Raw genomic sequence first — 44,749 nt, 5'->3', positions numbered from 1 at the left:
CGGAAGATCCGCTTCCCGCGTGCGACGGTGAGGGAATGCCCGACGCCGACCCGCCCCCGTAGCGGCGCTCCCCCGCCGCACCCCGCGTGACGCCCCCCCCCCCCCCCCCACCCCCCGGGGCGGGCGCGCCCCCCCCCCCCCCCCCCCCCGCCACAGGGCTTTTCCGGAACCGCTCGGCTACGAGACGAAGCCGCGGGTGATGTGCGTGCCGGAGCCGTCGTCGGCGGCCTGGTAGCCGGACTCCCCGACGCAGTCGCTGTACTCGTAGTCGGCCCTGGACGTGCCGCCCAGACCGCCCGCGTCGGTGGTGGTCGGACCACCGAACACGGCGTCGGTCCTGGGCATCTGCGCGCAGCTGGGAATGCCCGCGTAGTACTCGACGAACCCGCCCTGGGAGCCTTGCAGGTTCCCGCTGCCGGCCGGCAGGGTGTACGAGCCGATGTGCGTGGACACGCCGGTGACCGTGTCGGTGGCGGTCCCGGTCCAGGTGTCGGAGCCGGACTTGACCACCTTGAGCGCGTACTGGTGGCCGTACACCCCGTCGAACTCGACGGCGCAGCTGACACCCGCGCCGCCGTCGGCTCCGTCGCTGCAGTTCGGGTCCGACGTGGTGGTGCCGGCGTTGAAGCTGGAGAAGACGCCGTGCAGCCGCTCGTGGCCGCCGCTGTCGGCACGCGGCTGAAGGCCGGTGTAGCCGACGTCGGGGGCGTTGGTGAAGCCGAACTGCTGCGCGAAGTACGTGCCGGACTGGTGGGCGGTCGCGGGGTTGACCGTGAACGGGAAGGTGATGTTGGTCAGCCCGGACGCGGGGGTGCCCGGGATCGACCAGCTCACCGCCACGTTGCCGCCGCCGACCGAGGCCGACGCCATCTGCGGTACCGCCATCACCATCGCTGCCGCGGCGCCCACTAAGGCGCACCGGCGAAGAGTCGTCGCTGTCGATGCCATGTCTGTTCCCCTTGTCTGGGTGGGGGGTGGGGTGGGTGTGCTGGTGTGCTACCGGCGGGCCGCGGTCAGCGTGAGGGTCTGCTCCGCGGCACTCCGGTGACCGCCGACGGCGCTACCGGTGTGGTCGGTCCAACTGCGGGCCGGGGTGGTCTCGGTGCCGCGCCGGGGGTCGGCGGACAGTCCGAGCACCAGGCCGCTGTACCGGTTGACCAGCCGGAAGGTGCCGGTCTTCGCCCCGTGGGCGGACGTGCCGGGGATGACGAACCACTGCTGCCCGACGGTGGGTCCGCCGGCGCCGAGCGGGGTAACGGTCGGCTTGGTCCCCCAGGCGCGGGTGGCCGTGGAGGTGGTGGGGACGCCGAGCGCCTGGCCGGTGGCGGCGTTGGTGATCCGGTAGGAGCCGTCGCCGTTCGCGGTGAACTTCCATGCCTGCGCGGCCGATCGGGCCGCGGCGGGCCGGGCGGTGGCGGCGTGCGCGCCGCGGGACTGGGTGAGCACCCTCCCCGCGCCGCTCGCGATCGTGTAGGACCGGTCCGAGACGACCGGGGCCGCGGCGGACCTGGCCGCGTCGATCGTCACGTCGGCGTACTGCCCGTCGGAGCCGTCCGCGCAGGCGATGGAGCAGTATGCGCGGAAGGTCTTGCCGACGATGGTGGAGCTGGTCTTGTTGGCGCCGTCCAGCATCCAGCGGTACCACGACGCGGTGGTGTACCCGCCGGTGTCGCCGAGCAGGGTCCACTTCTGCGTGGCCAGGTCGGCGGTGGCGTAGAACTGCTGGGGCGCGTTCCCGCTCTGGTCGACCGCCTGCGGCTCGCCGATGTAGAGGCCGAGGTAGGCGTCGTAGGAGACGTCCATCACGAACAGCGGTGAGGTGGGCGGCGCGGTGCCGGCCGCGACCTGCTGCTCGACGGTTCCGGGGGTGGCCGGGTCGTACTCCGCCGACGGGGCCGTGTAGCCGGTGTCACCGGGCGAGTCGACCGGCACGATGTTGCTTTCCTTGCCGCCCGTGCCGGGCTGCGACCAGGAGCCGTCGTACCACTTCTGCCAGGAGTCGGGCGCCATCTTCGCCGAGATCGGGGCGCGGGCCACGTGCTCGTAGAAGGCCTTCCAGCTGCCGTTCTTGTCCACCGCGCGGGAGCCGTAGTAGACGTAGAAGTACCCCGAGGCGGTGTCGACGAACAGCCGCTGGTCACCGTCGCCGTAGTAGTAGCTCTGCTGCGGGAACGCCGTGCTGTCGCCGCGGGTGGTGCTGTACGGCGAGGTCAGCGCGTGGCCCTTGATGGTCCACGTCCTGCCCTGGTCGGTGGACTCCGCGTAGTCGATCGCGTCGTAGTGGATGCCGTCGCCGAAGGGCTGCGGGGTGAACTCGTTGTGCACCAGCCCGTACCAGTTGCCGGTGTCCGGGTCGACCCATGTGCCCACCAGGTCGCAGAAGTTGCGCTGGGTGTAGCCGGAGCCGGCCGGGGCGTTGGTGGCCGTCTTGCCGGTGGGGCTGTTGTCACAGCGCCAGGTGGTGTCGTTGTTGCGGTCCTGCGGGTTGGCCGGGTTCACCGCGTCGCTGATCGCGCTGGAGCGGGTCGCGGTCTCCAGGTTCGTGCCGGTGAAGAAGTCCCAGTACCGCGGCCCGGTCGGGCCGTACTCGCCGTCGGACTGCTGGAAGTAGTAGGTGCCGTCCTTGTCGATGTACGAACTGGCCGGGGTGTCGGTGGGGTAGGCGAAGGTGCCCTTCGACCCGACGGAGACCGTGTAGCCGGTGGTGGCCGCCGGAGCCGCCGTCGCGGTCGAGGCGGCTGACGCGCCGGCGCCGACCACGGCCATGGCCGCGGCCAGCAGCGCCACGGCCAGTCTTTTTCGGGGGTGTGCCATGCCAGTCCTTCGTCTCGGGGGGTGGGCCGTCGGGCGGGCCTGGACGGCCGCGCGCGGACGGCGGGCGTGCGCGAAGTTGCCCGGAACCCTAGTCCGTTGGCATCGATAACACTAGAGCTGCCGCCCCACGAGTACACAGAAGTTACGGCCCCACGGCCTGCGCTCCCCCGCGATCGGCTTGCCGCTCACCGGAGTTGGCGACGTTCCCCCACGTTCGCCGCCGGTCGGCGGGCGCGCACGGGGAAGCGGCACCGGCGCCCACGCTCGGCCGACGACCGCGCCCGGCAACGCGATTGGCATCGATAACACCCGAGCGTGCGACCGCGGGCACGGCCGGTGGCCCGGCGCGCTGGTGGGCGCGCCGGGCCACCGAGGCCGCCGGGGCGGCCGATGCTCCGCTCGATCCGGTCAGCCGGAACCGGGCTCCCCGGGCTCCTCGGACTCCTCCGGCCGCGTGCGGGCGGCGCCGGGGTCGGTGGGCAGGCCCACCTCCCGCCGGTCCTCCTCGGTCTGCTCCTGGAGTTCCGCCTCGTCGGGCCGTTCGGGCATGCCGCGCCCGTGTCCGGTCTCCGGGTTTCCCTCGACGGCCTTGTTCGACTTGTGGTGATGCGCCATGGTGGCCTCGCCCCGCTCTCAGGATGCGTTGTCGTCCGCGGTACCGTCGCCGGCGTCGGCCGGCTTCGGGCGGACCGTGCAGTGCAGCGAGTTGTCCTCGACGTCGGCGACGATGGTGTCGCCCGGGTCCGCCTCGCCGCCGAGCAGCAGGGACGCGATCCGGTTGTCGGGTTCCGCCTGGATCGTGCGCCGCAGCGGGCGGGCGCCGAACTCCGGCTGGTGCCCGTGCGCGACCAGGGGTTTCTTCGCGCTCTCCGTGACCTCCGGCGTCATGCCCTGCGCGCGCACGCGGTGCTTGCTCAGGTCCAGCGGATGGTCCTCGACCCGCGCCAGGTCGTCCTCGGTGAGGCTGCGGAAGAGGATGATGTCGTCGATGCGGTTGAGGGACTCGGGCAGGAAGCGCCCCCGCGGGTCCGCCATCAACTCGTCCTTGATCTCGGCCACGTCACCCTGGTGGGCGATGATCCGCTGGGCGCCGATGCCGGACGTCATGATGACCACGCAGTGCCGGAAGTCGACCGTGCGGCCCTGGGAGTCGGTCAGCCGCCCGTCGTCGAGGATCTGCGGCAGCGTGTTGAAGACGTCGCGGTGCGCCTTCTCCACCTCGTCGAAGAGCACCACGCTGTACGGCTGGCGGCGCGTCTTCCCGGTGAGCCGGCCCGCCTCCTCGTAGCCGACGTATCCGGGCGGGGCGCCGACCAACTGCGCGGCGTCGTCCTCCTCGGCCCTGCGCGCGGCCGAGTTGATCGGTTCGTGGGCGGACTCGCTCAGCAGCCTCCCGATCGGGACCCGCCGCACCGCCGGGGGCGACGAGCCAGGCGACATCCCGACGAAGCGGTTCAGCAGATCGCTGAAGGGATCGGACGAGCCGAATCCCGGACCGGGCGACATCGACATGGCTACTCCTCCGACGGAGGGACACTCTCACTGAAACGCGATACCCGGCCGCTCGCAAGCCGGGCGGAATGCGGGACCCGCCCCCTGCCGTATGGCGTAGGGAAAATGCCTGACGCCGAAGGGAATTACGCCGTGCCCAATCCATTCGGCGTAAGTAAGGAATTCCCCTACACCCGATCGGCGCTGCCCGCAAACGCGGGAAGCGGATACGCTCGGCGCTCGCGTGGCGGGTCACCTGGCGTGGACGGCCGCCCCGGCATAGCTTCGTGCAATGCGCCGGGAACCGGCCGCGCCCGGCACGCGTCCGTGCCGCGCCCGGCGAGGATCTGCGACGCCCGCGACGGCGGAAGGATGCCAGCCATGAGCCCCGTGAGCCCCTCTGACAAAGCCGGCGCGGGCGGCGAGGACCACCAGCCGGAACCCCGGGTGGGGGCCGCGCCCGAGGACCCGCCGACGTTCCGCCCCTACCACCACCCGGCCGCCGGCTGGGGCGCGGCCCGCAGCGTCAGCCGCGTCCTGATGCGCGATCGGGAACTGGTGGACGGCCCGCGCGCGATCATGCGGATGAACCACGAGAACGGCGGCTTCGACTGTCCCGGCTGCGCCTGGCCCGACGACATCAAGGGCCTGCACCTGGACATCTGCGAGAACGGCATCAAGCACGTCACCTGGGAGATGACCCGCAAGCGGGTGGGCCGCGAGTTCTTCGCCGCGCACTCGGTGACGGAGCTGTCGCGGTGGAGCGACTTCGCGCTGGAGGACCAGGGCCGGCTGACCGAGCCGATGGTCTACGACGCCGCGTCGGACCACTACGTCCCGATCCGCTGGAAGGACGCCTTCGAGCTGTTCGGCCGCACCGTGCGGGAGTTGGACGACCCGAACCAGGCCGCGTACTACACCTCGGGCCGGCTCGGCAACGAGGCCACCTTCCTCTACCAGTTGATGGCCCGCGAGCTGGGCACCAACAACCTGCCGGACTGCTCCAACATGTGCCACGAGGCCAGCGGCCGCGCGCTGCAGGCCGCGCTGGGCACCGGCAAGGGAACCGCGGACCTGAAGGACTGGGAGGCCGCGGACGCGCTGTTCATCATGGGCGTCAACGCCGCCTCCAACGCGCCCCGGATGCTCACCGCCCTCGCCGACGCCTACCGCCGAGGCGCGCAGATCGTGCACATCAACCCCCTGGTGGAGGGGGCGGCCACGCGCACCATCGTGCCGCACGAGTTCACGGACATGGCCCTGATGAAGTCCACCCGGACCAGCACCCTGAACCTCCAGCCGCGGATCGGCGGCGACATGGCGCTGCTGCGCGGCATGGCCAAGGCGGTGTTCGCCCACTCCGGGTCCGACCCCAAGGCGCTGGACTCGGAGTTCATCGACCGCCACACCACCGGCTTCGAGGAGTACCGGGCGCTGTGCGAGGCGACCCCCTGGGCGCAGATCGAGGAGCAGTGCGGCCTGTCGCGCGCCGACATCCTCAAGGCGGCCCAGGTCTACCGTGACGCCGACCGCAGCATCTTCAGCTGGTGCCTCGGCGTCACCCAGCACGAACACGGCGTGGACACCGTCCGGGAGATCGTCAACCTCCTCCTGCTGCGCGGGAACCTGGGGCGGGAGGGCGCCGGGCCCTCGCCCGTGCGCGGGCACAGCAACGTGCAGGGCAACCGGACCTGCGGCATCGACCACCGCCCCACCGACGTGTTCCTGGACCGCCTCGCCGCGGCCTGCGGCATCCAGCCGCCCCGCGCGCACGGCCTGGACACCGTCCGCACCATCGAGGCGATGCACCGCGGCGACGTCAAGGTCTTCGTCGGCATGGGCGGCAACTTCGCCATGGCCGCGCCCGACACCCCGTACACCTTCGCGGGGTTGCGCGGCTGCGACCTCACCGTCCAGGTCAGCACCAAGCTGAACCGCAGCCACCTGGTGCACGGCCGCCAGGCGCTGATCCTGCCGTGCCTGGGCCGTACCGAGAAGGACCACCAGGCCGGCGGCGTGCAGAGCACGTCGGTCGAGGACTCGATGAGCATGGTGCACCTGTCGGTCGGCATGAAACGCCCCGCGTCGCCGCACCTGCTCTCCGAGCCCGCCATCGTCGCCGGCCTGGCCCGTGCCGCCCTGCCGGACAGCGCCACCGCGTGGGAGTGGTACGTCGAGGACTACGACCGGGTGCGCGACACCATGGCCCAGGTCCTCGACGGCTTCGAGGACTTCAACCGCCGAGTGCGGCTGCCGCTGGGCTTCCGGATCAAGCAGCCCGCCCGGGAGCTGGTCTTCCTCACCGAGTCCGGGCGCGCGGAGTTCTCGGCCGCGCCGCTGCCCGACGTCCGGCCCGCGCCCGGCACCCTGGTGCTGGGCACCCTGCGCTCCCACGACCAGTGGAACACCACGATCTACTCCGACGACGACCGCTACCGGGGTATCAGGAACCTGCGCACGCTGGTCTTCATGAACCGGGACGACATGCGCGAGCGCGGCCTCGCCGAGTTCGACCCGGTCGACATCGTCAGCACCGCCAAGGACGGCACCACCCGCCGCCTCGACGGCTACCTGGCCATCCCGTACGACATCCCGCGCGGCTGCGCGGCGGGCTACATGCCCGAGATGAACGTCCTGTGCGCGATCGGTGACCACAGCACCCAGAGCGACCAGCCGATCATGAAGCACCTCAAGGTCACCATCGACCGCCACGCGCGAACGGAGGCCGCACGATGACCGATCCGGTCTGGAAGAACGACCCGGAGGAGCACGACTTCCCGGCGGCCGTCGACTTCCTCGAACTGCTCGTCACGCCCGCGCAGGCCCAGGAGGCCGTGCGGCGGCTCCAAGCGGCCACCACCACCTCCAGGAAGGCGAAGGACATCCTGCGCGCCTCGGGCCTGGAGCTGCTGCCGGCGGTGAACCCGCATGTCGCGCACGACATGAAGAAGGCGGTCACCGGCGAGAAGCTGTCGCCGGTACTGCTGATCCGCGGGCAGCCGCTGGTGATCGCCGACGGCTACCATCGGGTCTGCGCCATCCACTACCTCTCGGAGGACCTCGAAGTCCCCTGCCGCCTGGTCTGAGCGCCTGGGCAACGGGACTTCGCGGGTGCGGATGCCCGGCCCGGAGTCCTGGCGCGCGCGTTGCCGGGGGGACCGCGAGGAAGGCAGCGCACGTTTCATGACCTCGTCGTGGGGGGACCGGCCCGGCTTGGACGCCGAGCCGGCGGAAGTCGCTCAAGTCGCGGAAGCCGCAGAAGCCGCTGACGCCGCGGAAGTCGTTCACGTCGCGGAAACCGCCGAACCGGGCCGGTGGGCGGCTCTGTGGGAACGGGCGACCCTGTCCGGGCGGACCGGCCTGGACGTCCGGAGCCGGCGGGAGGCGCTGGGCCGGGTGCTGGGCGAGCTGCGGGAGGACAACCTCGGCGACCGCGCCGCCGCGATGACCTACTACGCGGTGCTGTCCCTCGTGCCGGCGCTGCTGGTGTTCATCGCCGTGCTCGGCGAGATCGGCCCCTCCGCGACGGACCTCCTCATCCGCGACGTCCACCACCTCGCCCCCGGCCCCGCCCGCGACCTGCTCACCCACGCGCTCACCCACCTCCAGCGGCAGCACGTCGCCGCGGGCACCGTGGGACTGCTCACCATGCTGTGGTCGGCGTCCGGCTACACCGCCGCGTTCATCCGCGCGATGAACGCCGTCTACGACGTTCCCGAGGGCCGCCCGCTGACGTTCCTCCTCCCGCTGCGGCTCGGCCTCACCGTGCTGGTGCTGGTGCTGATGGCGGTGTTCGCCGCGCTGGCCGTCCTCAGCGGCAGGCTGGCCGGCCGCGTCGGCACCGACCTCGGCGCGGGCCACACCACCACGGCGGTGTGGCAGTGGGGCAAGTGGCCCCTGGCGCTGGCCCTGCTCAGCCTGCTCTTCGCGCTGCTGTACTGGGCGGCGCCCAACGCCCGGCAGCGCTTCCGCTGGGGCACCCTGGGCGGCCTCGTCGCGGTCGTGGTGTGGGTGGTCGCCTCGGTCGGCTTCGAGCTGTACGCCGCCCACTTCGCCTCCTACGACCGCGTCTACGGCAGCCTGGGGGCCGTCATCACCTTCCTGGTCTGGCTGTGGCTGTCCAACCTCGCGATCCTGCTGGGCGCCGAGATCAACGCCGAACTCGACCGGCAGCGCGCCATCGCGGACGGCCACCCCGCCGGCCAGGAGCCGTACATGCCGCTGCGCAGCGCCCACAAGCTCCACAGCGACGCGCTCTGACGGCGCCGCGGCGGGCGGTTCCGGACCGGGTCCGCGACATGGCGACGGCTGCCCCGCGGGGCGGGGCCGATGGCACCCGGCGCCGCCCGCGACCGTAGGCGTCGAAGCCGCGCCCGGACCGGATGAGGAGGGGGCCGACCCCGGCCCGAGCCCGCGGGGACGTGGTTGCGCGTCCGATCCGCGGGGGGTCCGTCAGCGTCGCGTCAGGGGCGCGGCCCGCGGCGTCAAGTCCGCGTCAGCGGGCGGGGGTCCGCCGGGTCGGCGGGCATAGCGTCGACGAGGCGTCCACGGCACGTCGCCCGGACGCGATCGACGCACTGCACCTGGAGGCAACTGTGGCCGCGACCTTGCACCCGGAGGACCCCGAGCCCTGCGAACCCTTCCCGGCCGGACCTCTCTTCGTCCCCGTCCGGCCGGGACCCGCCGGCTGCACCGCGCGGTTCTTCCGGACCCCGCTGGGCACCCGCACCGCGGTCGGCTTCACCTCCCCGGAGCGGCTGTCGGCCGCGCTGGGCGCCGGGCAGAGCTGGATCAGGCTCTCCGCGCCGGCGCTGCGGGCGCTCGCCGAACCGCTGGGCGTCGCGGCCCTGACCGTCGACCCGCGGTTCTCGGCGCCGGCCCCGGCGGCCCATGCCCCGGCCGCGACACCCACGCCCACGCCTGCTCCCGCGCCTGCTCCCACGCCTGTCCCCGCGCCCTCGGCGCGCGACTGGGACCCGCGGCACCTCGGTGCCCTGCGGGCGATCGGCTGAGGGGGCGCCGCATGCACGCCTCTCCCCCGGCCACCCTGTCCGCGGCGCCCGCCGGCGCCCCGGCGCCCGCGGTGTGGCCCGCCTCCACCCGCCTCTCCGCCACCAGCGGCGAAGGCACCGGCGACGAAGGCAGCGGCGACCGTGACATCACGGTCGGCGGGGTCTCCCTCGTCGAGGCCGCCGACCGGTTCGGCACCCCGCTCTACGTCCTCGACGAGGCCGAGGTCCGCGACCGCTGCCGCGCCTACCGCGCGGCCTTCCCCGACGCCGACATCCTCTACGCGGCGAAGGCGTTCCTGTGCCGCGCCGTCGCCCGGTGGGTGACGGAGGAGGGCCTGGGACTCGACGTCTGCTCGGCCGGCGAACTCGGCCTGGCCTTCGCCGCGGGCGTCCCCGCCGAGCGGATCGTGCTGCACGGCAACGCCAAGAGCCCGGAGGACCTGCACACCGCCGTCCGCCTCGGCGTCGGGCTGATCGTCCTCGACGGCATGTCCGAGATCGCCCGGCTGGCCGCCATCGTCCCGCCCACCGACCGGCAGCAGGTCATGGTGCGGGTCGCGCCGGGCGTCCAGGCCGGCGGCCACCCCGCGGTCCGCACCGGCACCGACGACCAGAAGTTCGGCCTGTCGATCACCGACGGCTCCGCGCAGCACGCCGTCGAACGGATCATCGGCCAACCGCGCCTCGAACTCGTCGGCCTGCACTGCCACATCGGCTCGCAGATCCCCGCGGCCGGCCCGTACGTCGCCGCGGTCCGCCGGATGGTCGGGCTGATGGCGCGGATACACCGGCGGCACGGCCTGGCGCTGGGCCGGCTGGACATCGGCGGCGGCCACGCCATCGCCTACCGCCCCGGCGAGCAGCCGCTCGACCCGCGCGCCCTGGCCGACCGGGTCCGTGCCGAACTCGCGGCCGGCTGCGCTCGGGCGGGGCTGCCCGTCCCCCGCCTCACCCTGGAACCCGGGCGCGCCATCGTCGGCCCGGCCGGGGTGGCCGTCTACCGGGTGCTGTCGGTCAAACGGACCCCGGGCCGCACCTTCGTGGCCGTCGACGGCGGCATGGGCGACAACCCCCGGCCGGCGCTGTACGGGGTGCGGTACGCGCCCCGGCTCGTCGGGCGCCGCTCCACCGCGGCGCCGGCCCCGGCCACGGTGGTGGGCCGGCACTGCGAGGCGGGCGACATCCTCGCCGACCGGGTGCCGCTGCCCGGCGACGTCCGCCCGGGCGACCTCGTCGCGGTGCCCGCCGCCGGCGCCTACCACCTCTCCATGGCGTCGGACTACAACCTGGTCGGCCGCCCGCCGGTGATCGCGGTCAGGGACGGCGCGGCGCGGGTGCTCGTACGCCGGGAGTCGCTGGCCGACATGAGCCTGCGGGACGTCGGGCTGTGACACGGGGGCGCGGGGGCCGTGACGTCTTTGACCCGGCCCCCGCGCCCGACCACAGTGGTGGCCATGCGCGACACGGATCACCGGACCTGGCGGGCGGCGGGCGTGCTCGCCGCGGTCGCCGCGCTCCTCGCGGGGTGCGGCGGCGGAAGCGGCGACGGCACCCCGCGGGCGGCACACGCGGCTCCCTCGGGCGCCGCGACCTCCTCGGCGACCCCCTCCGCGGGCGATACGCAGGACGCCGGAGCACGCCGGTCGTTCGCGGAGCTGGAACGGCGCTTCCACGCCCACCTCGGCCTGTACGCACTCGACACCGGGTCGGGCCGCAGCGTCGCGTACCAGGCGGACCGGCGGTTCGCGCACTGCTCGACGATCAAGGTGCTCGCCGCCGGGACGCTGCTGAAGCGGGCCGGCGACGCCGAACTCGACCGCGTGGTCACGTACCCGTCGTCGGCCCTGGTGCCGTACTCGCCGATCACGTCGAAGCACGCCGGGCAGGGCAAGGGCATGACGCTGCGGGCGATCATGGCGGCCGCGCTGCGGTACAGCGACAACACCGCGGAGAACCTGATGCTCGACCGGCTGGGCGGCCCCGCCGGGCTGCAGGAGGCGGTACGCGCCATGGGGGACGCGGTCACCCACGTCGACCGGCCCGAGCCGGCGCTCAACGACGCCGTGCCCGGGGACACCCGCGACACCAGCACCGCCCGCGCGCTCGGCACGGACCTGCGGTCCCTGCTGCTCGGCGGCGCGCTGCCGACCGGCCGCCGCGCGCTGCTCACCGACCTGATGGTGCGCAACACCACCGGTGGCCCGTACGTGCGGGCCGGGGCGCCGTCGGGGTGGAAGGTCGCCGACAAGACGGGCAGCGGGGACTACGGCACCCGCAACGACATCGCGGTCCTCTGGCCCCCGCACGGCGCGCCCGTCGTCATCAGCGTGCTGACCGACCGCGGCACCCCCGACGCCGAGTCCGCCGACCCGCTGATCGCGAACGCCACCACCGCCGCCCTCACCGCGCTGGGGCGCTAGGCGTGTTCTTGGAAGTCCCTCCCCCCCTTCGGCGGGGGAAGTGCCCCCATCCCGTGGCGGCTGGCACGCACGCTCGTTTCGTTGCCGGGCTGGTCCGAGTAGGCCCACGACGAGGACAACCCTCCGCCTTGCGATCTGGGTGCACCTCCCCCGCCGAAGGAAGGGGGGAGCACCAGACACCACGGGCCCTGCCCTTCGGGCGGACGGCGCTCCTTCCACAACACGGCCCGGACCCACGTCCGGCTCCCCCGCCGCTTTCGGCGTGGGAGCACCCTGGCCGCGAGCGACGGGGATCGGACGTTCGGGACGGCCCGGCCGACACGGGCGGCGTCGGCGCCCTGGCTGCGTGGGAGTGGGCGGACGGGGGTCAGTCGAGGGCTGCCACGGCCGGTGCCAGCTCCTCCAGTGCCGCGACGCCGTCCGTGAACTCCCCGCCGGGCTGGAGCATGAGCACCACGTGGTCCGCGCCGGCGGCGAGGTGGCGGCGGGCGGTGGCCGCGATCGCGTAGGGGTCGCCGTGGCCGACGAGCGCGTCGACCAGCTCGTCGTCCGGCTCCCGGTCGCCGGGTACCGCGAGGCCGATCTGGGCGGCGATCGCCGCGAAGGAGGGCCGGGCGAGCAGGGCGGCCGCCATCTCCCGGGCCCCCGTCCGCGCCCGCTCCCGGTCCTGGTCCGGCACCACGGTCATGCCGACGACCAGCAGCTTGTCCGGGCCGAGCAGCTCCCGGGTGTACGCCGTGTACTGCGGGGGCACCCCGGCCGGCAACGCCCCGTCGGACGCCTCGCCGGCCAGTGCCAGCATCTTCGGCCCGTTCGCGCCGACGATCCGGAGGTAGTCCGCGGCGGGCGCGGGCGGCTGGGTCGGGCCGTCCATCCGGTCGAGGTAGTCACGCATCGTGGCCAGCGGGCTGCCGAAGGCGCGGCCGGCGGCCTCCGCCTGCTGCGGGTAGCCGCCCCCGACACCGAGCACGAACCGCCCCGGGTACGCCTCGGCCAGTTGGGACGCGGCCGCGTGCAGGGTCTGCGGCGACCGGGCCCAGATGTTCGCGATGCTCGTGCCGATCACCAGCTGCCGGGTGGCGGCCAGCAGCATCGACGCCTGGACCAGGGCGTCCTTGCCGCCGACCACCTCGTTGGTCCACGCGGTGCGGTATCCGGCCTGCTCCAGCCGCCCGGCGCCCGCGCGCTGGACGTCGATGGGCGGCAGGCCGGTGAACGACACCGGGAGCACCACGCCGACCGGTCCGAGCGCCGCGCGCACCCCGGCGACCAGGCCGGCGCGCCCGCCCGCCCCCGCGGTCTCCCCCTCGGTCCCGGCGCGCTCCGTGCTCTCGGTGCTCTCGTCGCCCATGGTGATCCTTCCTCGCTGTCCCGGCGGCGGCCTCGCCGGCCGACGCTTCCCACCCTGGAGAGAGCACACGCCCCGTGTCCAATGATCGTTTCGCAACGCGTGTCGCGGTCCGCGCAACGCCCCAGGCCACCGGGCCCGGCGTCGGCGAAACCGGAAGAACGGCCCACTTCGGCCGGGGAGCAGGGGAGCCGGGGAGCCCGGGAGCCGGCCCGCGCGCCCTCGGTGCCGCCGGGAGCCCGGCCTCCGAGGCCGCCCCCACCCACCCGCCTGGTGACGGTGGCGCTTCGGGGGCCGAGCCCCTGTCACGGCGGCGCGGAACCCCGTTTCTCCGGGTAATGGGCGAGCGCCGGAAAAGGGGCCGGAATTCTCCACGGTGCGCGCATATCCGGGTACTTCCCGTGATTGCTGGGTGCCCCCTGTGTGATCCCCTCGGTATGGCCCAGGTCACAAACTAAGCGCGGTAGTACCCGACCCGGCCGCGCGACGGCGCAGTCATGCGGATACGCGCGATCGCCTTTTCCCCACCGAACCCACCTACGGAATTGTCCGTAGGTGGGGCCTTTGACCGTTGAATCCGGGACCTCTAACAATTCACTGGTCCCCAACGGAAGAGGTAAACCCGCAATGCAGTTCTCCACGGTCACCAAGAAGCTCCCCGGCGTCTCCTCGTTCAACCGGCTGTCGAAGAAGCACAAGATCACTGCTGCCGGCACCACTGCCGCAGCCGCGGTCCTGCTCGCAGTCGTGGGCGTGGAAGCGACCGCCGGGGCTGGAGCGGCGACCGCGGCGAGCGACGCCACCACCGGGTTCAGCGTCTCCGCCGGTCAGCCGGTGAAGCAGATCAGCGCCCAGTCCAGCCTCGCCCCGCAGAAGGCCGTACCGGCCGCCGCGCAGCAGAAGGTCAACCTGGTCCCGGTCGCCGACAAGAGCGCGACCGACACCGCGCAGAAGGCCGCAGCCGCCAAGGCCGCAGCCGTGAAGAAGGCAGCCGCCGAGAAGGCGGCCGCGCAGAAGGCCGCAGCGAAGAAGGCCGCCGAGAAGAAGGCTGCCGCCGCGAAGAAGGCCGCCGCCGCGAAGGCGAAGCCTGCCGCGAAGACCTACGCCAACAACCTGGACGGCTGGATTCGCCAGTCGCTGGACATCATGCACAAGAAGGGCATCCCCGGCACGTACGAGGGCATCCACCGCAACGTCATGCGCGAGTCGAGCGGTAACCCGAAGGCGATCAACCTGTGGGACATCAACGCCCGCAACGGCATCCCCTCGAAGGGCCTGCTGCAGGTGATCAACCCGACCTTCAACGCCTACCACGTGTCCGGCACGTCCTGGAACATCTACAACCCGGTCGCCAACATCACCGCGGCCTGCAACTACGCGGCCGACAAGTACGGCTCCATGGACAACGTGAACTCCGCGTACTGACGATGACGCGCTGACGCCGGCATCACGCTCGCTCCACGCACGCACGCTCCGAAGGGCGGCGGACCCCACCGGGTCCGCCGCCCTTCGGAGCTGCCCGGGCGCCGGGCCTCGGGCTACTTGTAGAAGACGGCCACCCCGCCGTGGTGGGAGCAGGTCCCCTGGTGGTGCTGGGAGTAGGAGTAGGTGCCGTCGTTGCACTTCGCGGTCGCCCCGCCACCGGGCGCGACGGGCGCCTCCGTGCGATGGGTGCCGCCGCTGCCGCCCGAGCCGGAACCCGAACCCGAACCCGACGACGCGGTGTGGTGGACGGTGGGCGCGGGCCGGTGGGTGGTGGTGACCGGCGCCGGGCGGTGCGTGGCCGTACGCGTGGGCGTGGGCGGTGTCGCGGTCGGTGTCGCGGTCGGCGCGTCCGACGCGGTGGCGGCCGGGGTCGAGGTGGCGGACCCCGGCGAGTCGGCGAGGGGCGCGGCGGAGACGGTCGTGGTGGGCGGCGCCGGGGTCCCCGCCCCGGTGGCGGCGGGGCCGCAGGCCGACGCGAGCAGGCCGGTGGCGATGACCGCTCCAGCCGCGGCGGCACGTATGCCGGCGGTTCTGCCGGCGCGTCTGCCGCCGCGGGCGGTGCGGGTGGTGCGGGTGCGGGTGCTCATGTTCGTCCCCCTGATGCGGTTACGGAGGGATGAGCGTTCCAGTCCGCTTCGCCGGGCATCGGCCGAGTGACGCAGTTGTGACGTTACGTACGAGTAGCTCCCGCGGGCGGGCCGCGGTCACAGCTCTCGCTTGAACCCGTGGTGGCTGCGGACGAACCCGAGCGACTCGTAGAAACGGTGGGCGTCGGCGCGCCGCGCGTGGCTGGTCAGCTGGACGAGGCCGCAGCCGCGGGCGCGGGCCCGCTCGATCGCCCAGGTCAGCAGTTCACGGCCGAGCCCGGCGCCCCGCAGGTCGGCGCGGATGCGTACCGCCTCGATCAGCGCGCGCTCCTGGCCGCCCCGGGTCAGTCCGGGGATGTAGGTGAGCTGGAGGCAGCCGAGCACCGCCCCGTCGTCCCCTTCGAGCACCGCGATCTCGTTGCGGTCGTCGCTCTCGATCGCCGCGAAGGCCACCTCGTGGGCGTCGGAGACCTCGACGCCGCCCGGGTCCACGACGCCCTCCTCCCCCATCAGAAGAGCCAGCAGGTCAGGGAGGTCGCGCGCGGTCGCGGTACGGAAAGCCATGGCCCTGAGCATGCCAGCCGCGTACCCGATCCGAGCAGCGATTTTCCGCACCGCACCCCGCCGACGAGTCCCGTGCGGCACACGTACACACGTACACACGCCCGCGCCCCCGCTCCCTGGCGTGGGAGCGGGGGCGCCGCGGTGGGACGGGCAGGCTCAGTCCTTGCCGATGTGCTTCACCGCGTCCTTGAGCTTCTCGCCCGCCTGTCGCACGTCGCCCTTGGCCTGGTCGCCCCGGCCCTGGGCTTCGAGTTCGTCGTCGCCGACCGCCTGCCCGACGGATTCCTTGACCTTGCCCTTGACCTGGTCGGACTTCGCCTTGGCCTTGCTGCTGTCACTCATGGATCACTCCTTCGTCGTCGCAGGTCGCGTGCCCGGATTACGTGCCGGTATGCGCGGCGGCGGCCGGCGGACCCGTCAGCGGGGACCGCTTCAGGTTGGCAGAGACGGCCCCCCGCACCGAGCGGTGCCTCTAGGCTTCCGGCATGGCCGAGTATCCCGATGACGGCGTTGTCGTCTACCACCAGCCCGCCTGCGTCTTCTGCCTCAAACTGCTGACGCAACTGCGCTTCACCCGGCTGCGGTACCGGACGGTGAACATCTGGCGCGACCCGGACGCGGCCGCGTTCGTACGGCTGGTCGCCGACGGCAACGAGACGGTGCCGACGGTGACGGTCGCCGGGCACGCCATGGTGAACCCGTCACGCAAGCAGATACTCGAGGCCGTCGCCGAGCACGCGCCGCATCTGCTGGCCAAAGGGCGCTGACCCGCGCCGCGGGCCCCCGTCGTCCTTCCCGGCCCGCGCTCACTCGTGCGGGACCACCGCGACCGGGACCACGGCGTGGTGCAGCACCGAGTGGGACGTCGAGCCGAGGTGGGCCGACAGCCGGGTGCCGCGCGGGCGGCGGCCGATGACCAGCAGGGCGGCGTCCGCGGAGGCGCTGAGCAGGTGGCGGTCGGCGGCGCCGACGATGGTCTCGCCGATGACGTGGACGCGTGGGTACTTCTCGCGCCACGGCGCCAGCGCGTCGGCGAGCGCCCCGGTCTCGTGGGCCTGGAGGGCGGCGCGGGCGTCGGGGTCGGAGTTCGCGGCGCCGAGGCCGTACGGCAGGGGCGCGTTCCAGCCGTGCACGACGCGGAGGGTGGCGGAGCGGTGCGCGGCGGCGTCGAAGGCGAACTCCAGGACGTGGTCGCTGGGCCGGGCCAGGTCCAGGCCGAGCACGACGTCGCCGCCGCCGTCACCCGACCCGGAAACCTCGGACCCCTCGCCCGCTCCGGATGCCCCGCCCGCCCCCTCGGCCCTGACCAGCACCACCGGGACCGGCGCCTGCCCGACGACGGTGAGGGGGACCGAGCCGAGCAGGAACCCGGCGGTGGCGCTCACCGCGCGCGAGCCCAGCACCAGCAGTGCCGCCTCGTCGGCGGCGGCGAACAGCACCGGCAGCGCCTGCCCGACCACCTGCTCGACGCTGATCTCGGCGGCGGGATGGGCGCGCCGCAGGTCGGCGGCGGCGGTGTAGGGCGACCAGTCCTCGTTCACCGGAGCCGAGTGCGGGTCGGCGGGGGCGACCAGGCCGGGCGGCGGGGCGGCGGCGTTCACCAGCCGCAGCGGCACCCGCCGCCGTACGGCCTCGCGGGCCGCCCAGTGCGCGGCGGCCAGACTCTCGGGGGAGCCGTCGACTCCGACGGCGACCGTACGGCGCATCGTGTCCGCCTCCTTCAGCGCGGCCTGCTCTCCCTTCGCCTACCCGGCGCGGCGAGGGACATGGGTGCGCGGCGGCTCGGGCGCGCCGGAGGCCGGCGGGTCACGGCGTGCCGATCCGCCGTCCGCTGACGTGGTCCGGGCGTATCCGCACCCACAGCGGCAGGTGGTCGCCGGCCCACGAATCCGCGGGGTGGCGCTCGTCGAGGCGGTGCGCCACGACCGGGTCGTCGATGTGCTCGGCGATACCGGTGACCAGGACGCTCCAGCCCTGGCTGACGTGGTCGTCCACCCGGTCCACCTCGAAGGAGACGGCGGCGCCCGCGGCGGGGGCCGCCGCGCTGCCGGGCTCCGTGCGGTAGACGATCGACCGGGTGTCGGCCGGCTGCGCGTCGATCGCGTAGTTGACCGGGAAGACGCCCGGGCTCGGCTCGACCGGCAGCGCGATCCGGCCCACACCACGGCTGCCGAGCCGGTCCCAGCACTCGAGCTCGGTGAGGTGGAGCAGGGCGGGGTGCGCGGCCGGTTCGCCCTGCCCGGGCGGCCCGCCGGTGCGCCCTTCGAGCAGGTCGTCGTAGGACAGGTGGAGCGCGCCCGCGATCCGGACGAAGCCGCCCGGATCGAAGTCCACCCCGGCGCTCAGCAGGTGCTGGAGGTAGCGCGGCGCCATGCCCGCCTGCGTCGCCAGGGCGCCCTCGCTCAGCCCCAGTTGGAGCCGGCGCTCGGCCACACGGCGGGCGAGGACCCGCGGATCGGGCTGTGTCACGGGATCGGCGTTGTCATACATGCCAGGTCCTCCCTCCGGCCGGGACGGGCGCGCGGCAGGAGGGAGGACCGCACCCGCGGCTCTTGCCCGGACCTGCCACGCCGGCGCCAGGGCTCACTACCAGCCTGGACCACTTGTCCGGCTTGCGCCATACGGGGGAATCCGCGCGGCTTGACCTTGACGTGCGGGTCAGGGGTTAGCGTTCCGGCGCGCTCGCGGATTCGTGCGGTCACCTCGACGCACGCGGCGTACCGGCACAGCGACGCACGGCGGCCCCAGACGGCCCCCAGGCGACCCTGGGCGGCCCCACCGGGCGCGCCGACGGACCGGCAAGCACGACAAGGCACGAACGAAGCACGAACGAAACACGGACGATGCACGACGGAGAGGAACAGGCGATGGCGACGGCAGCAGGCGGCGGTGCGCGCGAGGTGCGGTTGGCGGAGGTGCCGAACGGGCTGCCCGAGGCGCGGCACTTCACGGTGGCGGAGGGGCCGGTGCCGCGGCCGGGGCCGGGCGAGGTACTGGTGCGCAACCGCCACTTCGTGGTCTTCGCCGCACTGCGCACCCTGATGGGCGGCGCGGTCCAGGACACGCCGATGCCGCCGCTGCGGGCCGGGGACACGCTCTTCGGCCCGGCGGTCGCGGAGGTGGTGGCCGCGCCGGACGGCAGCGCGCTGCGGCCGGGCACCCCGGTGCTGCACATGCTCGGCTGGCGCGAGTACGCCGTGCTGCCCGCGGACCAGTGCGTACGGCTGGACCAGGACGGCGCGCTGCCCGAGCCGGTCCAGTACCTCAACCAGGGCGCCACCGCCTACGGGGCGCTGACCCGGCTCGGCGAGGTGCGCGCGGGCGACACCGTGCTGGTCACCGGGGCGGCGGGGGCGGTGGGCACCCTGGCCGGGCAGATCGCGCGGCAACTGGGTGCCGGGCGGGTGATCGGCACCACCGGCTCGGCGGAGAAGGCCGAGCGGCTGGTCGCCGAGCTGGGCTACGACGCGGCGGTGCTGCGCGGCGCCGGCCCCGGGTCCTTCGCGCGGCGGCTGGCTGAGGCGGCGCCGGACGGGGTGGACGTCCTGCTCGACAACGTGGGCGGGGAGCAGCTCACGGCGGCCGTGGACGTCGCCCGCAAGGGGGCGCGGTTCGCGCTGGTCGGGGCCCTGTCGGGGCAGCTGGACGCGGACGGCGACGGCGGTGCCGCACCCGCCGTCATCGACAGCTACCGGCTGATCCTGCGAGGCGTGTCGGTGCGCGGCTACGCCGGCATGGAGCACCTGGACGTGGCCCCGGAGTGGACCGCCCGCTTCGGCGCGTGGCTGCGCTCGGGCGGCATCGACTTCCCGCACACCCGGATCGCGGGCATCGAACGGGCCCCTCAGGCGTTGGAGGACTTGGTACGCGGCCGGCATTTCGGCACGGTGGTCGTGGACGTCTGAGGCAGGGCTGGGGCAGGGCCGGGGCCGGCCGCGGTGGGCGGCTCCCCGGCGGACAGGAGGTCACGCATGCGCACCGGGCGGATTCCCGCGCTCTCGTACGCGGGCGGCGCGGAAACGGCGGTCGAGCCGCGGTCCGGGGCCGCCGGGCGGACCGGCGGCTCCGCGCCGCCGCCGGGGCTCGCGGACCCGCGCCGCCGCGCCCGGACCGGGAGCGCGGTCGCCGTCGAGACCGCCGCGCACCCGGTCCCCGCCCAGGGCGGCCCGGCCGGCGTCGACGGCCCGCGGCCCGGCGAGCCCGCGCTGCTGCGGATCGGGGACGCGGCGGCCGCCGCCGGCACCACACCGCGGGCGCTGCGCTTCTACGAGCAGCGCGGCCTGCTGCCCGCTCCGGGCCGTACGGCGTCGGGTCAGCGGCAGTACGGGCCCGGCGACGTCGCCCGGGTGCGGCTGATCCGCGACCTGCTGGCGGCGGGCTTCACGGTGGCGGACCTGCGCGGGCTGGCGCCCCGGCTGCACCAGCTGGTGGACCGGCCCGCGCCGCGCTGCGTCCCGGAGCCGGGCGGCGTGGTCGCCCGCAGGCTCGCGGCGCTCGACGCGGAGATCGACCGCCTCACGCAACTGCGCGAACGGCTGACCCTGCGGCTCGCCGGGCAGCCCTCGGGCGCCGACGCCTGACGCCCCTCCGTCCGAGCCGAGCGGCTCCCTCCGACGCCGCGCCCCACCCCTGAGCCGCGCGGCTCCCACACCCAACCCGCACCACGCCACACCCGCAGGACGCCGCACGGACCCGCCGTCGCGAAAGCCACACACTTTCCACGCGCGCTCGCCCGCCCGCGCCCATACGACCCACCCCTGAGCCGGGCAGCACCCGTACCCGACCCGCACCACGCCACACCCGCAGGGCACCGCACGGACCCGCCGTCGCGCGAGCCCGCGCGCGGCCGCGCCTCGTACCCGCACCCGCACGCGCACACGCCGCGTCCCGTACGCCTTCCGTGGCCCGCCGGGGACCCCAACTCCGCGGCCGGCCGCGGCCATACACCGTCATGCCCGCCAAGTGGTCCTGTTCGCGGGTCCGCTTTCGTGTGACAGCGCGGCGGCGGCGGACGGGCTCCGCGTGCGGTCGGGCGGAGGATCTCGGGTGAGCGGGTGACGCGTCCGGCACGCCGTGCCGAGTCGCGCTCCGAGGAGGACCGGTGCGCACCCTGCCACCGGCCGCCGACGGGTTTCCGGGGCGCCACCGTAATGGCTGCGCCTGATCGCCCGCGGCCCTCCGGCACACCGCAGGGTGGTGTCTGACATGCGATGTTCCGTCCGTACCTCCCGCAGGAGGAAATCCCATGAGCGCACCGTCGCCGGCCCCGGCCGGCACCTCGCAGGACAGTGACCCGGCCGGCGACGAGTCACCGATCCACATCCTCTGGATCAACGCGGGGCTCAGCTGCGACGGCGACTCGGTCTCGCTGACCGCCGCCACCCAGCCGAGCATCGAGGAGATCGCCCTCAGCGTGCTGCCGGGCCTGCCCAAGATCCAGGTGCACTGGCCGCTGATCGACTTCGAGTGCGGCCCGGTCGGCGGCGCCGACACCTTCATCGAGTGGTTCTTCAAGGGCGAGCGCGGCGAGATCGACCCGTTCGTGCTGGTCGTCGAGGGCTCGATCCCGAACGAGTCGATCAAGGCCGAGGGCTACTGGAGCGGCTTCGGCGACGACCCGGAGACCGGCCAGCCCATCACCACCAGCGAGTGGATCGACCGGCTCGCCCCGAAGGCCCTGGCCGTGGTGGCGATCGGCACCTGCGCCACCTACGGCGGCATCCACGCCATGGCCGGCAACCCGACCGGCGCGATGGGCGTGCCGGACTACCTGGGCTGGGACTGGAAGTCGCACGCGGGCATCCCGATCGTGTGCGTGCCCGGCTGCCCGATCCAGCCGGACAACTTCTCCGAGACGCTGGTGTACCTGCTGCACCAGGCGGCCGGCTCGGCCCCGATGATCCCGCTGGACGACCAGCTGCGGCCCGCCTGGCTCTTCGGCGCGACCGTGCACGAGGGCTGCGACCGGGCCGGCTACTACGAGCAGGGGCAGTTCGCCGCGACGTACGACTCCCCCAAGTGCCTGGTGAAGCTGGGCTGCTGGGGTCCGGTGGTGAAGTGCAACGTGCCCAAGCGCGGCTGGATCAACGGCGTCGGCGGCTGCCCGAACGTCGGCGGCATCTGCATCGCCTGCACGATGCCCGGCTTCCCGGACAAGTTCATGCCCTTCATGGACGAGCCGCCCGGCGGCAAGGTCTCCAGCACGCTCAGCGGCGTGTACGGCTCGGTGATCCGCAGGCTGCGTTCGGTGACCCTGCACACCGTGGACCAGGAGCCCAAGTGGCGGCACCCCGAGGCGGAGTTGACCACGGGCTACCGCCCGCCGTGGTGACCGGCGCCCGGCCCGCGGCGGCCGGTGGCCGGCCGCCGCGCACCCCCGGCTCCGGCTCCGGCAGCTCACCCAGCTCCCCCAGTTCCCCCGACTCCCCCGAACGACTCGCACGACGAAGGGCACGGCAGAGACGATGAGTTCACCGACGACGAAGGCGGCCGGCGACGGCAGCGGTCTGGTGGAGATGGCCTGGGACCCGATCACCCGGATCGTGGGCAGCCTGGGCATCCACACGAAGATCGACTTCAAGCAGAAGAAGGTCGCCGAGTGCTACAGCACCTCGTCGGTCTTCCGCGGCTACAGCGTCTTCATGCGCGGCAAGGACCCGCGCGACGCGCACTTCATCACCAGCCGGATCTGCGGGATCTGCGGCGACAACCACGCGACCTGCTCGGTGTACGCGCAGAACATGGCGTACGGCGTGAAGCCCCCGCACCTGGCCGAGTGGATCATCAACCTCGGCGAGTCCGCGGAGTACATGTTCGACCACAACATCTTCCAGGAGAACCTGGTCGGGGTCGACTACTGCGAGCGGATGGTCCGCGAGACCAACCCGGGCGTGCTGGAGCTGGCCGAGCGCACCGAGGCGCCGCACGCCGGCGAGCACGGCTACAAGACGATCGCGGACATCATGCGCTCGCTCAACCCGATCGAGGGCGAGTTCTACCGCGAGGCGCTCCAGGTCAGCCGCTACACGCGGGAGATGTTCTGCCTGATGGAGGGGCGCCATGTGCACCCCTCCACCCTCTACCCGGGCGGTGTCGGCACCGTCGCGTCGGTGCAGCTGTTCACCGACTACCTCAGCCGCCTGATGCGCTACGTCGAGTTCATGAAGCGCGTGGTGCCGCTCCACGACGACCTGTTCGACTTCTTCTACGAGGCGCTGCCCGGCTACGAGGAGGTCGGCCGGCGCCGGGTGCTGCTCGGCTGCTGGGGCGCGCTCAACGACCCCGAGTACTGCGACTTCACCTACCGCAACATGACCGACTGGGGCCGGCGGATGTTCGTCACCCCGGGCGTGATCGTGGACGGCAAGCTGGTCACCAACGACCTCACCGAGATCAACCTCGGCATCCGCATCCTGCTGGGCAGTTCGTACTACGAGGACTGGGCGGGCAAGGAGCAGTTCGTCACGCACGACCCGCTCGGCAACCCCGTCGACCCGCGGCACCCGTGGAACCAGCACACCATCCCGCAGCCGCAGAAGCGCAACTTCGACGACAAGTACAGCTGGGTGATGTCGCCGCGCTGGTTCGACGGCAAGGAACACCTGGCGCTGGACACCGGCGGCGGCCCGATCGCCCGGCTGTGGTCCACCGCGCTGTCCGGCCTGGTCGACATCGGCTACGTGCAGGCGACCGGCCACAGCGTGAAGATCAACCTGCCGCGGACCATGACGAAGCCGGAGACGAGCTTCGAGTGGAAGATCCCGAAGTGGTCCAACGCGCTGGAGCGCAACCGCGCCCGCACCTACTTCCAGGCGTACGCCGCCGCGGTCGCGCTGCACTTCGCGGAGAAGGGCCTGGCCGAGGTGCGGGCCGGGCGCAGCCAGACCTGGGAGAAGTTCGAGGTGCCGGACGAGGGTCTGGGCTGCGGCTTCACCGAGGCGGTGCGCGGTGTGCTGTCGCACCACATGGTGATCCGCGACGGCAAGATCGCCAACTACCACCCGTACCCGCCGACCCCGTGGAACGCCAGCACCCGCGACACGTACGGCACGCCGGGGCCGTACGAGGACGCGGTGCAGAACACGCCGATCTTCGAGGAGAACTCCCCGGAGAACTTCAAGGGCATCGACATCATGCGGGCGGTGCGCAGCTTCGACCCGTGCCTGCCGTGCGGGGTGCACATGTACGTCGGCGGCGGCAAGACCGTCGAGCAGATGCATGTGCCGACCGGGCTGAGCGGGATGGGCGGATGACCGCGGCGGTGGCGCCGCCCGACGCCGAGCTGGCCGGGCGGCGGGTCGAGGAGGTGCTCGACAAGCTGGCCGCGTCCGGCGACCGGGCGGCGTGCGCGGCGGCCGAGGAGCTGGTCCGGGCGCTGATGGACTTCTACGGCGCCGGGCTCGCCCGGGTGCTGGCGCTGCTCGGGCAGACCGAGCCGAAGGCGCTGGAGCGGCTGCTGCGCGACGAGCCGGTGTCGGCGATGCTCGTGCTGCACGACCTGCATCCGGAGCCGCTGGAGGAGCGGATCGCCCGCGCGCTGGCGGGGGTGCCGGGCAAGCCGGTGGAGCTGGTCGGCTTCGACGCGGCGACCGGGGTGCTGCGGGTGCGGGCCGCCGAGTCCGGCGGCTGCGGGTGCGGCGGTGGCGACGACGGCGGTGACGCGCTGCGTACGTCGGTCGAGGACGCGCTGGCGTGCTTCACCAGCGAGGTCCGCGCGGTGGAGGTCGAGTCGCCGGACGCGGCCGAGCCGGTGCTGCTCCAGATCACCCGGCGGCCGCAAGCGGCGGGGGCGTCGTGAGCGCACCGACCGGCCAGGGCCCGGGCACGGGTCCCGGCCTCGGCTCCGGCGCCGGCTCCGGCCCCCTGCTGACCGGGCTGCGGCGGTTCGCCGCGGCGGCCCGGGCCGAGCGGGAGCGGCCGGAGCGGTGCGAGCTGTGCGGGGTGGACGTGGCACCGGGCGCCCACCGGCACCTGGTCGACACCGAGAAGCGGGCGCTGGCCTGCGCGTGCGTGGCGTGCGCGCTGCTCTTCGACAGCCGGGGCGCGGCCGGCGGCCGGTTCCGGGCCGTACCCGACCGGTACCTCGCCGACCCCGGGCACGTGTGGGACGACGGCGTGTGGGAGCGGCTGCAGATCCCGGTCGGGGTGGCGTTCTTCTTCCGGAACGCCGCGCTGGATCGGCTGGTGGCGCAGTACCCGAGCCCGGCCGGCGCGACCGAGAGCGAGCTGGACCCGGACACCTGGCAGGACGTGCTGGCCGGCAGCCGGCTGGCGCAGGTGCTCGAACCCGACGTGGAGGCGCTGCTGGTGCGCCGGGCCGAGGGCAGGTACGCGTGCTTCCTGGTGCCGATCGACATCTGCTACGAGCTGGTCGGGCGGATGCGGCTGCGCTGGCAGGGCTTCGACGGGGGCGCGGAGGCGCGCGCGGACCTGGAGCGGTTCTTCGCCGAGGTCGCCCGCCGGGCCAGGCCGGTGCCCGCGGAGGGACGGCCCGAACCGGAGGACGCGCCGGGGGCGGGGACCGTACCGGGGTCCGGGGCGGTTCGGGGGTCCGGCCCGGTTCCGGGGGCCGGGGCGGCGGCCGGGGGCGGGCGGCCGTGACGGAGTTCTCGTTCTCGTGCGAGGCGGTGCGCGCCGACCCTTACGCCGCCGGGCCCACCCTGGTCTACCGGCTGCGGCTGACCGCGACGCCGGGCGTGCGGGTGCACGCGATGGCGCTGCGCTGCCAGATCCGGATCGAACCCGCCCGCCGCGGCTACGCGGACGCGGAGGCGGAGGGCCTGGCCGACCTGTTCGGCGAGCGGTCCCGGTGGGGCGGCAGCATGCTGCCGGTGCAGTTCGCGCAGGTCTCGCTGATGGTGCCCGGCTTCACCGGCGAGACGGAGGTCGACCTGCCGGTGCCGTGCACGTACGACCTGGACATCGCGGCGACGCGGTACTTCAACGCCCTTCAGGAGGGCGAGGTGCCGCTGCTGATGCTCTTCTCCGGCACCGCGTTCACCGGGCCAGGCGGCTACCAGGTGGAGCCGGTGCCGTGGGACCGGGAGGCGCCCTTCCGGATGCCGGTCGCGGTGTGGCGGGCGATGGTCGAGCAGCACTTCCCCGGCTGCGGCTGGCTGCGGCTGCCCCGCGACACGATGGACGCGCTGCTCGCCTACCGCTCCGAGCGGGCGCTGCCGTCCTGGGACGCGACGGTACGGGCGCTGCTCGCCGCCGACCGGCCAGCCGAGGGGGCCCGCCCGGACCTGCCCCGCCCCTCCGCGTTCGCCCCGTTCACCCCGGCCGAGCCGGCTCCGCCCTCCCCCGACAGGACCGCCACGTGACCGTCTCCGCTCCCCCGGCCGACTTCGACAGCCGCTTCGCCGCGGCCCGCAAGGTCGCCGACGCCGTGCTCTTCGAGGGCTACGTCCTGTACCCGTACCGCGCGTCGGCGGCGAAGAACCGGCTGCGCTGGCAGTTCGGCGTCCTGGTGCCGCCCGCCTGGGGCGCCGACAGCGGCGAGCACGCCTTCCAGCGCACCCAGTGCCTGATGGAACCCCGGGCGGAGGCGGCGCTGCTGGTGGAACTGCGGTTCCTGCACGCGCAGCGCCGGGTGGTCCAGGAACTCCGCGTCGACGGGTCGTATGCGACGGTCCCCCGACTCGACCTGCCCGACCGGGTGTTGACGCCCTGGGACGAAGGCGTGGAGGAGCGCGTCCAGTTCAGCGTGCCGGTGAGCGAACTCGGCGCTGAGAAGCGGGAGTTCGCCTTCTCCCGTCCGGCGCGTGAGGAGACCGAGGACGTCCGCGACCAGGCCGGGCGGCACGTCGGGCTGCTGCTGCGCCGCCGCGAAGAGGTGCGCGGGGTGGTCCGGTTGGCCGCGGAGGACCTGCCCGGGCCGTACGCGGTCCGGCGGCTGACCGCGGTGGTGGAGAACACCGGCGGCTGGGCGCCCGGGCCGCAGGGCGCGGACCGGGAGGAGGCGCTGCCGCACGCGCTGGTCTCCGCGCACCTGGTGCTCGGCCTGAGCGCGGGGTCGTTCCTGTCGATGGCCGACCCGCCGGAGTGGGCGAAGGAGGCCACCGCGCAGTGCGCGAACCTGCGCACCTGGCCGGTGCTGGCCGGCGCCGACGGGCGCCGGGACGTGGTGCTGTCCGCCCCGATCATCCTGGAGGACCACCCGGCCATCGCCCCCGAGAGCCCCGGCGCGCTCTACGACGCGCTGGAGATCGACGAGATCCTGGCGTTGCGCACCTCGGCCCTGACCGAGCAGGAGAAGCGGGAGGCGCGCGGCACGGACGCGCGCGCCGCCGAGGTGATCGACCTCGCCGACACGATGCCGCCGGAGGTGCTGGAGCGGCTGCACGGCGCGGTGCGGTCGCTGCGGGAGATCACCGGCCCGCCCGCCCCCTCCGGGCCCGCCACGCCCTCCGGCGCTTCCTCCGCCCTGGCGTCCGACCTGGCGTCCGACCTGCCCTCCGACCTGCCCTCCGACCTGGACATCTCGCCGGACTCGCTGGACGCCCTGATGGACCCGGGCAAGCCCTGGTGGGACCCGGAGAGCGACCGCAGCGTGGACCCGGCCACCGACCGCGTGGTGATCGACGGCAAGGACGTGGGCGCGGGCAGCCGGGTGCGGCTGCGCCCGGGGCTGCGCCGCTCCGACGCCCAGGACCTCTTCCTGCTCGGCTGCGACGCCCACGTGGAGGCGGTGCTGCACGACGTCGACGGCGGCGTGCACCTGGCCGTCACCGTCGAGGGCGACCCGGGCGCCGACATCCGGCGCGAGCAGGGCCGGTTCCTGTACTTCCAGCCCGACGAGGTCACCCCGCTGGAGGACGCGTGAGCGGCGCCCGCACGTCCCGCACCCCCCGCACCCTGGTCGCCGGGGTCGGGAACATCTTCCTCGGCGACGACGGCTTCGGCGTGGAGACGGTACGCCGGCTGACCGCCGAGGGGCCGCTGCCCGACCACGTGGAGGCCGTCGACGTCGGCGTGCGCGGGGTCCACCTGGCGTACCAACTCCTCGACGGATACGACACGTTCGTGCTCGTGGACGCCACCGCCCGGGGCGGGGCGCCCGGCACCGTCTACCTGATCGAGGCGGGCCTTCCCGGCGGCGGCCCGGGCGCCGCCGGAACGGAGGCCGGGCCGGTGCCCCTCGACGGGCACCGCATGTCCCCCGACTCGGTGCTCGCCCTGCTGGGCACCCTGTGCGCGGGCACCGGAGGCGCCCCGCCCCGCCGCATCCTCGTCGTCGGCTGCGAGCCCGCGGACGTCGAGGAGGGCATCGGGCTCAGCCCTCCCGTCGAGGCGGCCGTACCCGAGGCCGTACGCCTGGTGCGCCGGCTGCTCGACGAGAGCGGCGCCGTACCGGGGCACGACGCGGCGCACCGGCCGCACCCCGCACCGCACGACCCACCGAGGGACCCGTCGCTCGACCAGGCCATCCAGGAGAGGAAGACATCACCATGTTGATGAAGATCACCCTTGCCGGCACCGCGGCCGCCTTCGGCGCACTGCTCGCGGTGAACCTGCCCGACATCCGCCGCTACCTGCGGATGCGCGCCATGTGAACCGCAGTTGACGGCGCTGTGGACCGAACGAGTCCTTGCGCGGCGGCCCGGCGGCGCGCCGATACCGCGCGGCCGGGCCGCCGCCGTGTAATGAAGCCGGCGGCGCACCCCACGACGTGCACCGCGCACCGTCATTCGTGAACCGCGACCGTGAACCGTGAACCGTGAACCGCCGGACGGGAAGAGGACGATGCACGAGATGTCCATCGCGCTGGCGGTCGTCGGCCAGGTGGAGGACGCCGCGCTCGCCGCCGGCGCCACCGCCGTCAGGACCGTACGGCTGCGGGTGGGCGAACTCGCGGGCGTCGTACCGGACTCGCTCCAGTTCTGCTTCGAACTCGCCTGTTCCGGCACGGTCCTGGAGGGCGCGCGGCTGGAGACCGAATCGGTGGCCGGCCGGGCCCGCTGCGCGCCGTGCGGGGACCAGTGGCCGGTCGGGATGCCGCCGGACCTGTGCTGCCCGGCCTGCGGCACGCCGGCCGCCGAACTGCTGGCCGGGCGCGAACTGCTGATCGCCGGGGTGCGGTGGGACGACCCGCCGGCACCCGCCGCCGCGGGCCGCGCACCCCGGCCCCACCTTGAGGAGCGCTGAACCATGTGCCGTGCGATCGACCTCCAGCAGGCGGTACTCGCCAAGAACGACGGCTGCGCGCAGCGGCTGCGGGCCGATCTCGCGCTGCGCGGCACCACCGTGGTCAACCTGCTGTCCAGCCCCGGCAGCGGCAAGACCGCGCTGCTGGAGGCGGAGTTGGCGCTGGCCCGGGAGCGCGCGCTGCCGGTCGCCGCGCTCACCGCGGACCTCGCGACGGAGAACGACGCGCGGCGGCTGGCCCGTTCGGGCGCCCCGGTCAAGCAGGTGCTCACCGACGGGCTGTGCCACCTGGAGGCGCGGATGCTCGGCGGCCACCTCGACGGCTGGCTGCCCGACGGCACCCGGCTGCTGTTCGTGGAGAACGTGGGCAACCTCGTCTGCCCGGCGTCCTACGACCTCGGGGAGACGCTGCGGGTGGTGCTCGCGTCCGTCACCGAGGGCGAGGACAAGCCGCTGAAGTACCCGACGGCGTTCGGGCTCGCGCATCTGGTGGTCGTCACCAAGACCGACATCGCCGGCGCGGTCGGCTTCGACGAGGCCGCGTTCCGGGCGAACGTCCAGCAGGTCAACCCGGGGGTCGAGGTGGTGCTGACCGCCGCCCGCACCGGCAGCGGCGTCGGCGCCCTGCTGGACCGCGCGCTGGCGGCGGCCGGCGGCGCCCCCGTGCACGCGCCGGTCATGGCGTCCCAGCCGCTGCCGGGCCACCACCACGCCGACGACGAGGCGGCGCAGCCGCACGCGCACGGCCACCCGCACGAACACGGCGACCCGCTCGGCTCGCTCGCGCCCGCCGCCGGCCGGCCGCAGCCCGCGGGCGGGCCCCGGTGATGACCGCCCCCACGGCCGACGGCACCGTGGCGGCGGCCGATCCGGTGGTGCGCCGCCGGGTCACGGTCCGCGGGGTGGTGCAGGGAGTCGGTTTCCGCCCCTTCGTCTACGCGCTGGCGGGCCGGCTGGGGCTGGCCGGCCACGTCACGAACACCGGCGAGGGCGTCGTCGCGGAGGTGGAGGGCCCGGCCGCGGACGTCGCGGCGTTCTGCGCGCGGGTCGCGGACGAGGCGCCGCCGCTGGCCGCGGTGGAGTCCGTCGAGCAGTGCGCCGTGGCGGTGACCGGCCGGCCCGGGTTCGCGATCACCGCGTCCCAGGACGGCGGCGCGACCCGCACCCTGGTCTCCCCGGACATCGCGACCTGCGCGGAGTGCCTGGCCGAACTGGCCGACCCCGCCGACCGCAGGTACCGCCACCCGTTCATCGTCTGCACCAACTGCGGGCCGCGCTTCACCGTGGTCACCGGGCTGCCGTACGACCGCGCGCACACCACGATGGCGGGTTTCCCGATGTGCGGGGCGTGCCGGGCGCAGTACACCGACCCGGCCGACCGGCGCTTCCACGCCCAGCCGGTGGCCTGCCACGACTGCGGGCCGCGGCTGCGGCTGATCCGCCGGACCGGCCGGTCGGGCGGGGCGGACCCGGTGGCCGAGGCCCGCGCGCTGCTGGCCGCCGGTGCGATCCTGGCCGTGAAGGGGCTGGGCGGCTACCACCTGGCGTGCGACGCGGCGAACCCGGGGGCGGTGGCGCTGCTGCGGTCCCGCAAGGCGCGCGGCCGCAAGCCGTTCGCGGTGATGGCCCGGGACCTGGCCGGCGTCGAACCGCTCGCGCACGTGGGGGCGTTGGAGGCCGAACTGCTCACCGGGCCGCTGCGGCCCGTGGTGTTGCTGCGGCGGCGGCCGGGCGTGCCGGTCTGCGACGACGTGGCGCCCGGCGGCCCCGACCTGGGCGTGATGCTCCCGTACACGCCGCTGCACCATCTGCTGCTCGGGCTGCCGGGCGATCCGCCGGGCCCCCGGCTGCTGGTGATGACGAGCGGCAACGTGTCCGGGGAGCCGATCGTCACCGGCGACGCCGAGGCGCGGGAGCGGCTGGCGGCGCTGGCCGACGCGTGGTTGACCCACGACCGGCCGATCCAGGTGCCGTGCGACGACTCGGTGGTGCGGGTCTGCGACGGGGAGCCGGTGGTGCTGCGGCGCTCGCGCGGGTACGCCCCGCTGCCGATCGCGCTGCCGGTGCCGGTGCGGCCCACGCTGGCCGTCGGCGGGGATCTGAAGAACGCGTTCTGCCTCGGCGAGGGCCGCAAGGCGTGGCTGTCGGCGCACGTCGGCGACATGGACGACCTCGCCACGCAGCGCGCTTTCGCCCGGGCGCAGGGACAGTTGGAGTCGATCACGTCGGTGCGGCCCGAACTGCTGGCCGCCGACCGGCATCCGCGCTACCGCTCCGGGCAGTGGGCCGAACGCGCCGCCGGAGCAAGGCCGTTGGTGCGCGTGCAGCACCACCACGCGCATGTCGCGGCCGCGATGGCCGAGCACCGCCTGGACGGCACCCGGCCGGTGATCGGGGTGGCCTTCGACGGGACCGGGTACGGCGACGACGGCGCGGTGTGGGGCGGGGAGGTGCTGCTCGCCGACTACGACGGCCACCGCCGCTTCGGGCGGCTCGGCTACGTCCCGCTGCCGGGCGGCGACGCGACGGTCCGGCGCCCGTACCGGATGGCGCTGGCGCACCTGCGGGCGGCCGGGCTGCCGTGGGACGCCGACCTGCCGTGCACGGCGGCCTGCCCTTCCGACGAACGGCGGCTGCTGGAGCGGCAGTTGGAGTTGGGGTTGAACTGCGTGCCGACGTCCAGCATGGGCCGGCTCTTCGACGCGGTGGCCTCGCTGGCCGGGGTGTGCCATCTGGCCGGCTACGAGGCGCAGGCCGCCGTCGAGTTGGAGGGCGCGGCCACGGGCGCGCCCCTGGCCGACGACGGGCCCGGGTACGCGTTCGCGCTGCGGCCGGAGAGCGATCCGGGCGCGGGCGCCGAACTGGTCGCGGACCCGGGGCCGTTGCTCGCCGCGGTCGTCGCCGACGTGCGCGCCGGCTGCTCGGCGGCGGTCGTCGCGGCCCGTTTCCACCGGGCGGTGGCGGTCCTGGTGGCCGCCTGGTGCGCGGCGGCCCGCGAGCGGCACGGCCTGACGACGGTCGCGCTGACCGGCGGGGTGTTCGCGAACGTGCTGCTGTCGTCGGCGTGTGCCGCGGCGCTGCGCGCGGACGGCTTCACCGTGCTGAGACACCATCAGGTGCCGCCCAACGACGGCGGGTTGGCGCTCGGCCAGCTGATGGTGGCCGCGCGGGCGGCGGCCTCCCCGTGACAGCCGCGGGCCGCCCTCGCCGTACGGCACCGCGGCCCCGGACCGCTCGAAGCACCGATCCCACCGAACTCACCGCATTCCCCTGACCCACCGAACTCCCCACCGACCGCACCCCCTTGAGCGAGGAGAAGCCCCATGTGCCTGGCGGTACCCGGCAGAGTGCTGGAGATCGAGGACCGGGACGGCACCCGGATGGCCAGCGTCGACTTCGGCGGCGTGGTCAAAGAGGTGTGCCTGGAGTACCTGCCGGACCTCCAGGTCGGCGAGTACGCCATCGTGCACGTCGGTTTCGCGCTGCAACGCCTGGACGAGGAGTCCGCGAAGCAGACGCTGGAGCTGTTCGCCACGCTCGGGCTGCTCCAGGAGGAGTTCGGCGACCCGTGGGAGGCAGCCGCGGGCGGCGGCGCCCCGCCGTGGGCCGACGAGGACGCCGAACCGGGCGCGCCCAGCCCGTCCGGCGCGCCCAGCCCGTCCGGCGCGCCCAGCCCGTCCGGCGCGCTCAGCCCGTCCGGCGCGCCCAGCGCGAACGCGGCACCCGCACCGAGCGGCGTGCCCGTACCGACCGGCTCGCACCAGCAAGGCAGCGGCCATGACACCGCCGGCCACGCCGACGGGCGGCCGGCACCGCGGGAGGCGCGGCAGCAGTGAAGTACATCGACGAGTTCCAGGACCCCGAGCTGGCCCGCCGCCTGCTCGACGACATCGCGGCCACCGTGACCAGGCCGTGGGCGCTGATGGAGGTCTGCGGCGGCCAGACGCACACCATCATCCGGCACGGCATCGACCAACTGCTGCCCAGCGAGATCGAGTTGATCCACGGACCGGGCTGCCCGGTGTGTGTCACCCCGCTGGAGGTGATCGACAAGGCGCTGGAGATCGCGGCGCGCCCCGGGGTGATCTTCTGCTCGTTCGGCGACATGCTGCGGGTGCCGGGCACCGACCGGGACCTGTTCCGGGTGCGCAGCGAGGGCGGCGACGTGCGGGTGGTGTACTCGCCGCTCGACGCGCTGAAGATCGCCCGGCAGAACCCGCGGCAGGAGGTGGTGTTCTTCGGCATCGGCTTCGAGACGACCGCGCCGCCGAACGCGATGACGGTGTACCAGGCCCGCAAGCTCGGCATCCGCAACTTCAGCATGCTGGTGTCGCATGTGCGGGTGCCTCCCGCGATCGAGGCGATCATGTGCTCGCCCGACTGCCGGGTGCAGGGCTTCCTCGCCGCCGGGCACGTGTGCAGCGTGATGGGCACCGCGGAGTACCCGGAGCTCGCCGAGCGGCACCACGTGCCCATCGTGGTCACCGGGTTCGAGCCGCTGGACATCCTGGAGGGCGTCCGCCGCACCGTGGCGCAGCTCGAACGCGGCGAGCACCGGGTGGAGAACGCCTACCCGCGCGCCGTGCGCGACGAGGGCAACCCGGCCGCGCAGACGATGCTCGCGGACGTCTTCGAGGTCGGCGACCGGGCGTGGCGCGGGATCGGGGTGATCCCGGACAGCGGGTGGCGCCTGTCGCCGCGCTACCGGGAGTTCGACGCCGAGCACCGCTTCGCCGTGACCGGCATCCGCACCGTGGAGCCCGCCGCCTGCCGGGCCGGCGAGGTGTTGCAGGGCCTGATCAAGCCGCACGAGTGCGAGGCGTTCGGCACCACCTGCACCCCGCGCAATCCGCTGGGCGCCACGATGGTCTCCAGCGAGGGCGCGTGTGCGGCGTACTACCTCTACCGGCGGCTCGACACCGCCCCGGCACGCATGGAGGCGAGCCCCGTTGCCTGAGACCACCCGAGAGCGGGCCACTCCGTCGGTGCCGGAGCCGTCCGCACCGGACAGCGGCGCGACCGCGGGAACCACCACCGCCGCCGTGAACACGACCACCGCCGACACCGTGACCACCGCCGACACCGCGACCGGCGAACCCCCCGTTCTCGACCTGCTGTCGTGGACCTGCCCGGCGCCGCTGCGCGACCAGCCGCGGGTGGTGATGGGGCACGGCGGGGGCGGCGCGATGTCGGCGGAACTCGTCGAGCACGTCTTCGCGCCCGCGTTCGGCGGCCCGGTGCTGGCGCAGCTCGGTGACGCGGCGGCGGTGTCGCTCGGCGGTGCCCGGCTGGCGTTCTCCACCGACTCGTTCGTGGTGCGGCCCCTGTTCTTCCCCGGCGGCTGCATCGGCGACCTCGCGGTCAACGGCACCGTCAACGACCTGGCGATGAGCGGCGCGCGGGCGGCGTACCTGTCCTGCGGGTTCATCCTGGAGGAGGGCGTCGAGATGCCCGTCCTCGCGCGGATCGCGCGGGCGATGGGCGCGGCGGCGCGGGCGGCGGGCGTGGAGGTCGCCACCGGGGACACCAAGGTAGTGGAGGCCGGGCACGGCGACGGCGTCTACATCAACACCGCGGGCATCGGGCTCATCCCGGCCGGGGTGGACCTGCGGCCGGACCGGGTGGTGCCAGGCGACGTGGTGATCGTCAGCGGCCCGGTCGGCGTGCACGGCGTGGCGATCATGAGCGTGCGGGAGGGCCTGGAGTTCGGCGTGTCGATCGAGAGCGACTGCGCGCCGCTCGGCGGTCTGGTCGACGCCATGCTCGCGGTCACCCCTGATCTGCACGTGCTGCGCGACCCCACCCGGGGCGGGCTGGCCGCCTCCCTCAACGAGATCGCGGCGGCCGGCGGCACCGGTGTGGTGGTCCAGGAGCGGGCGGTTCCGGTGCCCGCCGAGGTCGCCAACGCGTGCGCGATCCTGGGCCTCGACCCCTGGTACGTGGCCAACGAGGGCAAGTTGGTCGCTTTCGTGCCGCGCGAGCACGCCGAGGCGGTCCTCGCGGCGATGCGGGCGCATCCGCTGGGCGCCGGGGCGTGCGTGATCGGCGAGGCGGTGGCCGACCACCCCGGGATGGTGGTGGCGCGGACCGGCCTCGGCGGCACCCGGGTCGTCGACCTGCCGATCGGCGAGCAACTGCCGCGGATCTGCTGACGGCACGCCTCGACGCCGGGCCGGCGCGGTCCCTCACCCGCGGAAGCGGATGCGGATGAGGGACCGCGCCGGTCTGCCGGGCGGTCAGTCGTTCTGGGGGAAGCCCAGGTTGATGCCGCCGTGGCTCGGGTCCAGCCAGCGGGAGGTGATGACCTTGCCGCGGGTGAAGAAGTGCACGCCCTCGGTGCCGTGGGCGTGCGTGTCGCCGAAGAGGCTGTTCTTCCAGCCCCCGAAGGAGAAGTACGACACCGGGACGGGGATCGGCACGTTGACGCCGACCATGCCGACCTCCACCTCGTACTGGAAGCGCCGGGCGGCGCCGCCGTCGTTGGTGAAGATCGAGGTGCCGTTGCCGTAGGGGTTGGCGTTGATCAGGCGCAGGCCCTCGTCGTAGGAGGCGACGCGGACCACGGACAGCACCGGGCCGAAGATCTCGTCGTCGTAGACCGGCATGCCCGGGCGGACGTGGTCGAAGAGGGTCGGGGCCAGGAAGAAGCCGTCGCCGTCGGCGTCGAACTCACCTGTGCTGCCGTCCACGACGAGCTTCGCCCCGGCCTCGACTCCCGCGGTGACGTAGGAGGCGACCTTGTCGCGGTGCTGCCGGGTGACCAGGGGACCCATGTCGCAGCCCCGGGTGCCGTCGCCCGTGCGCAGCCCGCCCATCCGTTCGGTGATCTTGGCCACCAGCTCGTCGGCGACCGGTTCGACGGCGACCAGCGCGGAGACGGCCATGCAGCGCTCGCCGGCGGAGCCGAACCCGGCGTTGACGGCGGCGTCCGCGGCCAGGTCGAGGTCGGCGTCGGGGAGGACGAGCATGTGGTTCTTCGCCCCGCCCAGCGCCTGGACGCGCTTGCCGTGGGCGGTGCCCGTCTCGTAGACGTACCGCGCGACGGGCGTCGAGCCGACGAAGGAGACCGCCGCGACGTCCTCGTGGGTGAGCAGCGCGTCCACGGCCTCCTTGTCGCCGCAGACGACCTGGAGCACGCCGTCGGGCAGGCCGGCCTCCTGCCACAGCGCCGCCATGGCGAGCGTCGCGCTCGGGTCCTTCTCGCTCGGCTTGAGCACCACCGCGTTGCCGCAGGCGATCGCGAGGGGCACGAACCACATCGGCACCATCACGGGGAAGTTGAACGGCGAGATCACCGCGACGACGCCGAGCGGCTGCCGGACGGAGTGGACGTCGACCGCGGTGGAGGCGTTCTCGGTGAAGCCGCCCTTGAGCAGGTGCGGTATGCCGCAGGCGAACTCGGCCACCTCCAGGCCGCGGGTGACCTCGCCGACCGCGTCGGCCAGGACCTTGCCGTGCTCGGCGGTCACCAGGGCGGCGATCTCCTCCTTGCGCTCGTGCAGGAGCTGGCGGAAGGCGAAGAGCACCTGGGTCCGCTTGGCCAGGGACGTCGAACGCCACTGCTGCCAGGCGGTCTTGGCGGAGGTGACGGCGGCGCCGACGAGTTCGGCCGAGGCGAGGTCGACGGTGCCGGACTGCTCGCCGGTGGCCGGGTTGAAGACCGGGCCGGTCCGTTCGGCGGTGCCCTGCCACGGGCGTCCGTCGATGAGGTGGGTGATGCGCCGCGGGTCGCTCACGGCTGGCTCCTTCCGGGGGGTGCGGGGTGCGGGCGGGACGTCGCGGCCGGTCGGTTCCCGGCGGCGTCTCCTTCGTGGGGGTCGTCGCGGTGGCTGCCGGCGTCGGCGGCCGGGGTGGCGTCGCCCGGGGCGAGGAGCGTGCGTTGGTCCTCCTTGTGGCGGACGTACGCGCGGTGCGCCTGCTGGGTGGAGTCGAGGGTCGAGACCTCGCTGACCGGCACGTCCCACCAGCTCGCGCTGTCGGGCGCCGGCACCAGCGGGTCGGTCTCGACGTGGATGACGACGGGACCGCCGTCGGCCGGCCATGCCTTGGCCGCCGCGATGGCGGCCTCCAGCCCGGCCTCGGAGTGCACCTCGATGACGTGGGCGCCGAGGCTGCGGGCGTTGGCGGCGAGGTCGGTCGGCAGGTGGGCGCCGTCGAGGCCGCCCCCGGCGCCGCGGTAGCGGTACTGGGTGCCGAACCGCTGCGAGCCGAGCGACTCCGACAGCGAACCGATGGAGTGGAAGCCGTTGTTCTGCACGAGGACCACGATGATCTTGACGCGTTCCTGGACGGCGGTGGCCAGTTCGGTCGGCATCATCAGGTAGCCGCCGTCGCCGACCATCGCGAAGACGTCCCGGGTGCTGTCGGCCAGCCGCACCCCGATCGCGCCGGGGATCTCGTAGCCCATGCAGGAGTAGCCGTACTCGACGTGGTAGCCCTTGCGGTCCCGGACCCGCCACAGCTTGTGCAGGTCGCCGGGCATGGAGCCGGCCGCGCACAGCACCACGTCCCGCGGGTCGGACAGTTCGTTGACGCGGCCCAGCACGGTGCTCTGGGTGAGGACACCCTCGGCGAGGCGGTCGGTCACGGCCGGGTCCGGGTGGTAGGCGGCCTCGACCTCCGCGTCCCACGCCGCCCACAAGGCGGCCTGCTCCTGCTCGTAGGAGTCCGGTACGCGGTGGCCGGCGAGGGCTTCGGTCAGCGCGGTCAGCGCCTCGCGCGCGTCGGCCGTGACGGCCAGGCCCGCGTGCTTGACCGCGTCGGGTCCGGCCACGTTGATGTTCACGAACCGCACGCCGGGCTGCTGGAAGGCGGTGCGGGAGGCGGTGGTGAAGTCGCTCCAGCGGGTGCCGACCCCGATCACCAGGTCGGCGCCGGCGGCCAGCGCGTTCGCGGCCGTGGTGCCGGTCGAGCCGACCGCGCCCATCAGCCGCGGGTGGCCGTGCGGCAGGGAGCCCTTGCCGGCCTGGGTCTCGCCGACGGGGATGCCGGTCGCCTCGGTGAAGGCGGCCAGCGCCTCCTCCGCGCCGGAGTAGTGGACGCCACCGCCGGCCACGACGATCGGCCGCCGGGAGCCGCGCACCAGGTCGGCCGCCGCCGCGACCAGCGCGGCCTCGGCCGGCGGGCGGGCGATGTGCCAGGTGCGCGGGGCGAACAGCTCCACCGGCCAGTCGTACGCCTCGGCTTGGACGTCCTGCGGCAGCGAGATCGTCGCGGCGCCGGTGTCGGCGGGGTCGGTGAGCACCCGCATCGCGCCGAGCAGCGCGGCCGGCAGCTGCTCGGGCCGGCTCACCCGGTCGAAGAACCGGGACAGCGGGCGGAACGCGTCGTTGACGCTCACGTCGGCCGCGTACGGCTGCTCCAGCTCCTGGAGGACGGGCGCGCTGACGCGGGTGGCGAAGGTGTCGGAGGGCAGCAGCAGCACCGGGACGCGGTTGATCGTCGCCAGGGCCGCGCCGGTCAGCATGTTGGTGGAGCCGGGGCCGATCGAGGCGGTGCAGGCCCAGCTCCGCAGGCGGTCCTCGTGCCGCGCGTAACCGACCGAGGTGTGCACCATCGCCTGCTCGTTGCGGGCGAGGACGTAGGGCAGCGGCGAGTGGCCGCCGGACTCCCGCTCCATCTGGAGCAGCGCCTGCCCGAGGCCGGCGACGTTGCCGTGGCCGAAGATCCCGAAGACGCCGGCGAAGAACCGGCGCCGCACGCCGTCCCGCTCCGTCCACTGGGCGGCGAGGAACCGGGTCGTCGCCTGGGCGACCGTCAGCCGCACCGTCGTCGCTTCCTGCTCCGTACTCATCGCGCCTTCCCTGCTGCTGGAGGTGTCGGCGGCTCCGCCAGCGGGAGCCGCGGGTCGAACGGCTGGTCCGCCCAGGTCTCGCGTACCCGCGCGTGGGCCGGGTCGTCGCAGATCAGCCAGGCCCGCTCGGGGCCGGGGCCCGCCATGACGTTCAGGTAGTACAGGTGGGCGTCGGGCGCCGCCGCCGACGGGCCGTGCCAGCCGTACGGCACCAGGACGACGTCACCGGTGCGCACTTCGGCCAGCACGTCGATCGGCCGGTCGGCCGCCGAGGCGTGCACCCGCTGGTAGCCGACCGGGTCGGTGCAGCGGTCGTCGACGGACCGGGTCTCGAAGTAGTAGATCTCCTCCAGGGCGGTCTCCTCGCCCGGGCGTTCGGCGTCGTGCTTGTGCGGCGGCCACGAACTCCAGTTGCCGGCCGGGGTGATGACCTCGCAGGCGATGATCGCCTCGGCCTCCAGCACCGCGGGGGTGCCGAAGTTGCGGACCTCGCGCGAGGCGCTGCCGGCGCCGCGCCGCTCGACGGGCACGTCGGCGGCGGGGATACGGCGGAAGGCGCGCGACCCGCCGCCGGGCGCGAGGGCGCCGGCGACGGCGACACGGGCCGCGCCACCGCCGCCCGCCCGGACGGTGATCCGGCTGCCCGCGGGCACGTAGGCGACGTCGGTGGGGCCGGCGAAGACGTCCGCGCGGCCGTCGAGTTCGGTCTCCTGCACCTGGCCGTCCGGCGCGTGCGCGGTGACGTGGACGCCGCCGGACAGCGGTACGACGATGTGCTCCCAGGGGCCGGCCTCGACCGTACTGCTGTCCGTCCCGGTCAGGTCGGCCACCCGCAGGGCGGTGTGCTGCCAGCCCGGGTGGGCGGCGGTGACGGCCAGTTCCCAGCCGTCGGCGCCGGCCGTGCCGCGGGGCAGCACCCAGCGGTTCTCGTCGGTCATCGGCCACTCCCGTGGGTGAGTTCGGCCGCGATGTCCACGGCGGCGGCCACGTCGCCGTCCGGCGGGTAGAGCAGGGCGCGCCCGACGACGAGGCCGCGGACCTGGGGCAGGCGCAGGGCGTCCTGCCAGGAGGCGTAGGTGTCCTGCGGGTCGCCCACCGGGTCGCCGCCGAGCAGGAGGGTCGGCAGCGTGGTCGCGTCCAGGACCCGTTCGAGTTCGTCGACGACCGGCAGCTTCAGCCAGGTGCGGGCGCTGGTCGCGCCGAGCCCGCTGGCTATGTGGATGGAGCGCATGACGCTGTCGGGGTCGAGCAGGTTGCGGGTGCGGCTTCCCTCACGGACCGACAGGAACGGTTCGACCATGGCCATCAGGCCGAGGGACGCCAGTTCGGTGACGGCGGCGGCGGTCGCCTCCAGCGTGGCCACGGTGGCGGGCTCGCCGAGGCAGATCCGGGTGAGGGTCTTGCCGCCGTCCAGGCCCTGTTCGGCGATGGCCCGGGGGGTGTACGCAGTGAAGCGGTCGTCGAACTCGAAGGCGGCGCCTTGCAGGCCGCCGCGGTTCATCGAGCCGATGACGACCTTGTCCTCCAGGGCGCCCATGAGCAGCAGGTCGTCGAGCAGGTCGGGGGTGCTGAGGACGCCGTCCACGCCCGGGCGGGACAGCGCGGTGGTGAGGCGGTCCAGCATGTCGCTGCGGCTGGCCATGGCCAGGCCGTCGTCGCGCACGCCCAGGGCGCCGCGGGCACTGTGGTCGGCGGCCACGATGAGCAGCCGGCCGTCCGTGCCGAGCAGGGGGCGCCGGGAGCGCTTCTGCCACGCGTGGCCGATGCGTTCGGGCTCGCGGGCCCGGATCTCGGTCAGCTGTGCGGCGTGCATCAAGGCGTCCTTTCGGAAGGGCGCGCCCGGGAGGCGAGGGCGTCCTCCACCTCGGCGGTCGTGGGCATGGCGGTGGAGCATTCGAGGCGGCCGGCGACCAGCGCGCCGGCCACGTTCGCGAACTCGATGGTGCGGCGCAGTTCCCAGCCGCTGAGCAGGCCGTGTACGAGGGCGCCGCCGAAGGCGTCGCCGGCGCCGAGGCCGTTGACGACCTGTACGGGGAAGGGCGCCACCTCGACGCGCTCGTCCCGGGTCGCGGCGAGCACGCCCTTGGGGCCCTGCTTGACGATGGCCAGTTCCAGGCCGCGGTCGAGCAGCGCGTCGGCGGCGCGGCCGGGGTCGGTCTCGCCGACGGCGACCTCGCACTCCTCGCGGTTGCCGACGGCGACGGTGACGTGTTCCAGGGCGCGGCTCACCTGGGCGCGGGCCTGTTCGGCGCTCGCCCAGAACATCGGGCGGTAGTCGAGGTCGAGGACGGTGGTGGCGCGCCGGCCGCGCGCCTGCCAGGCGGCGAAGTGGGCGGCGCGGCTGGGCTCGGCGGACAGGCCGGTGACGGTGGCCCACAGCACGGCGGTGTCGCGCACGGCGTCCAGCGGCAGTTCACCGGGCTCGATCATCAGGTCGGGCGCGGTGCCGTACCGGTAGAAGTACAGCGGGAAGTCGTCCGGGGGGAAGACCTCGCAGAACGTGACGGGGGTGGGCGGTCCGTCCGGGTCGGTGATCGCGGTGATGTAGGAGGGGTCGACGCCGAGCCGGGCGGCCTCGGCGCGCACGTAGCGGCCGAAGGGGTCGTCGGCGACGCGGGTGATCAGGGCGGCGTCGCGGCCGTGCCGGGCCGCGGCGACGGCGACGTTGGTGGCGCTGCCGCCCAGGAACTTCCGGAAGGTGTCCACCTCTTCCAGCCCGACGCCGTGGTCGAGCGGGTAGATGTCGACGCCGGTCCGGCCGATGGTGATGAGGTCGTGGGCCGCTGCCCTCGTCGCTGCCACCGCGGTCACTCCCCCGCCGGTGCGGTCGGGTCCGCCGTGGCCCCGGCGAGCGACAGCAGGTAGGCGACGCAAGCGCGGACGTCGTCGGCGGGGTCGGCGCCGCCGCTCTCGCCGGGGGCCGCCCGCAGCACGGTGTCCTGCTCCAGTACGTACCAGCCGCCGTAGCCGGCGCTCTCCAGGATGCGGACGATGGCCGCGATGTCCACGTCACCGGTGCCGAGGGGGACGTACATGCCGTCGGCGACGGCCGCGGTGTAGGTGGCGGCGCCGGCCTGGACCTGCCGGGCCAGCGCCAGCCGGACGTCCTTGAGGTGGACGTGCGCGATACGGCCGGGCCAGCGCGACGCGACGGCGACCGGGTCGCCGCCGCCGATGAGCAGGTGGCCGGTGTCAAGGCACAGCCCGATGCCGCTGCCGCGCAGGACGCGTTCGGTCTCCTCGCCGCTCTCGACCATCGTGCCGACGTGCGGGTGGAGCGTCGCAGTGAGGCCGGCGCGGTCGGCGGCCCGCGAGATCCGGTCGAGGTTGGCGAGCAGCAGCGCCCAGCCGGCGTCGTCGAGCACCGGGCGGGCGTCGTACCCGTCGGTCCCGGTCGCGGCGGCGATGACGACGGTGCCGGCGTCGGCGGCCACCAGGCCGGCGATCGCGGTCTCGACCTCGGGCAGCGGGTCGTGGCCGGGGTCGTGCAGGACGACGGGCACGAACTGGCCGACGGCGCGCAGGCCGTAGGAGGCGAGGACGGCGGCCTTCTCCGCGGGGGCCGCGGGCAGGAAGCCGTCGGGGCCGAACTCGGTGGCGCTCAGGCCCAGTTCCCGCATCTGCGGCAGGACCGCCTGCGGGGGGAGCTGGTGGCCCCAGCCGGGGACCTCGCACACGCCCCAGGAGATCGGTGCGCCGGCGATTCGCGCGGCGAGCGGGGCGGTCACCGGCGGACTCCCTTCGCCCGGCGGGTCTTCAGCCCGTCGGTGGCGCTGTCGCTGGCGGCCCTGGTGCTCCGCATGGCGTGCCCTTCTTCCCGGTCGGTGTTCGTGTGACCTGCTGCTGGTCGGTGCTGGTCGGTGCCGTGTGACGCGGGTCCGCGGCCAACGGCGGCGCGGGGCCCGGGCGTCTGCCCTGAGCCTGCCTTCCCGCTCGACATCATGTCAATAGTTTGTCCTGACATTATGACTGATGTGAGAGGAGTCGCCGTGCCGCCCGCGGGTCAGTGCGCGGCGACCGTCATCTCGAAGGCGTACCGCGAGGCCCGGTAGACGTGCGAGCCGTACTCGACCGGCCGTCCCGACGCGTCCTGCGCGGTGCGGACCATGGTGAGCAGGGTGGCGCCGCGGGTCTCGTCGAGCAGCCTGGCCTCGGCCGCGGTGGCCCGGCGGGCGCCGATGGACTGCTCGGCCACGCCGAGGACCACGCCCGCGCGGCGCAGCACCTGGTACAGCCCGGCTCCGGCCAGCGCCTCCGCGGTGAGCTCGACCAGGCCGGCCGGCAGGTGGTTGTGCATCAGGGCGATCGGCTCCCCGTCGGCGAGCCGCAGCCGCTGCACCGCCACCACCTCGGCGCCCTCGTCCAGATGGAGCGCGGCGGCGACCGCGGGGTCGGCGGGGACGGTGCCCACCGAGAGCACCTCGGTGGCCGGGCGCCGCCGCTCGCGCTCCAGGTCCTCGTAGAGGCTGGTGAACTGCAGCTGCCGGCGTATCCGGTTGGCCACCACCTGGGTGCCGACGCCGCGCTTGCGGGCGAGCAGGCCCTTGTCCACCAGGTGCTGCATGGCCTGACGCATCGTCGGGCGGGACAGCCCGAACTGGTCGGCCATCGCGACCTCGTTGCTCAGCCGGGTGCCGGGCGGCAGCACCCCGGACTCGATGAGTTCCTGCAGCTGCTGGGCGAACTGGAAGTACAGCGGGACCGGGCTGCCCCGGTCGATGGTGATCTGCTGTGCGAGCGAATCCACTTCCACCCCTCCAGAAACTTCTGCCGACGCAGGCCAGTATGACGCATGATGCAGTGTAAGCTCTGTACGTCCATATGTCATAACAAACTCTTGCCTTGTCATTCGCCACAGAGTAGAAAGCTGAATGCCGCTCCCGGCATCCCGCACGAAAGGCACCCGCACATGCGCATCGGACTCATAGGCACGGGCCGTATCGGCGCGTTCCACGCCGCCACCCTCGCCGGCCTGCCCGCCGTGAGTGGCATCGTGCTGCACGACGCCGACGAACACTCCGCCCGCGCCGTGGCCGAAACCGTCGGCGCGCAGTTCGCGGGCGACATCGACGGTCTGCTCGGCGCCGGCCTCGACGGCGTGGTCATCGCCGCCCCGACGGCCTTCCACGCCGACCTCATCCTCGCCGCTCAGCGGGCGGGGCTGCCCACCTTCTGCGAGAAGCCGGTGGCGGGCACCCTGGAGGAGACCGACGCGGTGCTCGCCGCGGCCGCCGACGCCCCCGTCCCGCTCCAGATCGGCTTCCAACGCCGCTTCGACGCCGGTTATCTGGCCCTGCGCGAGGCGATCACCGCCGGCCGGCTCGGCTGGACCCACACCCTGCGCGCCTGCACCTCCGACCCGACGCCCCCGCACGCCGGCTACATCCCCGGCTCCGGCGGCATCTTCCGCGACTGCTCCGTCCACGACTACGACATCGTCCGCTGGGTCACCGGCCGCGAGGTCACCGAGGTCTACGCCACCGGCGCCAACCGCGGCGAGGACTTCTTCGCCGCGGCCGGCGACGTGGACACCGCCGTCACCCTGCTCACCCTGGACGACGGCACCCTCGCCACCTGCACCGCCACCCGCTACAACGGCGCCGGATACGACGTCCGGCTCGAAGTCTGCGGCTCCAAGGGCACGCTGGCCGCGGGCCTGACCGATCGGACGCCGGTGGTCTCGGCCGAGGGCGCCGCCTGGCCCGCGGACACGCCCTACGGCGGCTTCATGGAACGCTTCCAGGACGCCTACCGGGACGAACTCGCCGCGTTCACCGAGGTCGTGGCCGGCACCCGGCCGAGCCCGTGCACCGGGGACGACGCGCGCGCGGCGCTCGCCGTCGCCGAGGCCGCCACCCGCTCGCGCGAGCTGGGCCGCCCGGTCCGGATGGGCGCGGCCGGCTGAGCGGCTGACCGCACGCACAGCGACCGGACGGCGGCCGGGCCCGCTCAGGGGCCCGGCCGCCCGCCCGGGGTCGGGGCCCCCGCCCCGGGCGGGCGCGCGCCCCCGCCGGCCCCGCCCCCCCCGCGCGGGCGCCCCCCGGGCCGGCCGCGGCCCCCCGGCGCCCGCCGCCCCCGCCGCACCCCCC

Annotated in this window: 40 protein-coding genes and 2 pseudogenes; 25 read left to right on the top strand and 17 right to left on the bottom strand. The window is 74.2% G+C overall.

Annotated elements, in window-relative coordinates; all coding sequences use genetic code 11:
- Positions 1-177: 177 nt before the first annotated feature.
- The 4 genes and pseudogenes from ACIPAE_RS39270 to ACIPAE_RS39255 form a co-directional block, all read right to left on the bottom strand.
- The gene (locus ACIPAE_RS39270) at positions 178-909 is read right to left on the bottom strand and encodes a hypothetical protein (protein WP_366414436.1); all 732 of its coding nucleotides are present in this window, start codon (positions 907-909) and stop codon (positions 178-180) included.
- An 87-nt stretch (positions 910-996) separates the two neighbouring features.
- A complete protein-coding gene (locus ACIPAE_RS39265) occupies positions 997-2,814 on the bottom strand; it encodes an RICIN domain-containing protein (RefSeq protein ID WP_402452178.1) in 1,818 nt (605 codons plus the stop codon).
- 408 nt (positions 2,815-3,222) lie between these two features.
- A complete protein-coding gene (locus ACIPAE_RS39260; RefSeq protein ID WP_402452175.1) occupies positions 3,223-3,429 on the bottom strand; it encodes a hypothetical protein in 207 nt (68 codons plus the stop codon).
- An 18-nt stretch (positions 3,430-3,447) separates the two neighbouring features.
- Positions 3,448-4,152, bottom strand: a pseudogene (locus ACIPAE_RS39255) (AAA family ATPase); the annotation flags it as partial.
- Between the two features lie 534 nt (positions 4,153-4,686).
- Between ACIPAE_RS39255 and ACIPAE_RS39250 the strand changes: the two are divergent.
- From ACIPAE_RS39250 to bla, 6 genes are all read left to right on the top strand, one after another.
- Positions 4,687-7,041: an FdhF/YdeP family oxidoreductase gene (locus ACIPAE_RS39250; protein WP_402452172.1), complete on the top strand. Its 2,355-nt coding sequence runs from the start codon at positions 4,687-4,689 to the stop codon at positions 7,039-7,041.
- Positions 7,038-7,391, top strand: coding sequence for a hypothetical protein (locus tag ACIPAE_RS39245; RefSeq protein ID WP_329372296.1), 354 nt, complete (start codon positions 7,038-7,040; stop codon positions 7,389-7,391). Before ACIPAE_RS39250 ends, ACIPAE_RS39245 begins: the two co-directional genes overlap by 4 nt.
- Positions 7,392-7,488: 97 nt before the next feature.
- Entirely contained in the window at positions 7,489-8,565 is a 1,077-nt protein-coding gene (locus tag ACIPAE_RS39240; RefSeq protein WP_402452169.1) for a YihY/virulence factor BrkB family protein, read from the top strand.
- Between the two features lie 335 nt (positions 8,566-8,900).
- A complete protein-coding gene (locus tag ACIPAE_RS39235) occupies positions 8,901-9,317 on the top strand; it encodes an SAV_915 family protein (RefSeq protein ID WP_402452166.1) in 417 nt (138 codons plus the stop codon).
- Between the two features lie 11 nt (positions 9,318-9,328).
- Positions 9,329-10,708: a diaminopimelate decarboxylase gene (gene lysA, locus ACIPAE_RS39230; protein WP_329372291.1), complete on the top strand. Its 1,380-nt coding sequence runs from the start codon at positions 9,329-9,331 to the stop codon at positions 10,706-10,708.
- A gap of 63 nt (positions 10,709-10,771) precedes the next feature.
- The gene (gene bla / locus ACIPAE_RS39225) at positions 10,772-11,737 is read left to right on the top strand and encodes a class A beta-lactamase (RefSeq protein ID WP_402452163.1); all 966 of its coding nucleotides are present in this window, start codon (positions 10,772-10,774) and stop codon (positions 11,735-11,737) included.
- A gap of 367 nt (positions 11,738-12,104) precedes the next feature.
- On the opposite strand, the gene ACIPAE_RS39220 is transcribed toward bla, so the two are convergent.
- Positions 12,105-13,088, bottom strand: a complete 984-nt coding sequence (locus ACIPAE_RS39220) for an LLM class flavin-dependent oxidoreductase (RefSeq protein ID WP_402452160.1) — start codon at positions 13,086-13,088, stop codon at positions 12,105-12,107.
- Between the two features lie 624 nt (positions 13,089-13,712).
- On the opposite strand from ACIPAE_RS39220, the gene ACIPAE_RS39215 reads away from it, so the two are divergent.
- Complete coding sequence (locus ACIPAE_RS39215; protein WP_329372284.1) at positions 13,713-14,510, top strand: transglycosylase SLT domain-containing protein; 798 nt, start codon at positions 13,713-13,715, stop codon at positions 14,508-14,510.
- Positions 14,511-14,623: 113 nt separating this feature from the next.
- Here the strand turns inward: ACIPAE_RS39215 and ACIPAE_RS39210 are convergent, their stop codons facing one another.
- The 3 genes from ACIPAE_RS39210 to ACIPAE_RS39200 form a co-directional block, all read right to left on the bottom strand.
- Positions 14,624-15,157 carry a DUF3761 domain-containing protein gene (locus ACIPAE_RS39210; protein ID WP_402452157.1) on the bottom strand — a complete coding sequence of 178 codons (534 nt, stop codon included), beginning with the start codon at positions 15,155-15,157 and terminating at the stop codon, positions 14,624-14,626.
- 117 nt (positions 15,158-15,274) lie between these two features.
- Complete coding sequence (locus tag ACIPAE_RS39205) at positions 15,275-15,721, bottom strand: GNAT family N-acetyltransferase (RefSeq protein WP_402452154.1); 447 nt, start codon at positions 15,719-15,721, stop codon at positions 15,275-15,277.
- Between the two features lie 156 nt (positions 15,722-15,877).
- A complete protein-coding gene (locus ACIPAE_RS39200) occupies positions 15,878-16,063 on the bottom strand; it encodes a CsbD family protein (protein WP_402452151.1) in 186 nt (61 codons plus the stop codon).
- Between the two features lie 143 nt (positions 16,064-16,206).
- Between ACIPAE_RS39200 and ACIPAE_RS39195 the strand changes: the two genes are divergently transcribed.
- Positions 16,207-16,488 carry a glutaredoxin domain-containing protein gene (locus ACIPAE_RS39195; RefSeq protein WP_366414248.1) on the top strand — a complete coding sequence of 94 codons (282 nt, stop codon included), beginning with the start codon at positions 16,207-16,209 and terminating at the stop codon, positions 16,486-16,488.
- 39 nt (positions 16,489-16,527) lie between these two features.
- Here ACIPAE_RS39195 and ACIPAE_RS39190 read toward each other — a convergent pair whose 3' ends face one another.
- Positions 16,528-17,427: a universal stress protein gene (locus tag ACIPAE_RS39190; protein WP_402452149.1), complete on the bottom strand. Its 900-nt coding sequence runs from the start codon at positions 17,425-17,427 to the stop codon at positions 16,528-16,530.
- A 100-nt stretch (positions 17,428-17,527) separates the two neighbouring features.
- Complete coding sequence (locus ACIPAE_RS39185; protein ID WP_329372276.1) at positions 17,528-18,211, bottom strand: pyridoxamine 5'-phosphate oxidase family protein; 684 nt, start codon at positions 18,209-18,211, stop codon at positions 17,528-17,530.
- Between the two features lie 377 nt (positions 18,212-18,588).
- Between ACIPAE_RS39185 and ACIPAE_RS39180 the strand changes: the two genes are divergently transcribed.
- The 16 genes and pseudogenes from ACIPAE_RS39180 to hypE all read left to right on the top strand — a co-directional run bounded on the left by ACIPAE_RS39180 (position 18,589) and on the right by hypE (position 35,019).
- Positions 18,589-19,626: an MDR family NADP-dependent oxidoreductase gene (locus ACIPAE_RS39180; RefSeq protein WP_402452146.1), complete on the top strand. Its 1,038-nt coding sequence runs from the start codon at positions 18,589-18,591 to the stop codon at positions 19,624-19,626.
- Between the two features lie 303 nt (positions 19,627-19,929).
- Positions 19,930-20,301, top strand: a complete 372-nt coding sequence (locus ACIPAE_RS39175; protein ID WP_366414255.1) for a MerR family transcriptional regulator — start codon at positions 19,930-19,932, stop codon at positions 20,299-20,301.
- A gap of 665 nt (positions 20,302-20,966) precedes the next feature.
- The gene (locus ACIPAE_RS39170) at positions 20,967-22,052 is read left to right on the top strand and encodes a hydrogenase expression protein HypE (protein WP_328460758.1); all 1,086 of its coding nucleotides are present in this window, start codon (positions 20,967-20,969) and stop codon (positions 22,050-22,052) included.
- A gap of 133 nt (positions 22,053-22,185) precedes the next feature.
- The gene (locus ACIPAE_RS39165) at positions 22,186-23,973 is read left to right on the top strand and encodes a nickel-dependent hydrogenase large subunit (RefSeq protein ID WP_328460760.1); all 1,788 of its coding nucleotides are present in this window, start codon (positions 22,186-22,188) and stop codon (positions 23,971-23,973) included.
- Positions 23,970-24,518, top strand: coding sequence for a hypothetical protein (locus ACIPAE_RS39160; protein ID WP_329372272.1), 549 nt, complete (start codon positions 23,970-23,972; stop codon positions 24,516-24,518). The genes ACIPAE_RS39165 and ACIPAE_RS39160 overlap by 4 nt, the downstream gene beginning before the upstream one ends.
- 65 nt (positions 24,519-24,583) lie before the next feature.
- On the top strand, positions 24,584-25,321 hold the full coding sequence (locus ACIPAE_RS39155; protein ID WP_402452185.1) for a DUF5947 family protein: 738 nt from the start codon (positions 24,584-24,586) through the stop codon (positions 25,319-25,321).
- On the top strand, positions 25,318-26,043 hold the full coding sequence (locus ACIPAE_RS39150; RefSeq protein WP_329372271.1) for a DUF6084 family protein: 726 nt from the start codon (positions 25,318-25,320) through the stop codon (positions 26,041-26,043). The genes ACIPAE_RS39155 and ACIPAE_RS39150 overlap by 4 nt, the downstream gene beginning before the upstream one ends.
- The gene (locus tag ACIPAE_RS39145) at positions 26,040-27,545 is read left to right on the top strand and encodes a hypothetical protein (protein ID WP_402452142.1); all 1,506 of its coding nucleotides are present in this window, start codon (positions 26,040-26,042) and stop codon (positions 27,543-27,545) included. Before ACIPAE_RS39150 ends, ACIPAE_RS39145 begins: the two co-directional genes overlap by 4 nt.
- Positions 27,542-28,177, top strand: a complete 636-nt coding sequence (locus tag ACIPAE_RS39140; RefSeq protein WP_402452139.1) for a hydrogenase maturation protease — start codon at positions 27,542-27,544, stop codon at positions 28,175-28,177. The genes ACIPAE_RS39145 and ACIPAE_RS39140 overlap by 4 nt, the downstream gene beginning before the upstream one ends.
- On the top strand, positions 28,171-28,275 hold the full coding sequence (locus ACIPAE_RS39135) for a DUF6893 family small protein (protein ID WP_402452137.1): 105 nt from the start codon (positions 28,171-28,173) through the stop codon (positions 28,273-28,275). Before ACIPAE_RS39140 ends, ACIPAE_RS39135 begins: the two co-directional genes overlap by 7 nt.
- 190 nt (positions 28,276-28,465) lie before the next feature.
- Complete coding sequence (locus tag ACIPAE_RS39130; RefSeq protein WP_329372266.1) at positions 28,466-28,867, top strand: hydrogenase maturation nickel metallochaperone HypA; 402 nt, start codon at positions 28,466-28,468, stop codon at positions 28,865-28,867.
- A 3-nt stretch (positions 28,868-28,870) separates the two neighbouring features.
- Positions 28,871-29,695 carry a hydrogenase nickel incorporation protein HypB gene (hypB, locus tag ACIPAE_RS39125; protein ID WP_402452134.1) on the top strand — a complete coding sequence of 275 codons (825 nt, stop codon included), beginning with the start codon at positions 28,871-28,873 and terminating at the stop codon, positions 29,693-29,695.
- Positions 29,695-32,055 (top strand): carbamoyltransferase HypF, encoded by a 2,361-nt coding sequence (gene hypF, locus ACIPAE_RS39120; protein ID WP_402452131.1) that lies wholly within the window; start codon positions 29,695-29,697, stop codon positions 32,053-32,055. Before hypB ends, hypF begins: the two co-directional genes overlap by 1 nt.
- 135 nt (positions 32,056-32,190) lie before the next feature.
- A pseudogene (locus ACIPAE_RS39115) lies at positions 32,191-32,469 on the top strand (HypC/HybG/HupF family hydrogenase formation chaperone); the annotation flags it as partial.
- Positions 32,470-32,699: 230 nt separating this feature from the next.
- A complete protein-coding gene (gene hypD / locus ACIPAE_RS39110) occupies positions 32,700-33,824 on the top strand; it encodes a hydrogenase formation protein HypD (protein ID WP_402452129.1) in 1,125 nt (374 codons plus the stop codon).
- Positions 33,825-34,029: 205 nt separating this feature from the next.
- Positions 34,030-35,019, top strand: coding sequence for a hydrogenase expression/formation protein HypE (hypE, locus tag ACIPAE_RS39105; protein ID WP_402452182.1), 990 nt, complete (start codon positions 34,030-34,032; stop codon positions 35,017-35,019).
- A gap of 84 nt (positions 35,020-35,103) precedes the next feature.
- Here the strand turns inward: hypE and ACIPAE_RS39100 are convergent, their stop codons facing one another.
- The 7 genes from ACIPAE_RS39100 to ACIPAE_RS39070 all read right to left on the bottom strand — a co-directional run bounded on the left by ACIPAE_RS39100 (position 35,104) and on the right by ACIPAE_RS39070 (position 43,407).
- Complete coding sequence (locus tag ACIPAE_RS39100) at positions 35,104-36,603, bottom strand: CoA-acylating methylmalonate-semialdehyde dehydrogenase (protein ID WP_328460778.1); 1,500 nt, start codon at positions 36,601-36,603, stop codon at positions 35,104-35,106.
- Positions 36,600-38,660 (bottom strand): 3D-(3,5/4)-trihydroxycyclohexane-1,2-dione acylhydrolase (decyclizing), encoded by a 2,061-nt coding sequence (gene iolD, locus ACIPAE_RS39095; protein WP_402452126.1) that lies wholly within the window; start codon positions 38,658-38,660, stop codon positions 36,600-36,602. The genes ACIPAE_RS39100 and iolD overlap by 4 nt, the downstream gene beginning before the upstream one ends.
- Positions 38,657-39,598, bottom strand: coding sequence for a 5-deoxy-glucuronate isomerase (iolB, locus tag ACIPAE_RS39090; protein ID WP_402452123.1), 942 nt, complete (start codon positions 39,596-39,598; stop codon positions 38,657-38,659). Before iolB ends, iolD begins: the two co-directional genes overlap by 4 nt.
- Entirely contained in the window at positions 39,595-40,473 is an 879-nt protein-coding gene (locus ACIPAE_RS39085; RefSeq protein WP_328460784.1) for a deoxyribose-phosphate aldolase, read from the bottom strand. Before ACIPAE_RS39085 ends, iolB begins: the two co-directional genes overlap by 4 nt.
- Entirely contained in the window at positions 40,473-41,462 is a 990-nt protein-coding gene (iolC, locus tag ACIPAE_RS39080; protein ID WP_402452120.1) for a 5-dehydro-2-deoxygluconokinase, read from the bottom strand. Before iolC ends, ACIPAE_RS39085 begins: the two co-directional genes overlap by 1 nt.
- Before the next feature lie 5 nt (positions 41,463-41,467).
- Positions 41,468-42,388, bottom strand: coding sequence for a TIM barrel protein (locus ACIPAE_RS39075; RefSeq protein WP_402452118.1), 921 nt, complete (start codon positions 42,386-42,388; stop codon positions 41,468-41,470).
- A 275-nt stretch (positions 42,389-42,663) separates the two neighbouring features.
- Positions 42,664-43,407: a GntR family transcriptional regulator gene (locus ACIPAE_RS39070; protein ID WP_328460790.1), complete on the bottom strand. Its 744-nt coding sequence runs from the start codon at positions 43,405-43,407 to the stop codon at positions 42,664-42,666.
- A 162-nt stretch (positions 43,408-43,569) separates the two neighbouring features.
- Between ACIPAE_RS39070 and ACIPAE_RS39065 the strand changes: the two genes are divergently transcribed.
- Positions 43,570-44,565 carry a Gfo/Idh/MocA family oxidoreductase gene (locus ACIPAE_RS39065; protein ID WP_366414586.1) on the top strand — a complete coding sequence of 332 codons (996 nt, stop codon included), beginning with the start codon at positions 43,570-43,572 and terminating at the stop codon, positions 44,563-44,565.
- Positions 44,566-44,749: the final 184 nt, after the last annotated feature.

It is taken from the genome of Streptomyces sp. NPDC087270 (genome assembly GCF_044744625.1).
Taxonomy (GTDB): Bacteria; Actinomycetota; Actinomycetes; order Streptomycetales; family Streptomycetaceae; genus Actinacidiphila.
This window is presented reverse-complemented; position numbering and strand designations above follow the sequence as displayed.

Excerpts from the sequence above, each read along its gene's own strand:
- ACIPAE_RS39220 (WP_402452160.1), bottom strand. The coding sequence starts at position 13,088 with ATGGGCGACGAGAGCACCGAGAGCACGGAGCGCGCCGGGACCGAGGGG.
- ACIPAE_RS39260 (WP_402452175.1), bottom strand. The coding sequence starts at position 3,429 with ATGGCGCATCACCACAAGTCGAACAAGGCCGTCGAGGGAAACCCGGAG.
- ACIPAE_RS39210 (WP_402452157.1), bottom strand. The coding sequence starts at position 15,157 with ATGAGCACCCGCACCCGCACCACCCGCACCGCCCGCGGCGGCAGACGC.
- ACIPAE_RS39205 (WP_402452154.1), bottom strand. The coding sequence starts at position 15,721 with ATGGCTTTCCGTACCGCGACCGCGCGCGACCTCCCTGACCTGCTGGCT.
- ACIPAE_RS39165 (WP_328460760.1), top strand. The coding sequence starts at position 22,186 with ATGAGTTCACCGACGACGAAGGCGGCCGGCGACGGCAGCGGTCTGGTG.
- ACIPAE_RS39180 (WP_402452146.1), top strand. The coding sequence starts at position 18,589 with ATGGCGACGGCAGCAGGCGGCGGTGCGCGCGAGGTGCGGTTGGCGGAG.
- lysA (WP_329372291.1), top strand. The coding sequence starts at position 9,329 with ATGCACGCCTCTCCCCCGGCCACCCTGTCCGCGGCGCCCGCCGGCGCC.
- ACIPAE_RS39185 (WP_329372276.1), bottom strand. The coding sequence starts at position 18,211 with ATGTATGACAACGCCGATCCCGTGACACAGCCCGATCCGCGGGTCCTC.
- ACIPAE_RS39200 (WP_402452151.1), bottom strand. The coding sequence starts at position 16,063 with ATGAGTGACAGCAGCAAGGCCAAGGCGAAGTCCGACCAGGTCAAGGGC.
- ACIPAE_RS39160 (WP_329372272.1), top strand. The coding sequence starts at position 23,970 with ATGACCGCGGCGGTGGCGCCGCCCGACGCCGAGCTGGCCGGGCGGCGG.
- ACIPAE_RS39195 (WP_366414248.1), top strand. The coding sequence starts at position 16,207 with ATGGCCGAGTATCCCGATGACGGCGTTGTCGTCTACCACCAGCCCGCC.
- bla (WP_402452163.1), top strand. The coding sequence starts at position 10,772 with ATGCGCGACACGGATCACCGGACCTGGCGGGCGGCGGGCGTGCTCGCC.
- ACIPAE_RS39135 (WP_402452137.1), top strand. The coding sequence starts at position 28,171 with ATGTTGATGAAGATCACCCTTGCCGGCACCGCGGCCGCCTTCGGCGCA.
- hypB (WP_402452134.1), top strand. The coding sequence starts at position 28,871 with ATGTGCCGTGCGATCGACCTCCAGCAGGCGGTACTCGCCAAGAACGAC.
- ACIPAE_RS39215 (WP_329372284.1), top strand. The coding sequence starts at position 13,713 with ATGCAGTTCTCCACGGTCACCAAGAAGCTCCCCGGCGTCTCCTCGTTC.
- ACIPAE_RS39130 (WP_329372266.1), top strand. The coding sequence starts at position 28,466 with ATGCACGAGATGTCCATCGCGCTGGCGGTCGTCGGCCAGGTGGAGGAC.
- ACIPAE_RS39240 (WP_402452169.1), top strand. The coding sequence starts at position 7,489 with ATGACCTCGTCGTGGGGGGACCGGCCCGGCTTGGACGCCGAGCCGGCG.
- iolB (WP_402452123.1), bottom strand. The coding sequence starts at position 39,598 with ATGACCGACGAGAACCGCTGGGTGCTGCCCCGCGGCACGGCCGGCGCC.
- ACIPAE_RS39085 (WP_328460784.1), bottom strand. The coding sequence starts at position 40,473 with ATGCACGCCGCACAGCTGACCGAGATCCGGGCCCGCGAGCCCGAACGC.
- ACIPAE_RS39250 (WP_402452172.1), top strand. The coding sequence starts at position 4,687 with ATGAGCCCCGTGAGCCCCTCTGACAAAGCCGGCGCGGGCGGCGAGGAC.
- ACIPAE_RS39170 (WP_328460758.1), top strand. The coding sequence starts at position 20,967 with ATGAGCGCACCGTCGCCGGCCCCGGCCGGCACCTCGCAGGACAGTGAC.
- ACIPAE_RS39265 (WP_402452178.1), bottom strand. The coding sequence starts at position 2,814 with ATGGCACACCCCCGAAAAAGACTGGCCGTGGCGCTGCTGGCCGCGGCC.
- ACIPAE_RS39245 (WP_329372296.1), top strand. The coding sequence starts at position 7,038 with ATGACCGATCCGGTCTGGAAGAACGACCCGGAGGAGCACGACTTCCCG.
- hypF (WP_402452131.1), top strand. The coding sequence starts at position 29,695 with ATGACCGCCCCCACGGCCGACGGCACCGTGGCGGCGGCCGATCCGGTG.
- hypE (WP_402452182.1), top strand. The coding sequence starts at position 34,030 with ATGGGGCACGGCGGGGGCGGCGCGATGTCGGCGGAACTCGTCGAGCAC.
- ACIPAE_RS39190 (WP_402452149.1), bottom strand. The coding sequence starts at position 17,427 with ATGCGCCGTACGGTCGCCGTCGGAGTCGACGGCTCCCCCGAGAGTCTG.
- ACIPAE_RS39065 (WP_366414586.1), top strand. The coding sequence starts at position 43,570 with ATGCGCATCGGACTCATAGGCACGGGCCGTATCGGCGCGTTCCACGCC.
- iolD (WP_402452126.1), bottom strand. The coding sequence starts at position 38,660 with ATGAGTACGGAGCAGGAAGCGACGACGGTGCGGCTGACGGTCGCCCAG.